Genomic DNA, 57671 nt, shown 5'->3' with positions numbered 1-57671 from the left:
TACCAGAACGTCGATCTCGGCATGCACGCCGACAGCGTGCTGGCATTCGGCGTTCACCCCATCGGGGCGCATGACGATGCGCAGAAGCTCGCCTTCTACTCCCAGCTCAGCAGGCGTATTCAATTGCTACCCGGAGTTGAGTCCGTCACCCTCGCCGGCAATCGTCCCGGATCAGGCTGGACGGACAACAACCTGCTAACACTCGATGGCCGCGAATACCCCTGGGATGACGGTAAAAATATGCTGCGCAGCAATGAGGTCGGCTCGGACTTCTTCCGCACATTGGGCATTCCCGTGATGTCTGGACGCGACATCCGCGAGAGCGATACCAAGGGAGCGCAGCGAGTCGTTGTCATCAATCAGACTCTGGCCGATCGCTTTTTGAAACATACCAGCCCGATCGGTCACACCATCGGGGGCGCGAAAAATCCGGCCACCATCGTCGGCGTCGTCCGCGACAGCAAATACAACTCCTCCGATGAAGAACCGATGCCGATGGCCTGGTACAGCTATCAGCAATCGGACTCGATTGGAAATATGGATGTGGAGGTCCGCGCTGCCGGCAATCCCGTCACGTTACTTCCCGCTATCCGCCGGGTTCTTCGCGAGATGGATCCGAACGCACCGCTCGATAAACCGGAAGTTCTTCAGACCCAATTTGAAGAGTCCTATCTGATGCCCGCACTCTTTGCCCGTCTGGCTGTCTTCTTCGGTGGACTGGCAGCGCTTCTCGTCGCCATCGGCCTTTACGGAGCACTCGCTTACCAGGTGAATCGCCGCACCATGGAGATCGGCGTCCGCATGGCGCTGGGAGCGCAGCGCCGCCAGGTGCTCTTAGCAGTTCTTCGAGACAGTCTCTTGTTGGCCACCGTAGGACTTGCCGTCGGCCTGCCTCTCGCATGGTTTGCCTCCAAACTTATGGCTTCCATGCTGTACAAGCTTTCCGCGCACGATCTGTTCAGCCTGATAGCCGCAGGCGTGGGCATGGTATCTGTCTCCATCGCCGCCGCTCTCATCCCCGCGCGCCGGGCTGCACGGGTTGAGCCCATGCAGGCGCTGCGCACGGAGTAACGACGTAGAAGAAATCTTATGACCACGCTGTTTCAGGATCTCCGATACGCTTTCCGTCAGTTGCGAACCCGTCCCGGCTTCGCGCTCACGGCAATTCTCTCGCTCGCCCTCGGCATCGGCGCAACGGTTTCCGTCTTCAGCGTGATCTATGGAGTCCTGCTGCATCCATTCCCTTACGCGAACATCCATCGTCTGGGCAACCTGAGCATTAGCGATCCCTATGGAAACATCTTCAACGCTGCCATCACCGGGCCGCAGCTCAGGGAGTTGGAAAAGACCCACTCCGTTGAAAGCGTCGCCACCTGGGACGAGTGGAACCTGACCGTCACCGGCCATGATGTCCCGGAAGACGTCGTAGCGTATTACGGGATAGGTGACACATTCCCCACGCTTGGTGTTCCCGCCCTTCTTGGCCGCAATATCGGGCCATCCGATACGCCCGACGGACAGGAGCCACAACCGGTCGTCATGCTGCACTACCGCTTCTGGCAGCGGCATTTCAGCGGTGATCCGAACATTATTGGTAAAACACTCGAGCTGGTCCACAAGAAGTACACCATCATCGGCGTCACCCGGCCCAACTTCACCTGGGGATGGGGCGGGGACGTGTATCTTCCGCGGGCTATCACTACCGACCCGGGACGTACCTTTGGTGTCGTCATCAAGCTGCGCCCCGATGTTTCCTGGGCTGGCGCAAACGCCGAGATGCAGCCACTATTCGAACGTTTTGCCAAAGAGACACCGAGCCACTTCCCACCAAAATTCCAGGTAGATGCACGCGCTCTGACTGATGAAACCCGGCAGAACATCGGGGGCATGCTTTATTTGCTCTTCGCCGCCGTAGCTCTGCTGCTCCTTATCGGCTGCGGCAATGTCTCCATCCTGTTACTGGCGCGCGGAACGGCGCGGCAGCATGAGTTCGCCGTGCGCTCCGCCGTGGGAGCCAGCGGTTTTCGCCTCGTGCGCCAGCTGCTCACCGAGTCGCTGATGCTTGCGCTCACCGGCACCGGATTCGGCATCCTGCTCGCTTATCAGCTGCTGCGGCTCATCGTGGCGTGGATGCCGCAGAACCTGTACCCGCCGGACGTAGCTATCAGCATCAACCTGCCGGTGCTTCTCTTCAGCACCGGGCTGGCAGTGCTCACCGGCGTTCTTTTCGGATTGTTCCCGGCCTTGCAGATGGCCAGACCCGAAGTCAGCCAGGTGATGCAGTCGAGCTCGAAGAAGGTTGCGGGCAGCGCGCATGGCCGCCGCACCCATAACCTGCTGATCGGCTCGCAGATCGCACTCACTCTCCTGCTGATGACGGCAGCCGGAGCCGCAATCGAAGGCTTTGTGCACATGATGCGCGTCCCGCTCGGCTACGACCCGCACCATGTCATCTCGGTCGGCATCCCGGTGCACGAAAACAGTTTTACGGCATGGGCATCGCGGGTGAACTACTTCGAGCAGCTTCGCGCGAAGGTCGCCGAGCTGCCCGATGTCGTCTCCACCGGCATCTCGACGAATGCCACGCCTCCCAGCAGCGGGGACGAAGAGAGATTCGAATTGCTGGGAAAAGCGCCCAATCCCTCGCTGGAAGGACAAACCGCGCGCATGAATTATATCGATTCCGGTTATTTCAGCACGCTCCGCATACCACTGCTCAACGGGCGCACCTGGGAGCACTCCGAAGTGGCGCACAGCGCGCCGCTCGTGCTGGTCAACCAGACCTTCGCAAAGCGGTTTTACCCGAACGGGGATATTCTCGGGCATTCGCTGAAAGTGCCGACGCAAAAGAACGAGCCGCCGTACACCTTGACCGCGCCGGGAGCCGATGGCTGGCTGCAGATCATCGGCGTTGTCGCCGACTCGCTGGATAACGGGCTTGACAAGCCGGAGAAGCCGGCGGTTTTTATGCCCTACAGCACACTCATGTGGATGCACACACAGATTCTCGTCCACACGCGCGTCGCGCCTGAGACGATGTTGCATAGCATCCGCCAGCAGTTGGCCGCCGTCGACCCGGACCAGCAGGCTTTTGGGCAGATCGACAACCTCGAAACATGGATCAAAAATGAGCCGGAATATGCACGTGGACGATTGATTTCCGCACTTTTTGGCGCATTTTCCATTCTTGCACTCGTCCTTTCCGCCGTCGGCCTCTACAGCGTCGTCTCCTACTCGGTGGCGCAGCGCACGAATGAGTTTGGCATTCGCATGGCGCTGGGCGCGCAGAAATCCGACGTGCTGAAAATCGTTCTCGCCTCGGCTGCGGTAAGCGTCGGTGTGGGTGTGGCGGCCGGACTGGGATTGAGCTTCGGCCTCAGCCGCTTTATCGCGCGCTGGGTAGAAAACGGCTCCGGTAATCCGTTGTTAGTTTTGAGTGTTTCACTTCTGCTGCTCGTCGTTGCAGTCGTAGCCTGCCTTGCGCCTGCGCGCCGTGCTTCTTCCGTCGATCCGATAACGGCACTCAGGTGTGAATAAAAAGTTCCGGGTAACTTCTCAGTCAGGAGGCCACAATGGCCACCGTTTTGCAGGATATTCGCTACGCAGCTCGTCAGCTCTGGAAAAACCCCGGCTTCGCTCTTACCGCCATTCTCTCGCTCGCCCTCGGCATCGGCGCCACCGTCTCCGTCTTCAGCATCATCTATGCCGTGCTTATGAACCCGTGGCCTTACCAGGGTGCGGACCGCATCGGCAGCCTTGCGTTGCTCGACAAGTCAGGGGAGGGACAAGGCTACGGCCTGAACGGCCCGCAGACACGTGAACTCGCCAAGGCGAAGTCTCTCGAATATGTCGTAGCAATGAATGGCTGGAACCTCACCGTCACTGGAAGCGATGTCCCTGAAGACGTCCAGGCCTTCTATTTCACCGGTAATCTCTTTCAGATGCTCGGCGTGCCCGCCATGCTCGGCCGATATTATCTCCCTTCGGACGCACCGGATGGCAAGGACCCTCAGCCGGTCATCGTCTTGAGCAACAAATTCTGGATGCACCATTACAACGGCGACCCAACCGTAGTGGGCAGAACGATCCAGCTCGTACACAAGACCTACACCATCATCGGCGTCATGCCACCTCATTTCGGGTTCATGGGCCCGGACGTCTATCTTCCTCTCAAACTCACCTCTTCCGTGACGGAACAGTACGGCACCATTGTCAAAGTCAGAGCCGGCCTCAAGCCAGAAGCGGTCACAGCCGAACTGCAGCCATATTTCCAGGAATTCGCGAAACAAACGCCCGACCATTATCCGAAGAATGGCTTCAAGAAAATTGAGTTCCAAAACCTGAGCCACTGGGTAACGACCACCATCAGCAAGACCCTCTATCTGCTTTTTGGCGCTGTCGCATTGCTGCTAGCCATAGGCTGCGGCAATGTCTCGATCCTGCTACTGGCGCGTGGCACCGCCCGCCAGCATGAATTTGCCGTCCGCTCGGCAGTCGGAGCCAGTGGCGTCCGTATCGTTCGCCAGTTGCTCACTGAATCCCTCATCCTGTCGGTCACCGGAGCCGGGCTCGGCGTGCTTCTGGCCTATGGAAGCATCGGATTCATCGTCGCTCATTTGCCCGAGGGATCCTTCCCCAATGAAGCGAGCTTCCACGTGAATCTGCCCGTGCTGTTGTTCAGCATCGGCATTGCTCTTGTCACTGGAATTCTCTTCGGGCTCTTTCCGGCGCTCCAATTTTCGCGCCCTGAAATCAGCCAGGTCATGCAATCGAGCACACGCAAGGTTGCCGGCAGCGTCCGTGGAAAGAATCTCCACTCCACCCTCATCGCCGGTCAGATTGCTCTCACGCTGCTCCTGCTGACGGCAGCTGGCGCCGCCATCGAAGGCTTCGTGCGCTTGATGCACGTCAATCTTGGCTACAACCCGCACAACATCATGTCGGTCGGCATTCCGATCCACGAGAACACCTTCCCGACATGGGCGGAGCGGTCAAGTTACTTCACTCAGCTTCGTGACAAGATCGCAGGACTGCCCGACGTCACCACAACCGCAATCTCGACGAACGCCACGCCTCCCGACAGCGGCTGGGGCCAGCCCTTTGACCTGCAAGGAAAAACAGCATCAGAGGACCAGAAAGCCAGCGTCAACTTCGTCGATTCGCATTATTTCAGCGCCTTGGAGATCCCCGTCAAACGAGGGCGCCTGTGGGATGAGACGGAATTGCAGCATGGCGCTCTCATGGCCGTGGTCAATGAGGCGTTTGCCAAACACTACTATTCGACGGGCGATATTGTCGGCCGCTCCGTAAAAATCCCGTCGTTAAAAAATGAACCGCCAAATCGTCTGACCGCGCCCGGCGCTGACGGCTGGCTGCAGATCATCGGCGTCACGGGAGACGCCCTCGATGATGGCATCGACAAGCCCGTCAAGCCCGCGATTTACCTGCCATATACCGTCAACATGTGGATGTTTACACAGATTCTGGTGCGCACCCGCGTCAATCCGACCGCGGTAACACACAGCGTCAAGCAACAGATTGTCTCCGTCAATCCTGATCAGCAAGCCGTCCAGTGGAACGACGGCGTGCTCGAAACCTGGATCAAAAGCATGCCGGTATATGGCAGAGGACGTCTGGTCTCCATGCTCTTCGGCGGCTTCTCGGTCCTTGCCCTGCTGCTGGCGGCCGTTGGCCTCTACAGCGTCGTCTCCTACTCCGTTCTTCAGCGGACGAATGAATTCGGCATCCGCATGGCCCTGGGCGCGCAGCGCTGGCACGTCCTCAAAATCGTCTTCGCCTCTGCCGGAGTCAGCGTCGGCTTGGGCATCGCGGTGGGTCTGGCCCTGAGCTTCGGCCTCACCCGCGTCATGACGCGCTGGATCGAGAACGCCTCTACCAATCCGTTAATCCTCTTAGCCGTTTCTTTTCTGTTACTTGTAGTCGCTGCGCTGGCCTGCCTGCTTCCCGCAAGAAGAGCCTCGGCAGTCGATCCCATGACGGCTTTGCGATGTGAGTGACGAAATGAGTTGAAAATTCTGATCAGGGAATGGTGACAGTGACCGTATCGGGCACAGCCAGTTTGATCCGCGCGATATCGGAATAAACCCGGAAGTCGCCCCCGGCATTGTTGATCGCACGCCATTCCCGAAAGTCGCTGTTGTGATATTCCGTGTCCCTGTAGCCCCACCATCCAAGGAATTGATCTCCTTCGAAATCGAAGGAATCCTTGGCATAAATCCCCACTTCTTCGATCGAAACCGTCACCATCCGCATGCTTAGCATACCCGGCAAGAGTGGCTGGCTGGAGATTTTGCCGGCGACCGCGATATTGAAAACAAATGCACCCAGCGCCACAGCCAGCCCATCGACAGAGAGGCCATTTTCGACAGGACGCGCATTGAGCCATTCCTGATCCACGACCGTGACTGCTGCTGACAGGTCCCAAAAGGGTGAGGACAAACCTTCGCCGGGCATGACTTTTCCCTTCAAAATATCCATAAAACGGCGCTTACTTGCATCATTTGTCCAGATTCGATCCCTCAAAATCTCGTCATACACAGATTTAGCTCTTGGAAATTGAAGGACCCAGCTTATCTTGATGAGATCTGTGACGGGAGCCGTGTAATTCGGACTCGCGACCGGAGGCCTTGAAAACCAGGTGTCAAGCAGTTGGGCCCCTTCGTTCCATCCGTCGAATCGCATCTCCTCCGGAATTGCCGTCAGACCATCCAGATCGAGGTCGTGGCGCAGTGCCTGCCCGTCGCGATCGGCGATGACTTCGTCGCGGATACGCAGCCATGTCCGGCGCAATTCGAGATCCGAAGCGTTTGCGGAATCCAGGCTGCGGGTAACCCCTGTCTGTTCGCGGAAACGGCGGTCTGTTTCCTTTTGAACCTCTGCCTTCTGGGCGCTTGTGAGCTGTTCGTATTCCTTGCTTTCTTCACCAGGGATGTAAGGCTTACTCATGACCTCTCCATCAATGCAGGCGTGCATGGCCCAAAACCCGTGGCCCAAACCTTAGTGCCGCGTTCCGCTCGACCGTTACAGCGCATCTGGCGAAGGCTTCGCAACCCCGGAACCGGAAGCAGCCATTCTTTATATCGCGTAAGTCGCTTTTTGTCATTTACTTGACGAGACAGGGCCTCCATTCACCAGAGGGAAGCAGTGGCGCTCCCAGCGTCGTAACTCAAGGAAAAACAAAGTGATGAAACGATTCTGGGATTTCCACATCTAAGCTATTGGGATCGAAAAATCGCGGACGGCGAATTGTGTTATGTTGGCCGGAAAGGCAGGTAGTCCGTGATATTCTATAAGTCTTTGGTGGACGTGCGCCTTGCACCCTGCGACATAGCTCCGGGAATTGCCGAATACGGCCTCAATCGCACCTCGTCCTATCCAAGCATATACAGACCCTAATTTTTCCCGGGAGAAAACTCGCTTGGCCATGGAAGACAAGTACGAGGACGACATCCAGAATCTGATTGATACAGGCAAGGAAAAGGGTTACCTCACCTATGGTGAAGTCAACGACCTGATTCCCAATGACCTGAATTCACCAGATGACCTCGACGATCTGATCACAACGATCGGAACGCAGGGGATTGATCTGCTCGATGAGGGCAGCCCTAAATTCGGCGGCGACAAGTACGAAGAAGGCGAGGAAGGCGAAGACGTAGAACTCGACCTGACGCCGGGCACCCTTGAAAAAACCAATGACCCCGTCCGCATGTATCTGCGCGAGATGGGCACCGTACCACTGCTGACGCGCGAAGGCGAAGTCGAAATCGCGAAACGCATTGAGCGCGGCCAGCTCCGCGTCATGAAAGCCATTTCGCGCTCGTCGATTGTTATTCGCGAAATCGTCGGCCTCGGCGAAGACCTCAAGCGCGGCGTTCGCAACATCAAGGAAGTGGTGATCTTCGACGAAGAAGAGATCACGGAAGAGATTCTTCAGGCGCGCGTTCGCCAGACCGTCAGCCGCATCGACGCCCTGGTAAAGCATCAGAAAAAAGCTGCTGCTTTTGAAGAGAAGCTCGCGACCATCAATCCGAAGGCAAAAGCCAAAGAGCATCGCAAGACGCGCTGGGCCATTGCGCGCGAAAAGGTCTACGTTTCGCGCATCGTCCGCGAGCTGAAGTACACCAACCAGGAGCGCAAGCGCCTTCTCGACAAGCTCAACAAGACCGTCGATTCGATGCGCATGCTCGAACGGCAGGTCAAGTCGCTCGACCAGAAGTTCGATCAATCGAAGAGCGAAGAGCTGAAGAAGGAATATCGTCGTCAGCAGAAGAACTGCAAGATCGACCTCGAAAAGCTGGAGCAGGAAGCCGGTGTCTCGATCGCTGAACTCAAGCGCACACAGCGCGAGATGATTCAGGGCGACATGGATGCCGAGCAGGCCAAGCGCGAGCTGATCGAAGCCAACCTGCGACTTGTCGTTTCGATTGCGAAGAAGTACACCAATCGCGGTCTCCAGTTCCTCGACCTGATTCAGGAAGGCAACATCGGCCTGATGAAGGCGGTCGATAAATTCGAGTACCGTCGCGGTTACAAATTCTCGACCTACGCCACCTGGTGGATTCGTCAGGCCATCACCCGCGCTATCGCGGATCAGGCCCGCACCATCCGTATCCCGGTGCACATGATCGAGACAATCAACAAGCTCATCCGCACCTCGCGTCAGCTGGTGCAGGAGCTTGGCCGCGAGCCAACCTCGGAAGAGATTGCCAAGCGCATGGATATCCCGGTCGCGAAGGTCCGCAAGGTCCTCAAAATCGCGCAGGAGCCCATCTCCCTCGAAACGCCGATCGGCGAAGAAGAAGATTCGCACCTTGGCGACTTTATCGAAGACCGCATGGCCGTATCGCCTTCTGACGCCGTCATCAGCGTCAATCTGAAGGAGTACACCTCGCAGGTTCTGCGCACCCTGACGCCGCGCGAAGAGCGCGTCATCAAGATGCGCTTCGGCCTCGAAGACGGCTCCGAGCACACGCTCGAAGAAGTGGGCCAGAGCTTCCAGGTCACCCGCGAACGTATCCGCCAGATCGAAGCCAAGGCACTGCGCAAGCTGCGGCATCCTTCGCGCTCACGCAAGCTGAAGGCTTTCGTCGACGCCGTCACCGAATAAGAAATAAGCACAGTTACAAATTCAAAGGCCGCTCTCCGGAGCGGCCTTTCTTATTTCCAACGCCCACAAAATCGCCGTCATTCTGAGCGCAGCGAAGAATCCATCAGATGCACACGCGGGTGAAACACTGATTCATTTCTCGCACAAACCGCACGGTTCCCGCCTATGGTTCTCCCCTATATAGATAAGAAAAATCCTAATCAGAACGTGCTCGATATTGCGACGATGAAGAATCATATGGATTCTTCGCTGCGCTCAGAATGACGAGTTGTTTTGTTTGGGCTTTATTTTCTCCCACACCAATGTCGCCGCAGCCACATCCTCAGCGCCAATCCCAAGCGCCTTATAAACACGCCGTCCCGATGGCACAGGAATCGAGCCGGCCAGCAGCTCCCCCAATTCCGCATAAACCTCAGCGCCGGAATCGCGAATATCTCCCGACTCCCGCAGCGCCGATTCGCGCGACTCGACCACAATCGCCGCATCCATCACCGCATCATCCAGCTCGCGCCGCTCCGGACCCACAGCAGCTACAGCGTTGACGTAGGTATCCGCCTCCAGCCACTCTCCGCGCAACAACGGCTCATGTACATGCGCGACACTCACCACCACATCAGCGCCGCGAACGGCCTGCTCCAGGTCAAGCACACCGCGAACGCAAAACTCTTCGGCGATCTCATGGACATGTTCCGCCGTCCGCCCCCACACGCGAACCTCTTCAAATTCGCGCACCACGCGCAGCGCACGAAGATGCGCCCGAGCCTGCACTCCCGTCCCAAGAACAGCGAGCACGCGCGCATCCGGCTTTGACAATAAACGCGTCGCCACCGCAGAAACCGCAGCCGTGCGCATCTCGGTAATCAGCCGTCCATCCATCGAAGCAAGCGGCTCTCCCGTCTTCGCAGAGAAAAGCTGAATGATCGCCTGATGCGTTGGCAATCCCAGCGCGCCGTTTTTCTCATACACGCACACCAGCTTGATGCCCATCACCTCGCTATTGACCGCAGGCATCATGCCAAAGATGCCGTTATGCTCGGGCACTCGCATAATCGACCGCACCGGCTGGCGAATCTCTCCCGCGGAGAAGCGAATCAGCGCCTGCTCCATTGCGGGAATCAGTTCTTCATAATGCAGCAGGCTGCGAACCTGCTCTTCATCCAGATGAAGCATCGTGAGAGGGATGATACCGAATTACTAATCGTCCTGCTCTGACCGACACGCTTCACACCATGCTTGCAGCGCCGCATCGGGACCGAGAAATCTAACCGAAAAGCGCGAGCCTCGTTATACAATCCGCGTCACCGGCATTCGGAGGCTTGAACCATGCTCAGCACGGCAGCCAGTATTTTTGTCATACTCTGCGTTGTTGCCGCGTCCCTTGGTTTCCTGGTGGTGCTCAACCGGCTTTGGGCGCCGCAGCACAGAAGAAGTTACAACACCGTTTTCGGCTGGCAGTTCAACTTTCTCGGCACCACCTATGGCGTCATCATCAGTTTCATGCTTTTTACTGCATGGACCAGTTTCTATGACGCCGAGGCCAACGCCGATGCCGAAGCAAATGCTCTCGTCAATCTCTCGCGCATCAGCAACGGCCTTCCGGCCGGCCAGCGGGATGCAATTCACTCGCTCGCCTTGCGCTATATCGACGTAGTGCTCACAGAAGAATGGCCCGCCATGAGCCAATCCGTTTTCTCCCACTCAGGCCGGCCCGTGATCGAACGCATATGGTCCACGCTCACCTCTTCTGACGGCCTCAACGCCACGCAGCAGGTCGCGCTCGATCATGCCATTTCTCAACTCTCCACTATGACGGAGCACCGTCGCGTCCGCGAGCTTCAGACCAAGCAGCATCTGCCCGGAATTCTCTGGGCGGTCCTGCTGCTCGGCAGCATACTCACCATCTCGTACGCGTGCCTGTTTGGCGCAGAAAACTTTGCCCTGCATGCGCTGCAGGTGCTTGGTCTCGCGCTGCTCATTGCCCTCTGCCTCACAGCTATCGCCGATCTCTCGCGCCCCTTTCAAGGAGGAGCGCATGTCGAGCCTCATGGCTTTCTGCGGGCAAGAGACGCTCTGATCAACGGCAACCCCGTGCCCTGAGTATCGAGAGGAGAGCAAACCGGCCAGCTCTCGCCAAGCTGGAATGCGGAGCCAGGCGACCAGATTCGCCTCGCCGCGTAAAGCAAGCTCTATTTGTTCTGCGTATCCGTCTTCTCGGTGCGAATCTTCCAGAGCGCCTGCCGCACAATTCCCATCCACATCGCGGCATCGGCAGGCTCCATCTGCATCCGCCGGACAAATCGCCGCAAGAGCCCGTCGCCGCTGTTTGCCGGATGACGCCGTGTGTACTCGCTGACCTCAGCCAACTCGCCCAGCAGCACAGTAAGCCGCTCCAAATCTTCCGCCGGAGCGAGTAAAGGCCCAGCCGCAGCCACCGGCATGGTTGTACGCGCCAGCTCATACAGACAAACTGCCGCCGCCTGCCCCAGGTTCATCGAAGGGTGCCGCGCCCCGTCCCGGTCAAACATGGGAATGGTCATCGTCCAATGGCAGTGGGTCAGCTCTTCACGGCTCAAGCCCGTCTTCTCCGATCCGAAAAGCAGCGCCACGCGATGCTCCGCTTGCATCAGGTGCTCATGCACAAGTCCTCCGCCTTCGGCCAGCTCCCGCAGCGGATGCTCATGCACCCGCTTGCCTCCCGCGGTTGTCCCCACCACCAGGCTGCAATCCGCAACCGCCTCCGCAACCGCGGCAAACTCGCGCGCTCCGGCCAGCACCGCCTCAGCATCGATGGCTGACCGCGCCCTTTCAAATGGAACAGGATAGTCGTTCACGATCCGCAACTCGTCGAAGCCAAAGTCATACATCGCGCGCGCCACCGCGCCGATATTGTTCGGATTTCGCGCCCGCACCAAAACCACACACACACGCTTGCGTTGTTCGTCAGTCAGCATCCTCGCTTATTCTAGGCGGATGCATGATCGGGCGCCCAAAACCTGCACTGAGCGAGTCGAAGAGTCTCAATTTTGAGACCTGGGATCATCTCGTATGAAAATAAGTTATGACTTCGGTACGCATGGATAAATGGCTCTGGGCGGCGCGCTTCTTCAAAACCCGCGCTTTCGCCTCCCGCGCCTGCGATCTTGGCAGAATTCTTTTCAACGGACAGCCAGCCAAACCCGCCCGCAGCGTCAGTCCCGGCGATATGCTCCAGATCAAGAATGAGGGCGGTGATTTCGAAGTCGAGGTCCTGTTGCTGAGCGAAGTACGCGGCCCCGCCGCCGTGGCCAAGACCCTCTACCGCGAAACCGACGCCAGCCGCGATCGCCGCCAGAAGCTGGCTGAAGAAAAGAAGGCCCTCCAGCAATTCGAAACACTCCCCGAAGGCCGGCCTTCCAAACGCGACCGCCGCCAGATCAACCGTCTAAGAGGCCGAATATAGGCGCAAATAAGATCACAATTTCGCTCTTTTTTGCGCACATATCCACTTCAAAAGCGTCATTCTGAGCGCAGCGAAGAATCCAGAAGAAACATCGCTAGGAAAATTTCTATCGATGATTTCTTAGGTGATTTTGAAAATATCCGATTAAACCTATGAAAATAAAGACCTAGGTTTCTTACTGTAAGTTGACAATAAACCACTCATATTTTGTGAATCTCTCGTTCTATAGCCTGAATCAGATAGACTGCAAGGCCGAAAATGGCCTCAATTCTTAAGGAAATATTTGGAGGAAATCTATGGCTATCAATCGTTGGGATCCATTTCGCGACGTACTGAGTTTGCAGAACCGCATGAACTCGCTTTTTCAGGACTACACCCGCGGTCAGGGCGAATCCGACACGCTGGCGACAGCCGCCTTCGTTCCCCCGGTCGATGTCTATGAGGATGAACACAAAGTCGTCCTCAAGCTGGAGGTCCCGGGCATGAAGCAGGAAGACTTCGACATTCGCGTCGAAAACAATACGCTGACCGTCCGCGGCGAACGTAAGTTCGAAAAAGAAGAGAAAGAAGAAAATTTCCATCGCATCGAGCGCCGCTATGGCACCTTTTATCGTGCCTTCACCGTGCCGAACACGATCAGCACGGAGAATGTCGATGCCAGCTACGACGCGGGCGTTCTGAAAATCGAACTGCAGAAGCGCGCCGAAGCAAAACCGAAGCAGATTAAGGTCTCGGTGGGCTCCGCAAAGCCTATCGAAGCACCCAAGGCGGAAACGAAGCCAGCCGCCTAAGAGCAGGCAAGAAAGCACGACCTCGAATGCCTAAAGATAGGTTTTCGGGTAGAAGCATCGGGCTTTAGCCCGGTGAATGGAACCTGACCGGAAGGGGCTTTGCCCTGGATCCTAGGGACCTCGCGGGAATGAGAGAATTGCTTTCATTCCCGCTTTCTTACATCACAAGATCGAAAGCTGAGAAAAAAGACATGGCCATTCGTTGGGACAAATTTACCGTCAAATCGCAGGAAGCGATTCAGAGCGCGGGCACGCTCGCAACCGAGCACGGCAATCCTGAGCTGTTGTCGCTGCACCTGCTGGCCGCGCTGCTCGAAGACAAGGAAGGCATCATCGTTCCTGTGCTTCAAAAAGTCGGCGTAGCCACCGACCAGCTCCTGGCAAAAACTGAAGATGCAATCAGCAAGCTGCCGAAGGTCTCGGGCTCTGGTGCGCAGCCGAGCATGTCGCAGGCGTTGCAGAAAGTCATCGACCAGGCATTCAAGGAAGCCGACAATTTCAAGGACGAGTACGTCTCGACCGAGCACCTGCTGCTCGCCCTCGCGCAACAGAAGAACGAAGGCGCGCAGCTGTTGCTCGCCTCTTTCGGCGCGACCCACGACGCGATCCTGAAGAGCCTGAGCACCGTGCGCGGCTCGCAGCGCGTGACCGACCAGAACCCTGAAGCGAAATTCCAGGCGCTCGAAAAATACGCCAAAGACCTTACCGAGCTCGCTCGTCGCGGCAAGCTTGACCCCGTCATTGGCCGCGATGAAGAGATTCGCCGCGTTATCCAGGTACTTTCGCGCCGCACAAAAAATAATCCCGTGCTCATCGGCGAGCCCGGCGTGGGTAAGACTGCCATCGTTGAAGGCCTCGCGCGCCGCATCGTCTCCGGTGACGTGCCTGAGATCCTGCGCAACAAGCGCGTCATCTCGCTCGATCTCGGATCGATGCTCGCAGGCGCGAAGTATCGAGGCGAGTTTGAAGACCGCCTCAAAGCTATCCTCAAAGAGATCGAAGAATCGAACGGTCAGATCATCCTCTTCATCGACGAGCTCCATACCCTTGTCGGAGCAGGCGCAGCCGAAGGCGCCATTGACGCCTCGAACATGCTGAAGCCAGCGCTCGCGCGTGGTGAGCTGCGCGCCATCGGCGCAACCACGCTGAATGAGTACCGCAAGTACATCGAAAAGGATGCAGCGCTCGAACGCCGCTTCCAGATCGTCTTCGTTGGTGAACCCAACGTCGAAGACACCATCGCGATTCTTCGTGGCCTCAAAGAACGCTACGAGGCGCACCACAACGTCCGCATCAAGGACTCGGCTATCGTCGCCGCAGCCGAGCTATCGCATCGCTACATCTCCGACCGCTTTCTGCCCGACAAGGCTATCGACCTCGTCGACGAAGCCGCCGCATCGCTGGCCATCCAGATCGGCTCTGTCCCGACCGAGATCGATCAGCTCGAACGCGAAGCGACTTCGCTCGAAATTGAAAAGGCCGCCCTCAAGCGTGAAACCGATGAGAACTCGAAAGCCCGCCGCGAAGTAGTCGATCGCGAGCTGGCCGCACTGCGCGAGAAAGCTACTGGCCTGCGTGCACGCTGGCAGAAAGAGCGCGAAGCCATCACGCGCCTCTCCGACGTAAAGAAGAAGGTTGAAGCCCTGCGCTTTGAAGCCGAAGAGCAGACCCGCCTCGGCAATCTCGAACGTGCCGCACAAATCCAATACGGCGATCTGCCAAAGCTCGAAGCAGAGCTGAAGCAGCTGACCGCCGCGCAGGAAGGCACCGCCAACGCGCAGCGCATGCTGAAAGAAGAGGTCGACGAAGAAGACATCGCCAGCATCGTCTCGAAATGGACAGGCGTCCCTGTCTCGAAGATGCTCGAAGGCGAAGTAAAAAAGCTCGTCCAGATGGAGTCTCGCCTGCGCGAGCGTGTCGTCGGTCAGGACGAAGCCTTGTCCACAGTCGCCAACGCCATCCGGCGCTCACGCGCTGGCTTGAGCGATCCCAAGCGACCCATCGGCTCGTTCATCTTTCTCGGTCCCACAGGCGTAGGCAAAACCGAAACCGCCCGCGCACTCGCCGAATTTTTATTCGACGACGAGCAGGCGATGATCCGCATCGACATGTCCGAGTATATGGAGAAGCACGCCGTCGCACGCTTGATTGGCGCGCCTCCGGGCTACATCGGCTTTGACGAAGGAGGTCAGCTCACCGAAGCCGTCCGCCGCCGCCCCTACTCGGTCATCCTCTTCGACGAGATCGAAAAGGCGCATCCAGACGTCTTCAACGTGCTCCTGCAGGTTCTCGACGACGGCCGCCTGACTGACTCGAAAGGCCGTACCGTGGACTTCAAGAACACCGTCATCATCATGACCTCGAACCTCGGCGCGCAGGCCCTCAACGCCGAGCTGATCTCGAACGAAATCGGCTTCGAGAAAGCACGCCAGCAGGTGATGGAAGTGCTGCGTCAAAACTTCCGTCCCGAGTTTCTGAACCGCGTCGATGACATCGTCATCTTCCGTCCGCTGGGCGAAGATCAGCTCACGCACATCATCGATCTGCGTCTGGCCGATCTCAAAAAGCTGCTGGCCGACCGCAAGATCGAGATCACACTGACCGATGCTGCCAGGCACATGCTCTTCACGCAAGGCTACGACCGCGCCTACGGAGCACGTCCGTTGAAGCGCGCGCTGCAAAAGCTGATCCAAGACCCGCTGGCGCTTAAAATCCTCGACGGCGAAATCCTGCACGGTGACGAAGTAAAAATCGACGCCGACAAGCGCAGCAACACACTGATCTTCGAGGTCACCAGCCGCGCCGGCATCCCGCTCGAAAGCCACGTCGCTATTGGCCGGGCGTAAACCGAATGCCTCCGGCAGCCGCTACGCGCGGCGCGGTCCTCGCCGGACGGGCATTCGCAAAAAGGTGAAGGAGCTTTGCTCCTTCACCTTTTTGCATTTCTGCCTCACAAAAGACCGCCGTCATCCTGAACGAAGCGCGGAGCCTTGTGTAAACCAGGGCCGCAGCTAAGGCCGATCAGGCTAAAATTGAACCCATGAGCATTCAGAACATCCCCGTCCGCCGTATCACCGGAGAAGAAACCACTCTTGCCGAATTTCAGGGCGAAGTCATGCTCGTCGTCAACGTAGCCTCCAAGTGCGGACTCACGCCGCAATACGAAGCTCTCGAAAATCTTTACCGCAACTACCGCGACAAGGGATTCGTGATCACCGGCTTCCCATCGAACGACTTCGCCGGACAGGAACCCGGCACCAATGAAGAGATACAGAATTTCTGCAGCCTCAACTTCGGCGTCGACTTCCCTCTCTACGAAAAGATCACCGTAGTCGGCGAAGCAAAACACCCGCTCTACAAGGCCCTGATCGAAGCCCAGCCCGAATCCATAAAAACCTCCGAAGTGCCTTCCCTCAGGGAAAAGCTGATTGAGTTTGGCGTTCAGCCGAATGAGGAACCGGAAATCCTCTGGAACTTCGAAAAATTTGTTGTCGACCGCAATGGCAACGTTGCTGCTCGCTTCGCGCCCGACACGAAGCCCGACGATCCGGCACTCGTCAGCGCCATCGAATCCGAACTCGCAAAATAAAACGCTTGGGCGATCCGATCCTTTCGCGTACTTTGCGAAGGGATCGGATCGCTGTTAGACCATCTGCACAAGCCAGCGCTAGAATGCTCCGGCAGCACAACAAGCATCTCACCGAGAGTTACAAATCCCCGGAGGACAAAGTGCGAGCAGCCCTCATGACCCGCGAATACCCGCCCAACGTCTACGGCGGCGCTGGAGTTCACGTTGAATACCTCAGCCGCGAGCTGGCCAAAAAGATCGAAGTCGAAGTCCACTGCTGGGGCAATCAAAATTCCGACGAAGGCAATCTCCACGTTCGCGGCGACCAGCCCTGGGAAAAGCTCGCGGAAGGCGAAACGCAGAAATTTACCACCGCGCTTGAGGCCATGAGCCTCAATCTCGCGCAGGTCAAGAGCCTTTCCGATATAGATATCGTCCACACGCATACCTGGTACGTGTCGATGGCGGGCTTCCTCGCCAAAAAGCTGCATGGCGTTCCCTTCGTGCTCACAACGCACAGCCTCGAACCGCTGCGCGCATGGAAGGCCGAGCAGCTTGGCAGCGGCTACGCCATGAGCTCATGGATGGAGCAGACGGCCATGCTCGACGCCGACGCTATCATCGCTGTCTCCAATGGAACGAAAGCCGACATCCTGCGAGCCTATCCTGACGTAGACCCCGAGCGCATCCACGTCATCTACAACGGCATCGATCTCGCGCAATACCAGAAGACCACGGACACTTCTGCGCTCCCCAGCTTCGGCGTCAATCTCAGCCAGCCTTATATCCTCTTCGTAGGCCGTATCACCCGGCAAAAAGGCGTCACGCACTTGGTCGACGCTATTCGCTACCTGCCGCAAGACACGCAGGTCGTCCTCTGCGCCGGAGCGCCGGATACGCCGGAGATCGCCGCCGAGATGAAGCAGAAAGTCGAAGAGGCTCGCGCGCACAATCCCAACATCGTCTGGATTGACAAGATGGTCACCAAGCAGGAAGCGATCGAGCTTTACAGCAATTGCGCCGTCTTCTGCTGCCCATCCGTTTACGAGCCCTTCGGCATCATCAATCTCGAAGCCATGGCTTGCCAGGCTCCGGTTGTAGCCAGCGCTACTGGAGGCATACTCGAAGTCGTCGTCGATGGCGCTACCGGCTATCTGGTCCCCTTCGAGCAGGATCCAATCACCAGTTTCCCCACAAATCCCGACAAGTTCGCCCGTGACCTCGCCGCAAAACTCTCAGACCTGCTCACAGACACAGCGAAGGCGAGACAATTTGGTCAGACAGGCCGCAAGCGCGTCGAAGAACACTTTTCCTGGACGGCCATCGCCGACCAGACCATCGATCTCTATCGCAGTCTGATCGTTAGCCGGCGTACCTGAAGGAGGCAGACAATTGCGGTCGCGGGACGCAGAATAGTTGTATTGCAATCAACAATTGTCAAAATAGACGTTAAATAGATGTACACTCCCAGCAAGCTCAGCTGATGCGCAAAGCAACACTGGAGGACCAGGGCCATGCTGGGTATTCCTCTACGCTATCTGGTAAAGCATCCCGTCTCCGGCGTGGCCGATCTGGCCGCCGACCCTCTTCAAATCTGGACGACAGTTCACGATACCTATGTAGCTCAGCGCGAACAGCGCGGGCCACGATGTCCATATGAGTCCGATCCCTATTGGGAGCAGCAGCTTCATGGTCTTTTAGGCCTCCCCTGGCCATGCCAGGTTGCTTCAGAGTTTTGGGGTCTTTGGCCAAAGGTCATTGCAGAGATGGAAGCCATGGGAGTTCGAGTGGGTCCAGAGAGCTTTCAGGCATGGAATGACGGCGATGCCGGATTCGTGCGGGCGATATGGTGCCTCGTTCGGCATATGAAACCGAAAATGGTCGTCGAAACCGGTGTGGCGCATGGCGTTACGTCGCGCTGCATTCTCGAGGCGCTGGAAAAAAACGGCGAAGGCCGGCTCTGGAGTATCGACCTTCCACCTCTGGAAAGGGACTGGCGCAAGCAGGTCGGCGTCGCAGTTGGAAATCGCTATGGAGATCGATGGTCCTATATCAAGGGCTCCAGCAGGCTGCATCTCCCTGATCTGCTTTCCCGCCTGGGCCAGATCGATCTTTTCATTCATGACAGCCTGCACAGTGAACGCAATGTACGCTTCGAGCTGGATCGAGCATGGACGGTATTAAGGCCGAACGGCGCAATCGTCGTGGATGATGTCGATGCCAATTGGGGTTTCCAGACATTCACGCAAACCTTTCCCCATCAGCGCTCCATGATTTGCGACGCCGAACCGATTCAACCGGATCTAAGACGTTTCAACCAAAAAGGCCTGTTCGGCATCATTCTGAAGCCTGCACAGGCCTGATTGGGATGGGTCAACTGTATGTTTGAACACTAAGGAACGGTAACGACAATCTTCCCTACCTGCGCATTCGACTCCAGATACTTGTAAGCCTCCACCGTCTGCGCAAACGGAAATGTCTTCGCAATCCGCGGCGTAAATCGCCCATCGGCCAAACGGTCGTAGACATATTTCTTGGCCGGAGCCAGCTTCTCCGGGACGCGGGTAAATTCCATCAGCGTATAGCCGCGAACTGAAACCCCTTTTACCAGGATCGTGACCAGCGGCAAAGGGGTAGGCTGCAATGACAACGCACCATACTGAAAAATAATTCCGCCCGGCGCCACGGCATCGGCCAGTTTTTCAAGAAACGGCCCGGCAACCGGATCGAAGATCACCCGGGCTCCCTTCCCTCCGGTAATCTCCTGAACGTGAGCGACAAAATCCTCTTCCTCGGTGGCGATTACATGATCGGCGCCTAACTCTTTCAGCTCAGCTTTTTTCTGGCTGGTTCGCGTCGTAGCGATCGAAACTGCGCCTTCTGCTTTGGCAATTTCAATCGCGGCAATGCCGACGCTACTCGACGCGGCGGAAATCACAACAAAGTCGCCTTTTTTTACACCAGCAATTCCGATCAGAGCGCCGTAGGCCGTCACATACTGCATCCAGATTGCTGCACTCTCGACCACTGAGAGATTCGCCGGATACTCGGCAAGCGCCACTATCGGAGCAATGACCTCCTCGCCGACCATACCGTATTCATTCAGAGAAAAAGCCGGTATAGTAGAGACCGATTTGCCGATCCAGCTCTTATCGGCATCCGGCCCCACTGCTTCTACCACGCCTGACGCTTCGTAACCCAGTCCGGCAGGCAGCTTGGGCTGATAAATGTATTGGCCGCGATAAAACATCGATTCGGCACGGTTCAGCCCGATCGCCTGCACCTTGAGCCGGACTTCACCTCTACCCGGCTCTGGTTTTGCGATCTCCTCGAACCGCAATACTTCCGGTCCACCAATCTCATGAAAGCGAATTGCCTTTGGCATCGTTCAGCCTCTCCTGTGCCAATTGGATGGACAAGAACGAACATGGATTCATACACTGCTCTGCGCTCCCCTCGGGCGGGCAACAGGGATGTGCGTTTCACCCGCCTTCAGGCTGCCAATTTACGTGCATTCGATCAGCGGATGTGTGCGCTCTCTCCGCGAACAGAAATCGCTTCGCGGGAAAGAGGCTTGCGGGCAGTCTGCCGCGCCATGATTCTTCCAAGGCGGATTCCAGGCTCTTCGATTCCGTGGTACAGCACAAGTGATGCAACGCAGGTGAGGGCCGTCACCAACAAGACATGAATCGGGCCGCCGTGATGCCGGATGAGAGGCATAGGAGGAATGACTTTGAACCAACGATAGTGAGGACTGCTTATGACATACAGCATGATGGGAAAATGCGAGAGATAGATGCCATAGCTGTAACGCGCAACGATTTTTGCAGCAGAGCGTACTGCTTTCGATTGCATTTCACGAAACAACGGAATAACCAGCCCCAGAGAAACTCCTAAAGCGGCAATGAAAAATGGCAGATACTTTTCGGTGGCGAGCATCCAGACGCATGAAACTGCTGCAATCGCTGCAGGCCACAGCCACCCTGGAAACTGTCGATTGTCACGCTGGCGCATAAGTCGCCAAGCCATGACGCCACCGAAAAAACAAGGTACATATCGAAAAATTGTCAACCCATCGCCAAAACGCGGCAATACGCATGCAGCAGCGATGAAAGCTGCCCAAAGAGCCACAAGAAGCTTTACAGGGCGATGCCGGAGAAGAAGAAAAAGTATTGGCAGCGCGACGTACATTTCAATTTCGAGAGGCAATGTCCACAGCGGCGTAATGGTCGGTGGAAACGTTGGTTTGCCATGGAAGAACACATATTGCGTGAGCGTAAGATTCTGCCAGAAATTGACCGGCGACCATTGCGCGTCAAGAAAATACGCGAAAAGAACACACACCATACTCAAGGGATAAATGCGGAAGGCCCGGCGCACATAAAATGGCGTGACCAGCCGCTGTTCCCGAATCGACGTGCGTTCAAGCGACCACATCAATACCAGGGAGGTGTGCACGAAAAAAATCAGCACGCCAAGTTGACCCAGATGCCAGGGAATACTCCACAACGCTCCGGCCCCGTTTCGGATGTCGTAGTAGTGGGTTCCGAAGACTGTCAGGACAGCGACGGAACGCAGAAAATCCAGATTTACCGATTCATGGAACGAAGGGCCCAATCTCGAATTGAGATTGCTGGCTTTCATACCCTGCGACGCCGTAAATATTTGTCATGGCAGGGGAGGAAGGGGAACCCTCAAGGATACAGCAGAATTCCGATCTGTGCTTAGACTTTATGTACAGATCAGAATTCTTTACTACTCAGAACATTCTGCTGCTATACCCATTCACCTCGGCGCATCAATGGCTCCGTCGCGCCATAAGCCGTAATACCGTCGATATCCAGTTTGTCCGAGCCGATCATCCAGTCCACATGGATCAGGCTGTCATTCGCACCCTTGGCAGCCAGTTGCTCCGGAGTGAGCTTATCGCCATCGATCAGGCACGAGCTGTAAGCCTGTCCCAGCGCGATGTGGCATGCAGCATTTTCGTCAAAGAGAGTATTGAAGAAAAGCAATCCGCTGGCTGCAATCGGAGATGAATGCGGCACCAGCGCCACCTCGCCCAGCCGGCGAGCACCATCGTCGGTGTCGATCAGCTTCTGCAGGACTTCCTGACCTTTAGTTGCCTTCGCTTCAACGATGCGGCCGGCTTCAAAACGCACTTGTATGCCTTCAATCATCGTGCCCTGATGCGAGAGCGGCTTGGTAGCTGTTACGACACCATCGGCGCGGTCTTTATGCGGAGTGCTGAAGACCTCTTCGGTCGGCATGTTCGGAATGCAGTAAGCGCCGTTTCCGGCAGTCGTGCCGCCGCCGAGCCAGAGATGGTCATCGGCAAGCCCGAGGCGGAAGTCCGTTCCCGGTCCGCGATACTGCAATGCGGAATAACGCTTTTCGTTCAGATAAGCGGCGCGCTTGTGTAGCCCCGCATCATGCGTCTTCCACGCCGCAACCGGATCTTCAGTGTCGACGCGTGAGGATGCAAAGATCGCGTCCCATAACTTCGCAAGCGCGACTTCGAGAGTATCGTTCGGAAACATCGCCGCAGCCCATGCTGGCGTGGCGCTGGCCACGATCGTCCAGTTGATTTCGTGGCGCGTAATCAGCTCGAGCGCAGGCCGGTAAGCTTTTGAAACAGCGCGGTTGGCGCGGCCCACTTTGTCCGGATCTTCGTTCGAAAGCAGTGACGGATTCGCACCCGCAATCGCCAGCCGTGCGGCGCCGCTTCGGAATGCAGTGCCCATGCCGTCATAGAGCCATGCGGGAGCGCGATCGAAGCTCTCGTCGGATGCAAATTTGTAGCGCATCAGCGCTGTTTCGTCGTCACTAAACAGTGTCGTCACCAGCGAAGCACCGGCGCGATACGCGTGTTCGGTGATGCGGCGCGCGAGCGGCAGCGCATCGAGCGAGGCAGTCATCACCAGTTCCTGCCCGCGCTCGAGTCCCAGTCCAACGCGGACGGCGACTTCGGCGAGACGGTCGAGTTTCTGTTCGTGGGTCAGTTGTTCCGTGGCAAGTGCGGCAGTGGTCATGCTTCCAGTGTAAGCCTTTGGAAGGCCTCAGAGCAGCTTCACAAGGTCAGCATCGGGCTGGCTCATTTCCGTCAAAACATCACGAATCTCATGGAAATGGGAAGGATGCGCGGTTGATAATTTGCCCGTGCCTTCCTTTCGAGGTAGAGAACCATGCACACGCTTTTGCGGAATCTGCGTTACGCACTACGCCAGCTGTTTAAATCACCGGGATTTGCCTTCACCGCTATTCTGACGCTGGCGCTTGGCGTCGGAGCGAACACAGCCATCTTCAGCGTGATTTACGGGCTTCTGCTGCAGACTCTTCCCTTCCATGACGCGGGTCGAATCGTCGCAATCCTTGAGACACATCCGCAGGTTGCAGGAGGCGCAGAAGCCACCTATCCCGACTACCTGGATTGGCGCGCGCAACAGAAGAGTTTCGAGCAAATCGCCGCTTATTCAGTCGTGAACCCCGGCACCGTCTCGCTGGTTATGAATGGCCACGGAGAACAGGTGCACAGGGTGCTCGCCTCGGGCAATTTCTTCTCTGTGCTCGGAGTGTCTCCATTCATTGGGCGCACGTTGACTGAACAAGATGAAAAGCCGGGAAGCGACCACGTCGCCATGCTGAGTGCGACGGCATGGCGGCGCTACTTTGGTGGTGATGCGAATGTTGTCGGGCGCAGCATCGACCTGAATGGTGCGAGTTATACGGTCGTGGGCGTGCTGCCGCCAGGTGCTTCATATCCTGCCGAAGGCGAAGTATGGCTACCGCTTTCGCTGCTCGATTCGGCGACGCAGGCTTCGCGCGTGTGGCACTCGGTGAATGTGCTGGGCCGGCTGCGGACGGATGTTGGATTGACTGAGGCCAGAACTGACATGCAGACGATTGCATCTCGCATATCAGCAGCGTATCCCGCGACCAACCGTCTGGAGGGCGTGACTCTCAAGCCACTGCGAGAGCAGCTGGTAGGCGCACTGCGTCCGGCAATCCTCAGCCTTATGGGAGCAGTCCTGCTGGTGCTGCTGATTGCGTGCACAAACGTCGCCAACCTCATCATGGTGCGTGCTACGGCAGATCAGCGCGAAATCGCCATTCGCCAGGCTCTTGGCGCAGATCGCCGCCGCCTCTTTTCGCAATTTCTGGCTCAGACCGCGATCCTTTGCCTGGTGGGAGGCGGGTTGGGAACAGCCCTTGCGTGGCTTGCCTTACCGCTGCTGCGTCTCGCGCTCTCGCATACCTCAGGCGTGGATCTTTCTCTGGTTCAATCCATTGGGATGAACATTCCGGTGCTGCTGCTCACGCTTGGCACCTGTGCGCTTACAGCGATTGTCTTTGGCGTGCTCCCGGTCACAAAAACTTTTTCCAGCCTCGCGGGAGCTTTTCGCCCCGGCGATCGCAGAAGCACTCCGGCCAGCAGGCGCAGACGCGGCGCACTGATTGCCGGAGAGATTGCTATCGCTGTGATTGTCCTGTTTCTTGGCACGCTCGTCGTCCGGAGCTTTCAGAAGCTTATCGCCATTGATCCTGGCTTTCGCACAGACCATTTGCTCAGCTTTGAAATCACTCTGCCGGAGCCGCGCTATCAGGACAGCAGCACAGCGACAACTCAGCTCTATGAGCAGCTGATAGAAAAAATCTCTCATTCTCCGGGCGTCATTTCTGTGGGGAGCACGACTGCGGTGCCGCTGAATCCATCCATACTCATGACGCGTTTTTTGATCGAAGGCGCTCCGCCGCTCGCTCTAGGATCGTTTCCCTATGCGCAGCTTCGTTTTGTCAGTCCTGACTTCTTCCGCACCATGGGAATTGCGCTCGAGCAGGGCCGGGTCTTTGATCAGAAAGATGTCGATTCGCAAGCGAGTTTCTTTGTCGTCAATCAGGCATTCGCGCACCGGCATCTCTCAGGAAGAAATCCCATTGGTGCGCACGTTCTTATCGACGTCATGAGTCCGCAGCCTTCCAGCATTCCCGTCGTTGGCGTGGTTGCAAACGCGCATGATCTGGGAGTGGAAACCGAGCCGCAGCCGGAAATCTATCTTCAGGGATACGGCTTGCACGCGGTGCTGCTGGTGCGTACCGGAGCAGCTCCACTGAGCATTGTGCCTCTGGTAAGCAACGCAGTGCGTGAGTCAGATCCGAATGTCGCTATCTACAATGTCCACGCTGTCGATGAGATTCTTTCCGATTCGCTTGCGCGACAGAGAATGACGGCAGTGCTGCTCGGCATCTTTGCCGTAATAGCGGTGTTGCTTGCAGCCATCGGTATTTACGGAGTGCTTGCGTATTCCGTCGAGCAGCGAACGAGAGAGATCGGCGTGCGCATGGCGGTAGGGGCGCGGCGAGCAGATATTCTGCGACTGGTGCTGCAGCAGGCCGCAGTATTTATTGCCTCCGGCATTGTGGCTGGTCTGGCGGTTGGCTTTGCCGGCGCACGGCTGCTGAGCGGGCTGCTGTTCAACACCAGCGCAGCAGACCCGCTTTCTGTTTCGATCACAATCGGGGTGCTGGTTGGAATCGCAGTCCTGGCGGTAAGCTTACCCGCACGCCGGGCTGCCTCCGTCAATCCGACGGAGGCACTCCGCGCCGAGTAATAGCATGAAGGAGTTTAGCGCCTCGGTTAGGAATGAAGTTCGTTCAACGCTGCTGCAAATTCAGGCATCAGCATGGTCTGATCGCGGTCCGGGCCTGTCGAAATCATGCCGATTTTTGCGCCGGATTCCTTTTCGAGGAAGCGGAGATAATCCTGCGCGATCTTCGGCAGCTTATCGAATTCGGTGATGCCTTCGGTCGATTCGTTCCAGCCCTTGAGCTTCGTATAAACGCACTCAATGGATTCGATACCGCGCACATCGGCGGGCATAGTGTCGATGAGCTTGCCGTCGATCTTATAGCCGGTGCAGACAGGGATTTCTTCGAAGGCATCGAGCACGTCGAGCTTGGTGACGACCAGCCACTCGGTGCCGTTGACCTGGTTCGAGTAGCGCAGCAGCGGCAGATCGAGCCATCCGCAACGGCGTGGGCGACCGGTAACAGCGCCGAACTCCTGTCCGCGTGCGCGGAGCAGCTCGCCGGATTCGTCGAAGATTTCAGTTGGGAATGGGCCTTCGCCGACGCGGGTGACATATGCTTTGGTCACGCCGATAACTGTGCCGATTTTCGTCGGGCCGACTCCGGTTCCGGTAACGGCTCCGCCTGCGGTGGCTGAGGATGAAGTCACGAACGGATAAGTGCCGTGGTCGATGTCGAGCATCGTTCCCTGCGCGCCTTCAAACATCACGCTGCCGCCGTTGTCGATGGCCTTGTTGAGCATGAAGGCTGTGTCGGTCACGAAGGGCGCGATCTGCTCGGCGGCGTGAGCATACTCTTCGTACATTTTCGCCGGGTCGAGCGGCTTCGCTCCGAAGAGCGCGTTGGCGATGGTATTTTTTTCGTGGCAGGCGTTCTCGATGTGCGTCTTCAGCAGGTTCGTGTTCAGCAAATCGACGACGCGGAGGCCGTTGCGTGCCATCTTGTCTTCGTACGCCGGGCCGATGCCGCGGCTGGTGGTGCCGATGCGCTGGCGTCCGGGCGCGCTTTCCGCGGCAAGCTCGATCATGCGGTGGTATTCGAGGATGACCTGCGCGCGGTTGGAGACGAAGATCTGATTGTCTACGTTAACACCGAGGTCACGCAGCTTGCCGACTTCCTTAAGGAAGGCCATCGGGTCGAGCACAACACCGTTGCCGATGACGGCCTTGGAGCCGGGGCGCAGGATGCCGCAGGGAATAAGTTGGAGGATGAACTTCTTGCCGCCGATGATGACGGTGTGTCCGGCGTTGTGGCCGCCTGCGTAGCGGGCTACAACGGAAAAGCGCTCGGAGAGCACATCGACGATCTTGCCTTTGCCTTCATCGCCCCACTGGGCGCCGAGTACGACTGCTGTTTTTGCTCGCATCTATCTTTGTACCTGTCTTGAACTAGAGCCTGCCTGACACACGTTGCCGCTTGCGATTTTGCCTTCCCGAAATGAGGTGGAGCGTAGAAAGCGTGTGCCGGGTGGGGGCCAAATACCTATGATATACGCGGCTGGCGGGTGCGCCAAAATCTGTCGTGTCTCACGGATTCGGGCAGTGTTAGCCTAGGTGCGAGGTGAAGGACTAATGCAAGCGATGAAAGCGGTATGTGCGGTGGCGGCGCTGGCTGGACTGATGGCTCCAGCGGCGATGTTTGGACAGGCAGCGACGGCGAATGCATTGGCCGCTGAAGTTCAGGCGCGGTATGCGGCGGTGAAGACCAACATCATCAAATCGGCCGACAATATGCCGGCGGAAAACTACAGTTACAAGCCGACGCCGGATATCCGCACCTTTGCCCGCGTTGTGAATCACGTGACGGAGGCGCAGCTGCACGGCTGTGGCGCATTGAATGGCGGCGCTGCGGCGAAAGAGGCTCCCGCGGAGACGGCGGACAAAGCGACGATTGTGGAAGCGCTGAAGGCTTCGTTTGCCGAATGCGATAAGGCTTATGCCGCGCTGAACGATGCGAATATGACGGAGATGGTGCAGGCCGGTCAGGCGAAGCGCTCACGGCTGGGGATTGCGTGGGGAAATGTCGCGCATGACAACGAGCAGTATGCGACGCTGGCTTTGTATATGCGGCTGAAGGGGCTGACGCCTCCGAGCAGCGAGAAGTAGATGTATATATGGCGGGAGAGGCCCCGGGCTGAAGCCCCTTCTGCGTTCGAGCCTTTTTTCACTGGGCTAAACCACGATGCTTCTATCTGAAAAACGCATAACGCTGCGAGGTTTGAGGGATCTCTCGGGGTTTCTATCGAAGAGGCGCTTTCGCGGCTCTTTTGGGTTTGGGAATAGAGTTTGGAGTGTATTGCTCTCCCACCCTTCCGCAAAGTATGCGAAAGGATGGGGCACCCGGCTTCTTCTGGAGGCGCCTCCGCGGCTCTTTTGGGTTTCGGAGTGTGGGTTTAGGGGAGTGCTTTCCTTAACCCAGGTTAGCCTCGCGAACCTGGGCACCCGGGCTGTGTCCACTTTTGAATAGCTTTGACCCTAGAACGGACAGTCCTTTTTTGAATGTCCGGGATTTCTGTTGGTTTCAGAGAGGTTGCGCGCCATAATATTTGGCCTATTGCGTGCTCTTATCTGTTTCTGAAGGTTTTGAGGAATTGCTATGACACAGCCCCCGTATCGTCCTCCAGAGGATCGACCTATGCGCCGTTTCGCTATTTTCGCGGCCGTCCTGATCGTCATCGTGGCTATCGGTTCCCGCCCCTCGCATGGCCGCTCTACTTACGGTTCAGGGAAAGGATCATTCGGCGTCTGTCTTTCATCGCGGGCGGAAATGATGCTGAAATCCATTGTGAACAGGTCGAGGGTTGCGACTGTGCGGGCTGCGTCCATCCGACAAGTCGCAGACAAGGCAACGACTGCTCAGTAGAGAACTATCCGATCGCTTGAGTATTTCCCCGGCCTAAAGGCCGGTGCTTCTACCCGGGAGGCGCTTCGGCGCCTCTCTTGGCTTTGGGAGTGCGGCTTGAAGAATATTGCTTTCCCACCCTTTCGCAAAAATATGCGAAAGGATGGGTGCCTGTTGCTTCTATCAAAAAATAAGGATGATCCCATATCTTAAAAGCGACACATGGGATGCCCATGTTTAAGATATGGGACGCCAGCCCATAAGTTGTAGGGTGTCTTACTAAGTGGACCATTTCATCAACAATGCTTTACAAAACTTAATTCAGCTTAACTAATGTTTATCGCACTCCTTCATGTCCGATGCTGAAATCGAGTTACTGCGCAGATATCCATTGGCTGCGCGGTAAGGAGCGCACCATGAGTCGTGAAAAGCTTACTTCTATATTCCTCAAGTTAGTTCTTGCAGCCATTACTATGAGCGGCATGTCAGCTCTGAGCACGCAGAACGCCGGAGCCCAAACGATTATCGTAACTACTCCAGTTGCCTTCATTGCCGGCAGCCAATCCTATCCGGCTGGGACATACGAGTTCACTCTGTTATCTGCGTGGACTCTTTCCATTCGCAATGTGAATGGAGGAGGACAGAGATTCGTAACGGTGCGTCCTGAAGACGACAGCCGGCTGGGATCAAAAGGAAGCGTGACCTTTGACGATTCCGACGGACGCCAGACTCTAGAAGCAGTCTATGTGCCCGGTACAGGCAGAACTGCCGAGCTGCTTCGACACAACAAGATAGATGACAGGGCTAACTCTGACAGCTCACTGGCCTCGCTGCATAAGGCTGGAAAGCAAAATGCGACAGGCCGATGAGAGAGTAGTTGGCACCAACAAAAATCACTTTTCTAATTTTATGTCTCTTCAATCATGGCGACGTCCCATGATTGCAACGTGATCTTTTCGGATGCGGCGATGGTGTTGTTTGATTAAGTAAGTCGGTTCCGAGATTGTGGAGGCAGGTGAGGGTTTGCTCCCTGCCTGAGCCGTTGAGATGGCAGCGGAGCTTCATCCAAGGGTGGGTATTCTCTGGCATGCGTAAGTTTTGACAGAGCTTATCTGAAATGTCCCATTCAAGCTAAAGGCGGCTTGAATGGGCCACAGTTGCATCCAAAAGAGATGTGGGACTGGCCGCCGAGTGCAACATTCGTATCCGATGAAAATCGGTGAGGAAAGCAACGGGCATGATCCTCGACGCATCCACTCGATAGAGGCATGAATTCATGCGGACAATTTTTAACAGTTGAAACCTTCTTATGCTGCTTATCACCAGTTGGCTTCAAGAATGACAAAATCCGTGCTCTAAGTGCGGCGGTGGCATACGGGGGATGCGGCCGGGGCCCTGACCAAAATCCAAGATGAGGGCCAATGATATTTATGCCCCGACATTCCAGCCCTTTGGGAGCGCATCCACTCCCCGGCATTGACCAATCTGATCTCCCCATCTTTAACCAGGATTGGTGGATTGAGGCTGCGTGCGGATCTTCCCGTTATCGAGAACTGAAGGTTTTCGATGGTAACGTCGTTGTTGGGAGACTGCCCTATATCATATCGAGAAACCGGAAAGGCTTTTCCTGGGCGCGTGACCCGCATTGGTCGCATCTTGGCGGCCCGATCGTTGACGAGCAGCTGAGCCGTAAACAACAAGCAGAGGTTCTCCAATCATTATTGGAGCAGCTGCCTCGATGGTCGTCCGTAGATTTCATTTGCAATCCAAATGTAAGTTATGCCGATCTCGTGAGGACCGCTTTTAAGAATGCAGGTTTTGAACATAGGACTGAACTTACCTATGTGCGCCATCCCAATAATACCGACGTAATGGAGACCCGCAAGAGTAAACATATCGGACATATTAAGAGAGCGGCCAAGAGATTGGATTGCCTGGAAATCAATGCAGAAGAGTTCGTGCGCTTCTATGCGGCAAATCTGTGGACGCAAGAGAAAAGAAGCTATTCGTCTCTCGATGCCATGAGATCCCTGATAGAGGAAGGAACTTCCCGAGCGCAGATGCGTGCCATTGCCGCGAGAGCAAGACCTCCCGAGGATGAAGCTCTCCCCGAAAGGCCCAATGTCCCTCACGACGCCGCCATCGTATATGTGTGGGACAAGTTTCGTTGTTATTATTGGTTGTCCACTCGTCGTGTCGTCCCCGCGGACAGTTCCGATCCAAAGCCTCATCCGGATGCGATCAAGTTTCTCGGCGTGAAAGCTATGGAGCACGCTCAGGCGATGAATTTAATATTTGACACCGATGGGGTCACCACGCCAGGAACAGAGAACCTCTATCGCAATATGTTCGGACTCAGGGAAGAGGAAACGCGCGACGTTTTCTCCCGCACCACCGCGTCGCATCGACTCCTTAGAAAATGTCGCCAGCTCGTAAGAAGAGTGCTCCACACTCTTGCCACGCGTAAATCTGTATACCCTGCCTTGATGAGTTGCGCGTTTGCTTCTTTTTTAAGCTAGATGAAGTAGAGGTGCATCACTTTTCTTCCATTACTTTTCTTCCACGATAGCTACGTCCCATGGCTGCAATGTGATTTTTCCGGATGCCGCGATGGCATTGTTGGTTAGTAAGTCGGTTCCGGCTTTGTAGAAGTAGGTGAAGGTTTGTGGGTCGCTTGAGTAGTTGAGGTAGTAGTGGAGTTGTTTGCCCATGCGGTTGATGCCGTGTTTTACATGGACTGGCGTGGGGAGCTGCTGATCGGGACCCGTTAAGTTCGCTTCTTTGAGGACTTGTTCTACTACTGCTTTTTGTAATGCGTCGGTGAGATAGGTTCCTTCATAGGTGAGCGTGCCGGAGCCGTAGTTGTTTTCGGTAATGGCGGGCCATTTTCCGAAAAACGGGTGGTCATAATATGCCAGCGCTTTGGCGTGTTCGGGCATTAGGAATTCGGCCCAGTAGCTTACTTTGTTTTCTTCTCCGACGTGGAATGGGTCGTCCTTGAGGGCCAGTGGCTTCTCTAAGTTCGAAAATTCCTGGTAGCTGAATCCGGCGGCTTCGCGCAGGGGGCCGGGGGCGCGCACCCAGCGAACGGCGGAGTTCTCATTGGCGAACCCGCTCTTGAAGGTCATGAGGACGTGGCCGCCTCCTTTGACGAAGTCGGAGATTTTCTGGAGCAGGGCGTCGGCGGCGATGTAGAGCATGGGCACGATGAGGACTTTGTATTTGGAGAAGTCGGGGTCTTCGGGAAAGACGAAATCGGTGCCTACGTTGAGATTGTAGAGAGCTGTGTGGATCTGATTGAGGAGCGAGGAGTAGTCGGCGCTGGCGGGTCCAAAGGCCCAGCGTGGGCCGGTGGAGGCGAAGGGCATGAAGTCGATGGCGTTGAGCGAATCGACGCTGTGGAGGATGGCGACCTGGTTGGTGATTTTGAGGTCGATGAGATGCGGACCGATTTTCTGGAGCTCATGCGCAGTGCGGGATACCTCGGCGTAGGGGCGGTTGGGCTCGAGGTCGTGCGAGAGGATGCCTTTCCAGTAGGTTTCCTGTCCGGAATGGATGGAGTGCCAGTGCCAGTACTCGACCATGTTGGCGCCGCTTGAGAGATGGCTGTAAACGTCGAGGCGTAACTGGCCATCGTAGGGAGGGTACTGGAAGGTCGAGGCCCAGTAGGTAGTTTGCGCGTTGGTTTCGGTGACGAGATAGTTGGCGTGCTTGAGCGAACGGTAGTAGTCGCCGGCCTGGGCCTCGATCTCGCCGTCCATGTGGTCCTGCGTGCCGTGATAGGGATTGACGGAGACGATGTCGAGAGCCTTGGCGACTTCAAATTCGTTAACGTCGCGGTGGACGGCGTCGGAAAAGTCCTGCGTAACGAACTGATCGGGACGGCGGTATTCGCGGACGAGGGCGGCTTGCCAGCTTAGGTAATCTGTGACGCGCATCTGCTGCCAGCGGGACCACTCGAGTTTGTATCCGGTGCTGGTGGCGTTCTGGCGCGGCGGCATGTTCTCCCATCCGTCGACGTCTTCGCCCCAGTAGTTGAGGAACCAGACTTTGTTGAGGTTGTCGGTGGTTCCGAACTTTTGCTTGAGGTGATCGACGAAACCGGTGAAGACCTCGGAATTGTTGGCGTTGTAGGAGCCGGTTTCGTTGTCGACCTGCCAGCCGATGACGTAAGGATTATTTTTGTAGTGCTCGACGAGGTTGCGGATGAGGCGTTGCGCGTAAAAGCGGAAGGTGGGGCTGGTAATGTCCATGTTCTGGCGCATGCCGTAGGAGGGCTTGGTTCCGGTGAGCGGCTCGGCGAGAACTTCGGGGTGCTCGTGGTACATCCACGTTGGGATGGAGTAAGTGGGGGTGCCGAGGATGACTTTGATTCCGGCTTTGCCCATGGCGTCGACGACGCGGTCCATCCAGGCGTATTCGAAGCGGCCGTCTTCGGGCTCCCAGAGACTCCAGGTGGACTCGCCCATGCGGACGACGGAGATGTCGGCCTGCTTCATGAGGGCGATGTCTTTATCGAGGCGGCCGGGTTGCAGGTCTGCGGGCATGTACTCGTTGTAGTAGGCGGCGCCGTAGAGAACGTTTTCCCACGGAGCGGCAGAATAGGGCTGGGGGGACTGCGCGATGGCGATGCTGGTGGGGATTGCCGCGAGGAAGAGAATGGGGACGATCTTCAGGATTCTGGGAGTGTACATGCGGCTTTCTGTCTTCGAAAAACTTTTACTGGCATGTGTATCACGGATGGGTGGTTTTTACTTTGAGAGGCTGAACCGCTGAGGTCTTTTTCTTCGACTTCGCTCAGGTCGTCAGAATGACGGTTTGCGGTTGGATGGTTTGCTCTCCCACCCTTTCGCAAAGTGTGCGAAAGGATGGGGCACCCAGGTTTTCTCCAAACCATCCTGCTTCTGCGAAGATAAAAAGAGAAAACCATGCCTGAGCTTCCTGAAGTCGAGACTGTTGCCACCGGTGTGGATAAACGTGTGCGCGGCGATGTGATTGAGTCGGTTTGGCTGGGATCGAAGCCGGAGCCATTCAAGACAAGTCCGATAGAGATGGCGGCGACGCTGAGTGGACGACGGGTGGAACGGGTGTATCGTGTCGGCAAGCACATTGTCTTCGATCTTGAAGGCGGGGATGGCTTGCAGTGGATTGTGCATCTGGGAATGACGGGCCGACTGCTGGTTGCTGAGGCCGGGGCTCCCGTGGAGACGCATACGCACGCGGTGTTGAGGCTGGGATCGGGGCGGGAGCTTCGGTTTGTGGATCCGCGACGCTTTGGGCGGCTGGCGATTCACCGGGAGGCTGCGGGTCAGGGATTTCGCGGGCCGGGGCAGGAACCGCTGACGATCTCTTTCGAGGAGTTTGCCGGACTCTTCAAAAATCGGAAGACGCCGATCAAAGCGGCACTGCTGAACCAGAAGCTGCTGCATGGCGTGGGGAATATTTATGCCGATGAGAGTCTGTTTCGGGCAGGGATTCGGCCGACGCGCATGGCAGGACGGCTTACGCGGGAGCAGTTGAAGAGGCTGCATGCGGCGTTGCAGGAGATTCTGCGCCATGCGATTGCCCTGGGCGGGTCGTCGGTATCGGATTATGTGGATGCGGATGGCGAACGGGGCTTCTTTCAGCTGGAACACAAGGTATATATGCGCGGCGGGGAACCATGTTCGACTTGCGGTATGCCGATTCAGCGGATGGTTCTGGCCGGGCGTGGGACCCACTATTGCCGTGGATGCCAGAAGTAATGGCAGCGAATTGTATGAATTTGTGAAGGTGCGGCCCTACAACATTCCATAAACAGAAGAAGCACTCATTTCTTCATCCCGTAAATCATTGATTCCAAAAGAAAATCAGTACGGCATAAGAATTGCTTATAGGAGTAGTGCCAGCGACGTTACGTGCCTTTCAGATGGACATCGGAGGTACGAAGCACATACCTCGGCGACTGAGAGCGAAAGCCAGATGAGTTTTCGACCGGGCCGAGGTGCTTTACCCAATCGTCTTCAAGGCGGAGGGGTTTTAGGGAGGCCAGTGATTGGCCATCATACAGGCAGAAATGACCGCTTTCGAGCGGTCATTTCCGTTTCAGCATGGAAAAGCGAAATTTCCTGCAACCAAAAGCTTGCCAGACGTGTCTTTTGCTAGTAGTATCGTCTTTGCCTATCGAGCGGCTGATGCCGGAGGGGAAAATCCGGAAAGTTCGCCGCATGTCTCGACAGTCAAAATTTTCAACAGGCGCGTCTCATCCCGATTCAGGTCCGTCTCCGATGGCGCAATCAGGATGAACACCCAAATATAAAGTGATAGCGAGTTGAAAGATCGCATATTGGACTCCAACAACGCAGTGCAGGCCTGGATCCGGTTCCTCCCTCGACGACCTGAATCCCCTTTACGCCGAAGCTGAAGCGGAGTTATGTATCCACTGATCTCCCGGCAAACCCGATAACGGAGAAAGCGGCAGCGGCTTTCCGCCGGAATTTCGCTGCAACCAAGTCAACGCACCAGGAAGTGCAAGCATGACAACAGAGCAGAACCCGCCCCAGGCACAAGTGCCGCAGGAGCAAGTACCGCAGGGGCAACCCCAAGGGCATCGCCGTAGACGCCGCAGACGCAAGGGCGCCAAAGGCCAGCCCAGCGCACCCCAGGCAAACCAGCAGAATCAGCCGCAACAGGGACAAAAGCCGAAGAACTCCAACCAGAACCGGCAATACCAGAAGAATGGAAATGGCGGCGGGCAGGGTGGAGGACGGCGCAAGAGCAAGCCGCGCAGGCAGCAGGTTTTTGTCGGTCCGATGGACCACAGCTACCGAACCGCGAACGGCAATGTAGCCGACGGGCCTCCTTCGACGATCGAGTACAGGAATGGCAATCTCCATCCCAACGGATTCCATCAGGAGCCTGTGGTGGAATTAGCGCCTGCGCCGGTGCGCGAGGATGCGCCGACCCGCATCTTCTGCTTCATTGATGATCTGTTCTTTCTTGCCAAGATTCAGGAAACGGCTCGCAAGCTTGGAGTGAAAGTCGGCTTTGTAAAGGCAGACAAGGATATCGTCGCCAAGCTCGCGGATGTGCCGGAAGATGCGCGTCCTTCTCTGATTGTTTTCGATCTGAACAATGCGAATGCCAAGCCGCTGACATTGATTCCGCGTATCAAGTCGAAGTTCAAGCGGGGAACATCGGTGATCGGATTCCTTTCGCATCTGCAGGGCGACCTGAAGGTGAAGGCGCTGGAAGCCGGTTGCGATATGGTGATGCCGCGCTCGGCTTTTTCGCAGAATTTGCCCAACCTGCTGCGTCGCCATGGTTTGGATGAAGAACTGGAAGCAGCCGAAGCGTAATCAGGTTAGTTTTTAAAAACCGAGAGAGCCCGCCATTGCGCGGGCTTTTTCTTTTGCTTCGGCAAGCTGAGAGACTCGGGATCGTTTGGTGAGTTTGACGTGGGAGCGCTTCGCTTGGGGTTGGTTCAAGTCATGCGACGAATGGATGTTCGGAGTCCATTTCCGACATGCCGGTTTTACAGATAAGTAATGGTTCACACTGAGGACATGCATGGTTGGCGGCTCAAGGAGTGCATTGGCCTGAAGTCGCCAATCGAGGACAAACCGACTGGGCCAGCGGCTACCTGCCGTCTTTTCTGGAACGTGTTTCCGGACGCAATTTTGGGGTTTTACCAGGACGCAGGTGGTGTCTACGTTGGTTCGGGAGGTCAGGATGGGGTCCATGTGGTCACAGTTCTAGCATCGATTGGGCGGTGGTGACGGCTGTGGCATCCTGAGAACACAGGTTTGAAAAGCGGGATGTGGGGCACCCAGATTGGTGTTGGGTTAGGTGTGGGCCACCCACCCAGATTTATTTACACTGGATTCGATCGGAGAGATGATGACGTTTGCCCCGTTCGATCCGCTATCTTTCAAGAACACTACTATTAACGAAGCTGCTCTCGGGTCTCTCAAGCGAGAGATACAAAACATACTTAGCTCGTACGTGGGGTGGTATGACCCATTTTGCGAATTGATACAGAATGGGTTGGATGCGGTTGAGTCTAGAGCGGATTATGAAAAGTCCGCAGGTACGCTAGCCACATACAGTCCGAGGCTCGATATTCGCATCGATTTGGATGACAACTCCCTCACCGTTACCGACAATGGAATCGGTTTGGATAAAGACAGATTCCAGCAGTTTTTAGCTCCCAATTTTTCTTTTAAAACGGGAAACACCAGAGGGCATAAAGGTGTCGGAGCAACTTACGTAGCGTATGGATTCAACTACATTCGTGTTTCCACTAAAGTGCCAGGGTTCGAAGCGTCCGGTAGAATACTTAACGCTCGCAAATGGCTGGGAGAGGCATCGCACAGCGATAACCCCAAGGTAGAACCAGATGACTCTGCGCAGATTGATTCGGCATTCGACGAAATAGATCGCGGGGTCTCCGTGACGGTGCGTTTTGACGATTCGACCCACCCCAAAAAACTCGCTTGGGTTGGCGCAAGTAACGCGGAAGTCTGGAGCAAGATTCTGGACATTAAGACAGGTCTTGGTTCCTTCAAGCGTGATTCGACAGTCAAGATAAACGTAAGAGTCGTTAAGGATGGCGCTACCTCTTCACTATCCCATATAGGGACTTCTTATTTTTGGTTACACGAATCGGCCAAGAAGAACGCAACCTACAGGGAGTTGGCCAAAGCCGCAGAGGAGCTTCACGAAAAATATGGCGCCGGATACAAATTCCCCGACAAGTACAACAATCTTGATTTCATTTACGACACCTGGACAAGCGCTGAATTAGCGACTCTACTGTCTTCATCTCTCGACGACGAAGAAAAGGGCGTGATAGAAAAGCACTCGCCAACCGTCAGCGTTGAATTCGGATGCACGGCAAAATTGTGGACCGGTTTCAATGATTCATTGGCATTAAGGCCGAACTATAAGGTTCTGGTTCCGGGTATACAGCTAGCTGCAAACAACATGCCTCAAGGCGATGTTATCCAGGTTCCGCTTGTTCGATACACGGGACGACAACAGCAGGTACATTTCCTATTTCACTTTGATAACTACACCCCCGATTTAGGCCGCAAAGGATTTCATCGCGAGCTTTCAGATTTCGCAAAGAGCGTATCCAGAACCCTGATGGAAAACCAGCTCTCGAAATTTCGGACGCGATTGAAAGCGAACACAGGGGTAGCTCCTGATTTCGTTCGGGAGCTTGAAATTGCAGATTGGAAGAAGGACATGCTCAAGCACGAGAGTGCTCAACCGCTCGTACTAGCCAGCGTTCACTTCTTCAAGCCGACTGAAAAATTGTCTATAACTTCGAAGCCAACTCGGGAGCAGGACGTAATAGCATTATTCCATCAGCTCATTGCTGGCGGTGTCATTCGAGGACTTCATATGATGTCGACGAATGAGAGGTTTACCTATGACGGGCTCTTCAAAATATCATTTGATCTAAAATCGGAATTGTATGCGCACAGCGCGGAAAGCAATCCGCTAGGAGTGCCGGCTGATACGGCCAAGGCGCTCCAGGGCAGGGTGACCGATCCCAGAATTTTGGAGTACAAGTATTCACTCGACGGGCTGATTGCAGATTTCGACGAACAGAACAAGAACGCCAAGGATATCGATCTTTGTGTGGCTTGGGAGACCGGAGAGCAATACAAAGATCGTTACGGCATCACATCTTTGTTAATTCCGGAGAATGCTGATCAGCGTCAGTTTCACGGTATAACCCACGTGCTTACAGATTTAGATGCAGGAGCGAAGGTTTGTAACCTCATTATCCTGAGCGAGCTCATTGATTTCCTAAATGATCCTGAAGGTATCGCTGGATCACAGCGCAAAAAGTACGAGTACTGATTAACTGAACAAAAAAACTCCTTGTCACGCAAATGCTTGATTCGGTCGCGAAGTTTGGCGGCTTTTCGAGCTCGAATTTTTTGGCTGCCTCGCGCATGTCGGATTCGAGATCTTGGCGAGGAGGTCGATCTGCCTTTGACGAGAAGATCTCGACGGTGGATCAGCAAGTGCCAAATCGCCAACTTACTCAGCGACAAACGAGATCACGCAAGTTACCGAATAGTTGGCATCTCGGATTAGTGATTCTCATTTTCCGAAAGCACGCGTTGCTGTAACTCCGATTCTAGAATGCGACTGGGAAGCAGCCGAAGGCTAATCAGGTAGTTTCAAGACCGCTAGCCGCGCCTTTGCGCGGGCTTTTCTTTTTTGTCCCACAGGTTGAAGGCTCGGGATCGTTTGGTGAGCTTGACGCGGGAGCGCTTCACTTACGGTTGCTCCAAGGTCATGCGATGAATGGATGTTTGGACCCAATTTCCGACATGCCGACTTAATCAAGTTACTGGCGTTGTATTTTTGGCTAACTACCTATCAAATTCGAACTTAGACAAATCTGGTACAGTCAAGTGCAACTCAGACCAGACTGGAACTCAGCATGGACTTCATGAAGTTGCTCAAATCTCTCGACGACTTCCTGTATGAGGTCGTCGGCTGGATCGTCTTTTATCCGATAACTTTGATTCGGTCGATTTTGAGCCCGGTTGAGATGCTGCGCTACTCTGACCGTGAGCTTCTTGAACATTTTTCCCGTGCTGATGGCTGTTGATCTGCTGAAGCACCAGGGCAAGCGCATTGACCGGGTGGCGTTGCGTCCACTTTTCTATGGTCAGTGTTTCATTGCCGCACCATTTGCGCTCGTTGCTTCTATTGCTGGACTGCTTGTTGAATTCCAGAAAGTTCCGTATGTCATTGCGGGCCTTCTGGTCTTTCTCGTAGCTTTCTGCTGGTATGTAGCAGTCGAGGTAATCTGGTTTTCATCGACCCTCGGCGTTACAAAATTTCGTGCCACTTGTAATGTTCTCGCTGTCGTCGTCATGGCCAACATTCTCGTCGTTTTGGCTGCTCTTGGAATCGAGTACGCCTCGAAGCACGCCTCCTAGTCCTGACATTTCTGCCCATAGTTGTTTGCATGAGATGAGGGGCGTCTTGACTTTATAGTCAGATATCTATACAAAGACATCTGACTATGCCCAAGACCGATGCCCTGCAAGGTTCACTCGATTTGCTCGTGCTCAAGATATTGTCGCGGCGCCCGCGGCTTCACGGGTACGCCATCATGACCGCCATCGCCAGTACATCCGGCGAAGTGCTGCGCGCAGAACAGGGTTCGCTCTACCCTGCGCTCCATCGAATGGAGGAAGCGGGCTGGATTCGCGCGGAGTGGATCAAGAAAGACACCGGTCGCCGAGCCCGGATCTACGAACTGACCGCCGCGGGCAAGAAGCAACTGGGTGCAGAAGAGTCGCGCTGGCAGTCAGTCAGCCTGGCGATCAATCGGGTTCTCCGGGAGGTATGACATGTCGTTGTGGTCGCGTATTTCTAATGCCTTGCGCGGCGAGCGCTTGAATCGCGAGATCGAGGAAGAGCTGCAGTCGCACATTGAAGAAGCCATCGCATCGGGACACGACCCCGACGAAGCACACCGCACCTTCGGTTCGATACTGCGCCAGCGCGAGGCAAGCCACAACATTCGTGTTGCCGGATGGCTTGAGTCGCTTCTCGCCGATGTAAGATTCGGCTGGCGGCAGCTCTGCCGCAACAAGGTCACGTCCCTGGCCGCTGTGCTTTCGCTAGCCCTAGGAATAGGCTCCTGTGTTGCCGCCTTCCGTCTTATCGACGCCTTGCTCTGGCGCCCGTTGCCCATCTCCAATTCCAGCAAACTCTATGTCCTCTCCCGCAAGTTGACCGGCCTGGAGGGCAAGCCTATCGACGACGGCTACTGGGCCACGCCGGATTTCAAGCTCATGCGCGATGCCGTCAAGGACCAGGCCGACCTCATCGCCATCAGCGACGCCGAACGCACGGACATCATCCTGTCCGCCGGAGACGACGTGGAGAAGGCCCACGTCGTTTATGTCTCCGGCAACGTGTTTCCGCTCTTCGGCCTTGAGCCCGCGCTCGGCCGTCTGCTCGCCCCCGCCGACGACCGTGCCTCCGGTGCCGGGCCCTATGCGGTCCTCTCCTGGGACTACTGGAATCACCGCTTCGGCCGCGATCCCCACGTCCTCGGCCGCTCGCTCCACATCAGCGACCAGACCTTCGAAATCATCGGTGTCGGTCCTCGCGATTTCACTGGAACGGAAAAGGGAACCGTCGCCGACATCTTTCTGCCCGTTAGCATGAGCAGCCTGGCCGCTCATGAGAACGTCACCTGGCAACGCACCTTCCTGATGTTGAAATCCGGCGTCAACCCGGCTACTGCTCTCGAGCCGCTTCGTCAACATCTCTCCGCCGTCAGCCATGCCTTCGAGATCGAGTGCTCCACGTGCTTCCGGGGCGTACCCCAGGCCACCATCGACCGCCTTTTCGATAAGAAGCTTGTCCTCCATCCGGCTGGTGCCGGCATCTCCGACCTCCAGAAAGACTATCGTCGATTCCTCGGCGTTCTCGGTCTCCTGGCCGCGCTCGTCCTGCTCATCGCCTGCGTCAACGTCGCCAACATGATGACCGCCCAGGCCGTCGCCCGCGCCCAGGAGATGGCTCTCCGCATCTCGATCGGCGCAGGACGTCGTCGCCTCGTCCAGCTCATCCTGTGCCAGAGCGCGCTCCTCGCCGTCTTCGCTTCCGCCCTCGGCGCACTCTTTGCGGCGTGGTCGGCGCCCTTTGTGCTCAGCCTCGTCAATCCGCCCGACAACCCTGCGCGCCTGGCCCTTCCCGCCGACTGGCGTGTGCTTCTCTTCGGCTCCGGGCTTCTTATCCTCGTTGTTTTATTGCTTGGTTTGCTTCCTGCTCTCCGCGCCTCTGCCGTCCGGCCCGTCGCTGTCCTCAAAGGTGGTGAAGATCCGCACTCGCCACGCCGTCTCATGCGTGGAGCCATCGCTGTTCAGGTCGCTTTCTGCTGCCTCGTCCTCTTTTTGTCTTCGCTCTTCGTCGCATCCTTTCAGCATCTGCAAAACCGGCCCCTCGGTTTCTCCACCGACCGTCTGCTGCTGCTCGAAACGGTTGCCGGCAAGGGCCAGCTCCCTGTCGTCTGGAATCAAACTGCCGAGGCGCTCCGCGCCGTCCCCGGCGTCAACTCGGTCGCCATCTCGGGCTGGCCCCTTCTGGGGCGCATCATGATAAACAGCGACATCTCCATCAACGGCGCGCCTCCCAGTTCGACTCCCGCCTTTTTCCTGAACGCTTCCCCGGGCTGGCTCTCGACCATGAAGATCCCCCTCGTTTCCGGCCGCGACTTTCGCCCTCAAGACGCTTCGCCGGGAGCCGCCATCGTCAACGAAACCTTCGTCAAGACTTACTTCCCCGGCCAGGACCCCATCGGCCGCACCTTTGAACGTGGCGCCAATCAACCCCTCAACACGATCGTCGGCGTCACCCCCGACGTCCCTTACCACGACCTGCGCGAGCCCACCCGCGCCGTCTTCTACGTCCCCTTCGACGAAATCGGCGACCAATCCGCCCCCAAAGCCGTCGACTTTGCCACCTTCGTCATTCACACCGATTCTCAGAATCCGCTCGCCCTCGCGGACTCCCTCCGCCAATTCATTGCGCAGCGCCACAACGGCCTTCGCGTCTCGAACATCACCACGCAGCTCAATCTGGTCCGCGACCAGACCATTCGCGAGCGCCTGCTCGCCACACTGGCCGCCTTCTTTGCCGCGGTCGCCCTGCTGCTCGCCGGCATCGGACTCTACGCTGTCCTCAACTACTCCGTTCTCCAGCGCCGCCGCGAGATCGGTATCCGCATGGCGATTGGCTCGACTCGTGCGGGCATCGTGCGCATTGTGACTCTCGATGTCTTCCTGATGATCGCGCTTGGAGGCTGTACGGGCATCACGCTCGGATTCGGCGCGGCGCACTATGTCGCGTCGCTTTTCTACCGGGTCAAAGCAACCGACGCGGATATGATCTCGCTGCCGGCGTGTGCCATTCTGCTCACTGCGCTTGTTGCCACACTGCCCGCCGTGTTTCGCGCGCTGCGCACAGACCCTACCGAGATCCTGCGCGCGGAGTAAGGGACAGAGTCCAACTTATAGTGAACGTTCAGATGGCGATCGGATTAACCATGCATCTGGATCATTAGCTGCATAATCGCCAAGTCACTCGTCGAGGGTCGGATGAGTCCTCACGAGTAATCGTAGCCAGAGTTATCCGGGATTTGCACGTTATCGTTGGCGCGTTTCTTGAATTACGGTCAAACTGGAAGCAATTCTCATTATTGGGATCGTCGAAGCTGCGTTCAAAGCTATCGCAAAAAGAAGGCTTCGAGGGCTTGCGGACACGAGAGATCGATGAGAATAAGCTGGAAGTGGATGAAACGGTCTCCTCCCTCGTTAGCATCCATAAGTCGCTTGCTGTCCTTCTCCTCATCGATGACGGGCCGCCCTTTGAATCGACTCTCGAAAGCGAAGTTTCATCTCGACAAAGGCGTTTATGCGGAATTCTCCTCTAAGGAATGCCCAAGCCTGTTATCACCAACTTAATTGCCGAAAAGCGGAATTGCCTGTGCGAATGAGCAATATGCCTAGATATCCTGCTGGCGCCATGACCTCGGCTTAGCCAAATACCAAAGTAATTGGTTTTTCAATGCCAATAGTTCACACTCAAGGTATACAAATCCCAATTTGGGATCCTTCTTATGATTGTCGCCTTGTTTAAAAATGCACTTCGGGCTACCGGTCTTTTGATCGCTTTTGCAATCCTTTGTGACGCTAGCGGGTCAGCCAACGCGCAAAATTCCCAAGCCATTTTCCCTATTGCGACCCCCATTACTTTTCCTGGCGACTCCTCTCCCGTATTCACCGGCGACTTCAATGGCGACGGAAAGCCCGACGTTGCCTATGTCATCGTCGCGAACACTCAATACTCTCTGGGGATTGTACTGAGCTTCGGCAGCAATGCAGCTACCACTGTGACAACATCTCTCTGTCCAATTACGGCAGGTTTCCCCGTAATGAATTTTGCAGACGTAAACAATGACAAGAAGCTGGACCTCGTTTTTTCCTGCAATGGCTACCTTACTGTCCAGTTAGGCAATGGGGACGGCACTTTTCAAACTCCGGCCTATTTCGCGATAAATTCGGGGGCACCAGTGTTCGCCGACTTAAATGGCGACGGTTATCTTGATGTCGCCACGCTCGTCTCAGGTTCGCCACCCGCTGTACCGCAAGTAGCTGTTTTTTGAACGAGGGCACCGCGTCACCTGGCGTGTTTGCGTCACCTAAACTGTACGCCGCTCCGAGTGGCGCATACCAGCTTGCGGCTGGTGACTTCAACGGAGACGGCAAACAGGACTTGATGACGACCATCTTTCGAGTTCAAGCTTTATGTTAACCGGGTTTTCCGTTCTCTATGGGAAAGGGGACGGTACTCTCAACGCGGCCAATACGCAGTCGATAGCTCCTTTTTATAGCTTCACCACAGGCGACTTTAATAATGATGGAGTTACAGATCTGTCGTTTCTGCTGCCTCCTGCAGCTAATAGTCTTTATACATCGGTGCAGATTCTGCTGGGTAGTACCAGTGGAACCTTCGATCAGGGCGCAGCTTTACCGATCGCAGCCACCCCTGCTCCCTCGTCGTTAGGTGCCGGCACGATGGCAGCCGTGGCTCTTACCAGCGACGGCAATCTCGATCTTGTCTTCACTACCAACGTACTGAATGTCTTCCACGGAGATGGCAAGGGCGGCTTTACGCCCATCGGCAGCTACGCCTTAACCGGCAGTCCGCTCTTGTTTGCGGATGTGAACGGGGACGGAAAACAGGACTTGATCCTTGGCAACGCAGCTGCTGGAACCTTTATCTTTTCCGGAAATGGGGATGGTACCCTCCAGGCGCCGCCCGGTACGCCCGTCTCCGGTCCGGTCGCTGACCTAAACAAGGATGGCATCGCCGACATGGTATTTTACCCCGCCCAGGGAGGGAACTACTTCGGCACGGCACTCGGCAGAGGAGACGGCACCTTCGCGATCCTAAACCAAACTACTCCACTTCCTGCTGCACCGACAGGGTATTTCCTGATGACCGGAGACTTTAATGGGGATGGGGAGATTGACACCATCGCGGTTCAGCCGGGCACCACATCCGGTCCCAACGCAGTGATTTGTGAAGCTTCAGATGCCCAACTGCTCTCCTTTCCTGGAAAGGGCGATGGCCGATTCCAGGCTAAGGGAACAGCTCTCGCTTTAGGGGTCAGCCAAGTAGGCCCAGGGGTTACCGGTGACTTTAATTCTGACGGAAAACTCGATATCATTCTCCCCTATAACGTCGGCTGTCAGCAGGGCCTTTTATTTCTGCCAGGACTTGGGGATGGGACGTTTGGCGCCCCCGTCAACCTCAATGTATCCCAAGGTACGCAGTACCCAAGTTTCCTAACCGGCGACCTGAATAATGATAAGAAGCTCGACTTCATCTGGGGCGACGCTGTTTTCCTCGGAAATGGTGACGGAACGTTCAAACAAATCCCACTCACAATTCCCGCCAATTCAGCTGGTCAAATTTCGGCCGTCGCTCTCGCCGACCTTAATGGAGATGGCGTCCTGGATGCGGTCTCCGGTAGTGCTGGCGGTAGCATGATCTATGCCGGGAAAGGGGATGGAACCTTCCAGACCACACCCTTCTACGCCGTAACACTGCCGTCATATACCTATCAGTACTCCTTGTCGATCGGAGATGTGAATGGGGATGATAATCCAGACTTACTTATTGGCGAGCAGGAGATCGCCTCGCCTTATCTCGGAGTTTATTTCGGAGACGGACACGGCAACTTTACCCTAGATACGAACAACTACTTCGTCAGTACCTCGCTGGTTACCTTCAATACGACAGCTCCTGTCCGGCTTAACAATCAGTCTCCAGCTCTTCCCAATGACAAACGACAGGATGTCTTGATTGGGCTCACTGGGCTCACTGGCGGCAACTATGGACCGTATGTACTTTCCTTATTGAACCAGACCAATCCTGCTCCCGCAAAACCCGCGCCCCTCACGAGTGCAACTGCCCTGCAGACTTCGTTGGCGACGGCCACTCCAGGAGCCGCGATTACGCTAACCGCATCCGTTCTTGGAACCAGCCCCACCGGGTCTGTCTCTTTTACAGCCAATGGAAATAACCTTGGGACAGAAGCTCTTGTCAATGGAACCGCAACATTAGCGACATCCTTTGCCAATGCCGGCAGCTACACAGTCACAGCTATTTACGCGGGCGATAACAACAATACGGCCAGTACTTCGTCTCCTGTCGGCATCACGATAACTCCAGCGACGACAGCTACCACTCTGCAAGCTACACCAAGCGCGGGAAATGTGAATGGGCAGATAACTTTGAAGGCAACGGTGAGCGGAAGCAGTCCGACCGGTTCCGTCTCTTTCACCGCGAACGCCACAAGCCTGGGAACGGCAACTCTTATAAATGGTGTGGCGACCCTGCAAACGTCATTTGCTGCAGCCGGCAGCTACGCCACGACCGCAACCTACCAGGGGGACAAAAACAATGCAGCCAGCATCTCCAGTGCCGTAAACATCATGATCGCCGCTCCTGACTTCACGATCACAGCTACGCCGACATCCAAAACCGTCACTCCAGGTCAAACTGCCACCTTCACCTTCACGGTAACTCCTGTCGCAGGTTACACGGGCACAGTAAAATTTTCCTGTGGTTCACTACCTGCCCAGGCAGCCTGCTCGTTCTCGCCCGCAAGCGTGACACCGGCGGGCGGGACCCCAATCTCCAGCACGTTAACGATCAGCACATCGGCTGCTACGGCCATGCTCAATCCCAGTCTGCATTCCAACCCATCGCTGCCACCATGGATGCCTGTAGGTGGACTCGCCGTCGCGGGAGCCATGGGTCTCGCCTTCGTTCCGAAGAGGACCAGCCGTTGGAACCGTAATTTGCGTGTACTCTGTTGGGATTTGTTATTAGCGTCCATATCCCTGGCAGTGCTGGGTTGTGGTGGCAGCAGCAGCAGCATGCCATCCAGCCCGGATACGACGCCAGCAGGTTCTTACACGATATCGATAAACGCGATCGATACTGCAGGCGGACCACAGCATGCAGTAAGCATAGCCTTGTCAGTTCAATAGCATGCCCATAATGGGCTAATGAATAACGACAAGCGGATGTCTGCTGCTCATGCCTGCAAAACGTGGTTCTCAGATACTACGAGACAATTACGCACAGAACTGTGTTCTACGTCGTTGTGCTAACTGATGCTAAATCGCCACCGCACTTATCGAGGATTAGATTAGTCCTTGTCGGTCCGCTAGGCTCCAGTAATTCGGAAGTGGCACATCATGGCATGCTTTGGCGTTATTGAGTACTGACAGTCCCGAAATTTCTAGTTCGACCGAAGCTGTTTCACGTCCCGAATCGCACCGCGAGCTGCGTTGCTCGTCAGCGCCGCATATGCCTGAAGCGCCGGGGAAACAGCACGTTCACGGTTGACCGGCTTCCATGCGTTACACCCTCGAGCCGTCATTGCTGCCCGACGCTCTTCTATCACCTCATTACTGAGTTCAAGGTGAATAGAGCGCGCGGGGATATCGATCTTGATAGTGTCGCCAGTTTCGATCAGACCGAGAAGGCCACCCTCGGCGGCTTCAGGAGAAACATGGCCGATCGAAAGTCCGGAGCTGCCGCCGGAGAAACGCCCGTCCGTTATCAGGGCACATGACTTCGCGAGGCCCTTCGACTTGAGATAGCTGGTCGGGTAAAGCATCTCCTGCATGCCGGGACCGCCCTTGGGTCCTTCATAGCGAACCACAACAATACTTCCCGCAGTGACCTGATCGCCAAGAATTCCTGTGATCGCGTCCTCCTGGCTCTCGAAGACGATTGCTTTTCCCGTGAGCACGAGCATGGATGGGTCCACGCCCGCTGTCTTGACGATGCAACCTTCCGGCGCGAGATTGCCGAAGAGAATGGCGAGACCACCATCCTTGCTGAACGCGTGCTCCACAGATCGTATCGCGCCGGACTCACGATTCTTATCGAGTTCATTCCAGCGAGCGGACTGAGAGAAAGCCTTCTGCGTAGGAATATTGCCCGGTGCCGCACGATAGAAGGTATCGACCGAAGCATCATTGGTCCGCATAATGTCCCAACTCTCAAGAGCCTTTCCCATCGTGCTGGCATGGACAGTGGGCACACTCGCATCGATCAATCCGGCCCGATCGAGTTCGCCAAGAATCGCCATGACTCCGCCGGCACGATGCACATCTTCAAGGTGAACATCGCTCTTTGCCGGTGCAACCTTACACAGGCAAGATACGCGACGCGAAAGGCGATCGATATCCGCCATCGTGAAGTCCACTTCGCCTTCGCTGGCAGCCGCCAGCAGATGCAGCACTGTGTTTGTCGAGCCGCCCATGGCAATGTCCAGGCTCATGGCATTTTCGAAAGCGGCCCGGCTCGCAATACCGCGTGGCAGTGCGCTTCTATCATCGCCTTCGTACCAACGCTTGGCGAGATCGACGATCAATCGACCGGCGCGTCGAAACAGTTGTTCACGGTCGGAGTGTGTCGCCAGGACGGAACCGTTTCCTGGCAGCGCAAGCCCCAGGGCTTCCGTGAGACAGTTCATCGAATTGGCCGTAAACATGCCCGAACAGGAACCGCACGTTGGACAAGCGGACCGCTCGATCACTGCCACCTCTGCGTCGCTGTAGCGATCGTCAGCGGCGACGACGATGGCATCCACCAGATCGAACGCCTGCTTGCGGTGCTTGATAGTGGCCTTACCAGCCTCCATCGGCCCACCGGAGACAAAGATAGCGGGTATATTCAGCCGCATGGCTGCCATCAGCATTCCGGGCGTGATCTTGTCGCAATTCGAAATGCAGACAAGCGCGTCCGCACAATGCGCGTTCGCCATGTATTCAACAGAGTCAGCAATGAGTTCGCGCGACGGCAGCGAATAAAGCGTCCCGCCATGCCCCATGGCGATGCCGTCATCGACAGCAATGGTGTTGAACTCCTTTGCCACACCTCCCGCCGCTTCAATTTCGCTCGCCACTAACTGGCCCAGATCTTTCAGATGGACATGGCCGGGGACAAACTGCGTAAAGCTGTTGGCGACAGCGATGATAGGCTTGCCAAAATCCCCGTCCTTCATTCCTGTCGCTCGCCAAAGGCTGCGAGCGCCTGCCATGTTGCGGCCGTGTGTGGTTGTCCTTGAACGATAGGGCGGCATATTCTCTCCACTGAAGACGCTGATGGCAGGCTATCGATTCAGACTATAGTTGTAAAATATATTGTTCTCGCTTGATTAGGTCGTTAAACATATCAATATGGATCAACGTCAACTCAGGTATTTCGTGGCAGTTGCCGAGACTCTGCACTTTGGCAAAGCAGCCAACCGCCTCAGCATGACCCAGCCTCCATTGAGCCAATCCATCAAAGCACTTGAAGCGGAGATCGGCTCGTCCCTGTTCACGCGGACGAATCGTAGCGTGGCTCTCACTCCTCTGGGAGCGGAGTGGCTAGGACCTGTCCGCGCCGCACTCGATAGCGTAGAAACCCTGGCCGGGCTGGCGCAACGCATTCGTAGCGGTGACGCAGGCCGGCTCGAAGTATCCTTCGTCAGCACTGCCGACTACAACATCCTGCCAGCGTTAGTGCAACGCTTCCGGTATCTCTATCCCTCAGTCGAACTCCTGCTCACTGAAGCGACGAGCGATGTACAGATTTCAACGCTGCTCGAAGGCAAAGGCAATGTGGGCATCATCATCCGCCCTGGTCCGGCAGATCTGCCCAGGGGACTTTCCTATCGCAAGCTCGTCTGCGAATCACTGATCGCTGCGGTTCCGGAAAACTGGATTACGCAGGGCCGCATAACGCCCGTGAAAGGTCGCCTGACCTCAGCCGCGATGACTTCATCGCCGCTGGTCGTCTTTCCGCGGCGTGTCGCTCCTTCTTTTTACGATCTCGTGATGGATTACTACGCCGCGCGCGGAGGCGATGTTCACATCATCCAACATGCAATCCAGATGCAGACCATCATCAGCCTGGTATCGGCTGGCATGGGAATCGCGCTGGTACCTGCATCCATGCGGCATCTGGCGCGTTCCGGAGTAGTCTATCTCGCTCTGGAACGCAAGGCTCCCCAGCTTGAATCGGGCATCCTATGGCGTGATCGGGATTCAACTTCAACCCTTGCCAATTTCCGGCGAATGGCAACCGCATCCCGGGTGAAAACTCGCCTGACAAAGACTTAAAAAGCCGTGGCCTTATCTAAGCCGAAGCTGGAGATAAAAGGTCAGCAAAGAATGGGTTGAGCATGCGCCCTTTTGGATCCATGGAACGAACCCATGCGGAAAAATCGATCCAGCGTTGGCCATACGCGGCTTCAACGTGTTTTCTCTGAACAAATGGGCTCTGGTTCAGGAGCGGAATGCCTTTTCTTTCAAAAGCAAAATCATTGAACGCCTGCATGAAGTTCTGCCACGCCGTAAGATCAGTGACTGCGTGAATCGGATCGATCGAAAAGATCTCCTCATCGTTCGTGTAGGAGAGCAGTGAATTTGTGTCACGACGAATGTGGTAAGAGCCCAGGGGCAAATTACAGCGGAATCCCGTAGCCTTGAAATGTTGATCAGCAAAATCTAAATAAGCTCTCAGGGTTGGAAGCCATTGCGAACGTGGAAACGCCCAGAAGGTGAATGCGTATTTCGCCGAGTCTGGAGTGTTGTGATAGTCGATGATTTTATCGGGTGCGAGCAGCGTGATGCCTCCTAGAAGATGGAGGCTTTCATAAAGTGCGTTTTCGACATCGAAGTCACCCTGCTGAATAGCATTACGCACAGAAGGATCGGAGAAGAACTTACTGATGAACTGGCCCACGTGTGCGCCGGTGTAACTCCATAGCTTCCGGCGAACATCAGCACAAAGTGCAGAGAGTATTTCCGGTGAGGCGACGCGATAACGCTGCTGAAAGATGCACATTCTTCCCACCGTCCAGCAGATCAGCCCTTCCGAGGTGTCAAGGAAATTATCGACCTCCGCCTGCTGCAGTTCGTCGACAGAACGGGGCAAATAGCTGAAGTGCAGCGCTTCGACAGGCTTAACTTTCAGCGTTACCTCATAGACGATCCCAATGAGTCCGTAGCTCGACCGTACTTTGCGAAGCAGATCGGGACTCTCAGCCTCTGAAGCTGCAGCAAGCTCACCATCGGGTCCCACCCATTTCATCGCCGTGACATAAGAATTGAATTGGCCGAACTCAATACCGTCGAGCGCATCTTTGCTATGACAGCAGGCGGCAGCGCCCAGTCTCATGTTGCCGATTTCGATATTGGTCATCAACTGCAGGCCGTGACTGCGAAGTGCCGCAGCAGCATCAATCACCTGAAGTCCAGCCTGCGCAGTCAGGGCCATGTTTTGTGTGTCGACCGCGATGACCTGGACCATCTGGGACATATTGACGATGGTCCCGGTGGATGAAGCACATGGTGTCAGTGAGTGATAGCTTCCCATCGCGCGCACTGGACCCGGATAGGTCTCCGAATCACGCAGAATCGCTTGAATTTCTGCGACAGTCGTTGGATAAACGAGGACCTGGGGTGAGAAGGCAATACTGCCGTCATAATTCACGACATTATTGGGCATAAGAACCACTGGGCATAAGAACCGCCTTTATACATTCTTTTTACCGGGAAAGGGCCGCGCAAACGCCAGAGCAAACTCGGCGAGAGTATCACTCTGTGCTGAAACAGTTCAACCTCAAATGGAGAAACGGCTGCCAATCATCGGTCGCATGGCATTTCGATTGGTGTTGGCGCAGGCCATTGGCGGCTTCCAGCGATCGCCCCAAGGCCGCGCGGAAGGTTATTTTCGGGCTTCTCAAGATGAACGGGCCCGCATACGATGGGCGTGATTGAGACTCAACTTCAGCCCTCGTCAATTTCCTGTGCATGGCAACCGCATACCGGGTGAAAACTCGCTTGACAAGAACTTGAGGCTTCGCGGGAAGGCGCTAGCGGGACATCCATTGGCGGATGGATGCTGAAAGTTGCTCTTCCCTGAGTCTTCTCCGATGGAGAAAGGTACGTACATTGAAATGTGAGGTGTCTCATGGCCCAACATACCGGCGGCATCGGCAATGTCACGCCGAATACGAGCCTGATTGAAATGGCGATGGCGTATTCCCGCAGCCGCGTGCTTTGTGCAGCTGCACGTCTCGGCATTGCCGATGCGCTTGGAGACGAGGTGCACAGTGTTGGTTTTCTTGCCGAGAAGTGTCAGGCAGATGCCAATGCCCTGTACCGTCTGCTTCGTGCGCTTGCCAGCATCGGTGTCACGGAAGAAACGACGCCGGAACACTTTTGGCTGACTTCCTTCGGTCAACCCCTGCGTAGGGATGTGCCTCAATCCGTCTGGCCAGCTGTCATCTTTTGGGCGGATCTGCTTGCCGACAGCTGGTCTCTGCTTACCGACTGCGTTCGAACCGGCAAGCCGGCCTCTCAGGTGCGTGATCCGAAGATACCTTCCCGTTGGTCGCAGGATCCCGATGCCAGTTCGATCTTTCGTGCGGTGATGGGTACCGCTCCTGCGGAAGATTACGCTCCTGTCGCTGCCGCATGGGATTTTTCGCGCGCGAAGGTGGTCGCCGATCTCGGCGGTGGTGGCGGATCGCTCATTCTTGCAGTGCTTGCACTCAATCCGCATCTGCGAGGCATGCTTGTCGATCTCGAATCCAGCGTAGATGCAGCCAGAACCCGCTTCGCCGAGGAAGATTCTTCCTCGCGATGCGAACTGATCGCCGCAGACCTGATGCAGTCGGTCCCGGCAGGCGCTGATGTGTACATGCTCAAGCATGTTCTGCACGGACGTCGGGACGCGGAGGCAATCACGATTCTCAAGAACTGCCGCGCGGTCATTCCGCAGAATGGCAGTTTGTTGATCATTGAATTCATCCTGCCCCCGCTCGTCTCACATGCAGACCCGCAACTGGAAGGCCACCTGATGAGCGACCTCAACATGCTTGCTGTCACCGGCGGCAAAGAGCGCAGCGAGCGCGAATGGAAAACGCTTCTTGAGGCAGCGGGCTTCATCCTGATTGGGGTACACCCCGTTGGGGACGACGTTCTGATGGTTCGAAACGTCGGAATACTCGAAGCGAAACCGGCTTTGGAGTAATCGAGATCAGCTGGGAAGTGTGTCGGTACTTATCTACCCGGTGTAAACCACTCCAGGCTCGCCGCCTTGATGGGAGCGCTCCATCGAATTCACTTGGACCGTAAACCTTCGGGGGATACGATAAAGTATCGGCTGAGAAGGAGGATGTCCAGTGGTCGGCACGGACGTGCGCGATATCGGAATGGAATTGCGCGACCTCCTGGACGATCCGGAGTTCGTCGCCCGCACAGCCAAGAAGCGGGACTACCACCAGCCGTTCGACGCGCTACGCCGCCTGACTCAGGTCTTCGCCGAGCGCCCTCAGGACGTCTTGCAGGAGCTCGTCAACGTCGCCGTAAGCTGCTGCGGAGCGGACAGTGCCGGCATCAGCCTTGCTGAACCGAATGAAGCCGGCGAACCGACCTTTCGATGGATCGCAATCGCTGGCAGCTTTGAACCATATCTCGGTGGTAGAACTCCAAGGTTTTTCAGCCCGTGCGGGACCTGCCTCGACCGCGGCCGCGCTCAACTGTACCGAGTCACGAAGCCCTACTATGACTTTTTGGGTGTCACCGCCGATCCGATCTCGGACGGCATGCTGATCCCCTGGGAGGCAGATGGTATTCGTGGAACGATTTGGGCAGTATCCCACACCTCAGAGCGGGCGTTCGACCCGCAGGATTATGAACTCCTCCGCAGTCTCGCGGACCTGGTTGCCATCATTCTGCGTCAGCAGGCAGCTGACGAAAAAGCAAAACTCGCCGCTAAAGCTGAAGCATCTGCTGAGCGAGCCCACAAGATGGCGCATCAGATCAACAACCCTCTCCAGAGCCTGACAAACACCCTGTTCCTGGCCAGTCAGAATGGACCGGATTCACACGCATACATCGAGCAGGCCTTTATAGAGCTGACCGCTTTATCGGAACGCGTTAGAAAACTCCTCGCACTTAAGTACAGTGAAGAATCAGCTTAGCGCCATCTGCGTGCTCAAGGCTACGCATCACCTCACGATAGTCGGTCATTTTCATATCTCTGCGAGTAGAAGATAGAACCCAGTCCATCACGGGGCATAGACTGCACGCCCCTTTTGATAAGAGGTTGAACGGCTGAAACGCTTCACTCCCCTACCACACAGAAAACCCCCAGCCTGAAACCTCTGGCCCCGTAGATCGATGCCGGAAAAACAGCGAGAATGCGATCTGTCCGAGTCCGTCTTCGGGTGCGCTGAGGCCATCTCACAGGCGCTGCCCACTGTCGCTTCACTGCGCGGTGGGCCTCGTTTCCTTCAGTCTCATGAGGAAAACCTGTGCATCGCCCCAACTATCGCACATGAATCTCAGGAAGTAGGCTTCTCGTCGTCAACTGATCGCTCATCAGGAACGCGGTTGCAGGTATTTATCCAGTTGCGGCGCGTAAATCTGAGTCGATGAGTGCTAAAGGCCTGATATCACCACCCGACAATCAACTTCCAACTTGCTGGATACGATGAATCGTCAAGGTGCGTCCCGAAAGCAGACCGATGCTCAGGAAGAGCGAGCCGAGCACCAGGTGAAAAATATGGTCTCCGGTGTTTAGCAGCATCGGCCCCAGATACCATGTCCTGTTCATCAATGGATTTCCAAGCAGCAGGCCAAGGATGGCCAGCGCCAGATAGAAAACGCCGGATCCGATGCAGAAGCGTTTTGCGACAGTCGCGCCCATGAAGCTCGCGCCAAGTGCCAGAGCGCCCCACGTGAGATGCATCAGGTTGTGATATTTGTCCACGTGGGCTCCGCCGACCATAACCAGTATCCCCATCAGGACAAATATTCCGCCAAAAATCCGGCATGCCATCTTTGCGCTGTCGCCCGCAGTTCCCATGCGCCGGTAGTTTTGAACCGTCGCAGCCAGGCCCGCGATATCTCCTACCACCAGCCCAACGATTTGAAGTACCGCGCCAATCCATATACCGGCGTGGAATTTGCCGACGCTCCCAGGATGAGTCAACCGCAGAATGGCCGCCGGCAGCCGCACAAACCAGCCGGAGGTAACCAGCAGCGAGATCAGCGCACCGATCAGCGGCGTCCACCACCAGCGTGCTCCAATGACAATCACCCCCGCTATAGCGATAAAGATCACAGGTCCCGGTGGAAACTTGGGATAGGCGGGATCGCCGGAAAGCCATTGCATCCAGAGTGCGATTGCGACGCCAACAAGCCCGATCACAGTCAACTGAGTAAAAAATGGCAGTTTGGTAAAAATTGCGAGTTTCGTTTTCATCGCGTTACTCCATCCTCTTGCCGATGTGATCTAAACGGTCATGCCAGCGGGATTGCAATGCGTCTGCCTTGGTCCGTTGCTCCGGATTCAAAACCGTCGCGTAGATCTTCGCTTTGAAGTGTTCCTTTTCCACCAGCAGCTTCGCCACAGTCGCACCCTGTCGCGCGGCTATCTCTTGTACTTTGCTTTCATCGAGGTTGCCTTTGGCAGTGGCCTGGTCCATTTCCTTGTTCTCCGCAGCGAATTCCTGAAGCAGCCCGGATAGAGCAGGGCGCTCCGTCTGCCACATGGAATGAATCTGCTGTTTCTGTGCATCACTCAGATTCAATTCGTGCGCCACATAACCCATAGCGCCAAAATGACCCCAGCGGTGACCAAAGCATCCATTCCATCCCCGCGTGTTTGCCCTCGCAATGGCCACTCCAGTGACTGCCAGCAATACTGCCGCGCATGACCAGATCACGATTCGTCTCATAACAACATCTCCTTTTTCTGCCACATCTCAATTCGAGCATTGGCCCACAGAGCATGCGATTAAGAATGGTTAAGCTATATAAAGTTTTGTAAAGCTCGAGTACTCCTGCGATGCGATGCACTAAGATCGGAAATCGAGGTTGGCGTATATGAGAATGGCTCGCGTGCTCATCATCGATGATGATGTGGAGTTGTGCCGGCTTCTTGCCGAACGGCTCAGCACAGAGGATTTCTCGATCGAAGCCATTCACAATGGACAGCAAGGCTTAGAGCGCGCTCTTTCGCACGATTACGCACTCGTGATACTCGACCTGATGCTACCCGGCATGAAGGGCCTTGATGTGTTGCGCCATTTGCGGGAACGGTCTACCGTGCCCGTATTGATCCTGACCGCGCGCGGCGAAGATGTAGACCGCATTCTGGGGCTTGAAATTGGCGCCGATGATTACCTGCCCAAGCCCTTCAATCCTCGCGAACTTATCGCCCGCATTCACGCCATTTTGCGCCGAACACACTACACAAAGAATGCAGCCGTTTCACTTGTGGTGGATGACATTCGCCTCGATTCCACGGCTCGCGAAGCGTGGATCAATAAAACGCAACTCGATCTCACCAGCGTCGAGTTCAGTCTTCTCGAAACACTGCTTCACCATGCGGGGCATGTCGTCACGCGAGAGCATCTCACTGAAGTTGTCCTCGGACGCAAGCTGGGCCCATTTGATCGGGTCATCGATGTCCATATCAGCAATGTGCGCAGGAAACTGACTCACGCCGCCGATGCCGGCGAACGCATCAAGGCGGTACGTGGCAGCGGATATCTCCTTATCGTGCGCTCTGAGGTGACATGAAACTCCCCAGACACAGCTTGTTTCTCAAAATATTTCTGTCGTTCTGGACGACAGTCATCGTTACAGGTATCGCTCTGGTCGTTACATTTCTTCTCCAGCCCGGAAGGATGTCCTCGCGTTGGCATGATGGTTTGACAAACGCGGCGCGTTACTCTGGAGCGGTCGCAGTCGAAGAGGCTGAACTGCATGGCCTGCCTGCTGCATCGCTCTACATGCAGCAGATGGGAACGAACACGCACACGCATGCGTGTCTTTTTGATGAGGCGGGAAATACAGTCGTCGGCGATGACTGTGAACTCTTCGCCAGCAATATCTCTCGCGTACTCTCCACGAAAAACGGAAGCATTTTCGTCAGGGATGGAATCGCCCGTGTCGCCATGCTGGTCAAGAGCAGTGGTGGCAAACAATACATCTACGCTGCGGAGATTCCTACAGGCACGCCAACCATCAGCAGAACTGCCATTGCGCTTCGCATATGCGTGGTGCTTCTTGTTTCTTTTGGCATCTGCTATCTTCTCGCACGACATCTTACTATTCCAATTCTGCGCCTGCGAGAAGCATCGCAACTCCTCGCCGCGGGTGATTTAGGCATGCGCGCTTCTGCAGATATGGAGCGGCGCAAGGATGAACTGGGCTTTCTCGTGCGCGATTTCAATGCAATGGCAAGCCGCATAGAGGAGCTGATTTCCCGCCAGAAGCAGCTCATCTATGACATATCTCATGAGCTGCGTTCACCCTTGGCAAGGCTCACCGTGGCGCTCGATCTGGGACGCGAGCGAAAGGGTAACGATTCAGCATTCGACCACATGGAACAGGACATCGAATGCATGGGCGAGATGATTGGCCGGATGCTCACCGTTGCAAAGCTCGATACGTCCTCAACGCCCGTGGATATGACGCGGATCGATCTGGGCGAGCTACTTTCGAAGATTGTTCGTAGCGCCGAGTTTGAGCTGCGAGAGCGCGAGAATGCGGTGCAGCTCACCATGCGTGGGCAGTGTTTCGTGCATGGGAACGCTGAATTGTTGCAGAGCGCGATTGAGAATGTCATTCGCAATGCCGTCCGCTACACCACTCCCAACGCTTCGGTCGATGTTCATCTGGAACATCTGGAAAAAGCGGAGGGCTCCTTCATTTTCCTTTCCGTACGCGATTACGGCATGGGAGTTCCTGAATCTGAGCTTCCAAATATCTTTCGACCGTTTTATCGCGTGGCCAGCGATCGCGACCGTCAATCCGGTGGAACAGGGCTGGGACTGGCAATCGCTGAGCGCGTAGTGCGCGTGCATGGCGGCACGATTCGCGCGCAAAATGCTGCTCCACAGGGATTGCGTGTCGATATTGTTCTGCCCGCAGAATGATACAGGGGCTTATTGAAGACAAATCGCCAATTCACTCATCGAGAAGTGAGATTAAGGCAAATTGCCGAATGGTAGGCATCTCGGACAAATGGTTCCTATTTCCGAAAGCGCGCGTTCGTAGTAACTCGGATTTCAGAATGCGACTTTCCAGAGCATGCCATGGAAATGACGGAGCATGGAAGCCAAGAAGCCGCTCCCCACCCTTGTATGTTGTGATTTGAAGCGTGACGATAGGTTCACGTTTCGGCGGAGAG

General features: G+C 55.9%; 42 protein-coding genes (1 of these 42 running past the window's edge). 30 read left to right on the top strand and 12 right to left on the bottom strand.

Going from position 1 to position 57671, the window contains the following annotated elements; genetic code table 11:
* The 3 genes in view from GSQ86_RS15420 to GSQ86_RS15410 are tightly spaced (at most 35 nt apart) and all read left to right on the top strand, a layout consistent with a single transcriptional unit that may run on beyond the window.
* Window positions 1–1071, top strand: the 3' end of a protein-coding gene (locus tag GSQ86_RS15420; RefSeq protein WP_158750849.1) for an ABC transporter permease. 1401 nt of this gene lie to the left of the window's left edge; only the last 1071 of its 2472 coding nucleotides appear in the window; its start codon lies beyond the left edge, outside the window; it ends in the stop codon at window positions 1069–1071.
* Between the two features lie 18 nt (window positions 1072–1089).
* A complete protein-coding gene (locus tag GSQ86_RS15415; RefSeq protein WP_158750848.1) occupies window positions 1090–3537 on the top strand; it encodes an ABC transporter permease in 2448 nt (815 codons plus the stop codon).
* 35 nt (window positions 3538–3572) lie between these two features.
* Window positions 3573–6017 carry an ABC transporter permease gene (locus tag GSQ86_RS15410; RefSeq protein ID WP_158750847.1) on the top strand — a complete coding sequence of 815 codons (2445 nt, stop codon included), beginning with the start codon at window positions 3573–3575 and terminating at the stop codon, window positions 6015–6017.
* A gap of 22 nt (window positions 6018–6039) precedes the next feature.
* Here the strand turns inward: GSQ86_RS15410 and GSQ86_RS15405 are convergent, their stop codons facing one another.
* Window positions 6040–6966: a DUF6402 family protein gene (locus tag GSQ86_RS15405; RefSeq protein WP_158750846.1), complete on the bottom strand. Its 927-nt coding sequence runs from the start codon at window positions 6964–6966 to the stop codon at window positions 6040–6042.
* 472 nt (window positions 6967–7438) lie between these two features.
* On the opposite strand from GSQ86_RS15405, the gene rpoD reads away from it, so the two are divergent.
* Entirely contained in the window at window positions 7439–9127 is a 1689-nt protein-coding gene (gene rpoD, locus GSQ86_RS15400; RefSeq protein WP_158750845.1) for an RNA polymerase sigma factor RpoD, read from the top strand.
* Between the two features lie 255 nt (window positions 9128–9382).
* On the opposite strand, the gene GSQ86_RS15395 is transcribed toward rpoD, so the two are convergent.
* Window positions 9383–10297: an ornithine cyclodeaminase family protein gene (locus GSQ86_RS15395; protein WP_158750844.1), complete on the bottom strand. Its 915-nt coding sequence runs from the start codon at window positions 10295–10297 to the stop codon at window positions 9383–9385.
* A 153-nt stretch (window positions 10298–10450) separates the two neighbouring features.
* On the opposite strand from GSQ86_RS15395, the gene GSQ86_RS15390 reads away from it, so the two are divergent.
* Entirely contained in the window at window positions 10451–11224 is a 774-nt protein-coding gene (locus GSQ86_RS15390; protein WP_158750843.1) for a DUF4239 domain-containing protein, read from the top strand.
* Between the two features lie 89 nt (window positions 11225–11313).
* On the opposite strand, the gene GSQ86_RS15385 is transcribed toward GSQ86_RS15390, so the two are convergent.
* On the bottom strand, window positions 11314–12078 hold the full coding sequence (locus GSQ86_RS15385; RefSeq protein WP_158750842.1) for an RNA methyltransferase: 765 nt from the start codon (window positions 12076–12078) through the stop codon (window positions 11314–11316).
* A gap of 107 nt (window positions 12079–12185) precedes the next feature.
* On the opposite strand from GSQ86_RS15385, the gene GSQ86_RS15380 reads away from it, so the two are divergent.
* From GSQ86_RS15380 to GSQ86_RS15355, 6 genes are all read left to right on the top strand, one after another.
* A complete protein-coding gene (locus GSQ86_RS15380; RefSeq protein WP_158750841.1) occupies window positions 12186–12566 on the top strand; it encodes an RNA-binding S4 domain-containing protein in 381 nt (126 codons plus the stop codon).
* Window positions 12567–12862: 296 nt separating this feature from the next.
* A complete protein-coding gene (locus GSQ86_RS15375; RefSeq protein ID WP_158750840.1) occupies window positions 12863–13357 on the top strand; it encodes an Hsp20/alpha crystallin family protein in 495 nt (164 codons plus the stop codon).
* Window positions 13358–13548: 191 nt separating this feature from the next.
* The gene (gene clpB / locus GSQ86_RS15370) at window positions 13549–16203 is read left to right on the top strand and encodes an ATP-dependent chaperone ClpB (protein WP_158750839.1); all 2655 of its coding nucleotides are present in this window, start codon (window positions 13549–13551) and stop codon (window positions 16201–16203) included.
* A gap of 194 nt (window positions 16204–16397) precedes the next feature.
* The gene (locus GSQ86_RS15365; protein ID WP_158750838.1) at window positions 16398–16946 is read left to right on the top strand and encodes a glutathione peroxidase; all 549 of its coding nucleotides are present in this window, start codon (window positions 16398–16400) and stop codon (window positions 16944–16946) included.
* Between the two features lie 140 nt (window positions 16947–17086).
* Window positions 17087–18304 carry a glycogen synthase gene (gene glgA / locus GSQ86_RS15360; RefSeq protein WP_254062421.1) on the top strand — a complete coding sequence of 406 codons (1218 nt, stop codon included), beginning with the start codon at window positions 17087–17089 and terminating at the stop codon, window positions 18302–18304.
* A 135-nt stretch (window positions 18305–18439) separates the two neighbouring features.
* Window positions 18440–19288, top strand: coding sequence for a class I SAM-dependent methyltransferase (locus GSQ86_RS15355; protein ID WP_158750836.1), 849 nt, complete (start codon window positions 18440–18442; stop codon window positions 19286–19288).
* A 29-nt stretch (window positions 19289–19317) separates the two neighbouring features.
* Here the strand turns inward: GSQ86_RS15355 and GSQ86_RS15350 are convergent, their stop codons facing one another.
* The 3 genes from GSQ86_RS15350 to GSQ86_RS15340 all read right to left on the bottom strand — a co-directional run bounded on the left by GSQ86_RS15350 (window position 19318) and on the right by GSQ86_RS15340 (window position 22957).
* Entirely contained in the window at window positions 19318–20310 is a 993-nt protein-coding gene (locus tag GSQ86_RS15350) for a zinc-dependent alcohol dehydrogenase family protein (protein WP_158750835.1), read from the bottom strand.
* A gap of 134 nt (window positions 20311–20444) precedes the next feature.
* Window positions 20445–21569: an acyltransferase gene (locus GSQ86_RS15345; RefSeq protein ID WP_158750834.1), complete on the bottom strand. Its 1125-nt coding sequence runs from the start codon at window positions 21567–21569 to the stop codon at window positions 20445–20447.
* A 131-nt stretch (window positions 21570–21700) separates the two neighbouring features.
* A complete protein-coding gene (locus tag GSQ86_RS15340) occupies window positions 21701–22957 on the bottom strand; it encodes an aminopeptidase (RefSeq protein WP_158750833.1) in 1257 nt (418 codons plus the stop codon).
* A gap of 153 nt (window positions 22958–23110) precedes the next feature.
* On the opposite strand from GSQ86_RS15340, the gene GSQ86_RS15335 reads away from it, so the two are divergent.
* A complete protein-coding gene (locus GSQ86_RS15335; RefSeq protein WP_158750832.1) occupies window positions 23111–25534 on the top strand; it encodes an ABC transporter permease in 2424 nt (807 codons plus the stop codon).
* A 26-nt stretch (window positions 25535–25560) separates the two neighbouring features.
* On the opposite strand, the gene GSQ86_RS15330 is transcribed toward GSQ86_RS15335, so the two are convergent.
* Window positions 25561–26877 carry an adenylosuccinate synthase gene (locus GSQ86_RS15330; RefSeq protein WP_158750831.1) on the bottom strand — a complete coding sequence of 439 codons (1317 nt, stop codon included), beginning with the start codon at window positions 26875–26877 and terminating at the stop codon, window positions 25561–25563.
* Window positions 26878–27082: 205 nt separating this feature from the next.
* Between GSQ86_RS15330 and GSQ86_RS15325 the strand changes: the two genes are divergently transcribed.
* The 4 genes from GSQ86_RS15325 to GSQ86_RS15310 all read left to right on the top strand — a co-directional run bounded on the left by GSQ86_RS15325 (window position 27083) and on the right by GSQ86_RS15310 (window position 30871).
* Window positions 27083–27616, top strand: coding sequence for a DinB family protein (locus tag GSQ86_RS15325; RefSeq protein ID WP_158750830.1), 534 nt, complete (start codon window positions 27083–27085; stop codon window positions 27614–27616).
* Window positions 27617–28106: 490 nt separating this feature from the next.
* Window positions 28107–28373, top strand: coding sequence for a hypothetical protein (locus GSQ86_RS15320; protein ID WP_158750829.1), 267 nt, complete (start codon window positions 28107–28109; stop codon window positions 28371–28373).
* A gap of 395 nt (window positions 28374–28768) precedes the next feature.
* Window positions 28769–29221, top strand: coding sequence for a hypothetical protein (locus GSQ86_RS15315; protein WP_158750828.1), 453 nt, complete (start codon window positions 28769–28771; stop codon window positions 29219–29221).
* Window positions 29222–29782: 561 nt separating this feature from the next.
* Window positions 29783–30871, top strand: a complete 1089-nt coding sequence (locus tag GSQ86_RS15310) for a hypothetical protein (RefSeq protein WP_158750827.1) — start codon at window positions 29783–29785, stop codon at window positions 30869–30871.
* Between the two features lie 30 nt (window positions 30872–30901).
* Here the strand turns inward: GSQ86_RS15310 and GSQ86_RS15305 are convergent, their stop codons facing one another.
* Complete coding sequence (locus tag GSQ86_RS15305; protein WP_158750826.1) at window positions 30902–33046, bottom strand: beta-galactosidase; 2145 nt, start codon at window positions 33044–33046, stop codon at window positions 30902–30904.
* 234 nt (window positions 33047–33280) lie between these two features.
* On the opposite strand from GSQ86_RS15305, the gene GSQ86_RS15300 reads away from it, so the two are divergent.
* The 9 genes from GSQ86_RS15300 (at window position 33281) to GSQ86_RS15255 (ending at window position 46444) form a co-directional block, all read left to right on the top strand.
* Window positions 33281–34096 (top strand): DNA-formamidopyrimidine glycosylase, encoded by an 816-nt coding sequence (locus GSQ86_RS15300; RefSeq protein ID WP_158750825.1) that lies wholly within the window; start codon window positions 33281–33283, stop codon window positions 34094–34096.
* A 771-nt stretch (window positions 34097–34867) separates the two neighbouring features.
* Complete coding sequence (locus GSQ86_RS15295; protein ID WP_158750824.1) at window positions 34868–35689, top strand: response regulator; 822 nt, start codon at window positions 34868–34870, stop codon at window positions 35687–35689.
* A 538-nt stretch (window positions 35690–36227) separates the two neighbouring features.
* A complete protein-coding gene (locus GSQ86_RS15290; RefSeq protein WP_158750823.1) occupies window positions 36228–38204 on the top strand; it encodes a hypothetical protein in 1977 nt (658 codons plus the stop codon).
* A 731-nt stretch (window positions 38205–38935) separates the two neighbouring features.
* Entirely contained in the window at window positions 38936–39301 is a 366-nt protein-coding gene (locus GSQ86_RS15280) for a hypothetical protein (RefSeq protein WP_158750821.1), read from the top strand.
* Window positions 39302–39387: 86 nt separating this feature from the next.
* On the top strand, window positions 39388–39717 hold the full coding sequence (locus tag GSQ86_RS15275; RefSeq protein WP_158750820.1) for a PadR family transcriptional regulator: 330 nt from the start codon (window positions 39388–39390) through the stop codon (window positions 39715–39717).
* A 1-nt stretch (window position 39718) separates the two neighbouring features.
* Complete coding sequence (locus GSQ86_RS15270) at window positions 39719–42376, top strand: ADOP family duplicated permease (protein ID WP_158750819.1); 2658 nt, start codon at window positions 39719–39721, stop codon at window positions 42374–42376.
* A 623-nt stretch (window positions 42377–42999) separates the two neighbouring features.
* Window positions 43000–43545: a VCBS repeat-containing protein gene (locus GSQ86_RS15265; RefSeq protein WP_158750818.1), complete on the top strand. Its 546-nt coding sequence runs from the start codon at window positions 43000–43002 to the stop codon at window positions 43543–43545.
* A 23-nt stretch (window positions 43546–43568) separates the two neighbouring features.
* Window positions 43569–43694 carry an FG-GAP repeat domain-containing protein gene (locus GSQ86_RS23980; protein ID WP_371720676.1) on the top strand — a complete coding sequence of 42 codons (126 nt, stop codon included), beginning with the start codon at window positions 43569–43571 and terminating at the stop codon, window positions 43692–43694.
* A complete protein-coding gene (locus GSQ86_RS15255) occupies window positions 43688–46444 on the top strand; it encodes an FG-GAP-like repeat-containing protein (protein WP_158750816.1) in 2757 nt (918 codons plus the stop codon). The genes GSQ86_RS23980 and GSQ86_RS15255 overlap by 7 nt, the downstream gene beginning before the upstream one ends.
* Window positions 46445–46698: 254 nt before the next feature.
* Here GSQ86_RS15255 and ilvD read toward each other — a convergent pair whose 3' ends face one another.
* A complete protein-coding gene (gene ilvD, locus GSQ86_RS15250; RefSeq protein ID WP_158750815.1) occupies window positions 46699–48552 on the bottom strand; it encodes a dihydroxy-acid dehydratase in 1854 nt (617 codons plus the stop codon).
* Between the two features lie 97 nt (window positions 48553–48649).
* Here ilvD and GSQ86_RS15245 point away from each other — a divergent pair, with 97 nt between their 5' ends.
* Complete coding sequence (locus tag GSQ86_RS15245) at window positions 48650–49576, top strand: LysR family transcriptional regulator (RefSeq protein ID WP_158750814.1); 927 nt, start codon at window positions 48650–48652, stop codon at window positions 49574–49576.
* A gap of 16 nt (window positions 49577–49592) precedes the next feature.
* Here the strand turns inward: GSQ86_RS15245 and GSQ86_RS15240 are convergent, their stop codons facing one another.
* Complete coding sequence (locus tag GSQ86_RS15240) at window positions 49593–50966, bottom strand: FAD-binding protein (RefSeq protein WP_158750813.1); 1374 nt, start codon at window positions 50964–50966, stop codon at window positions 49593–49595.
* A 465-nt stretch (window positions 50967–51431) separates the two neighbouring features.
* On the opposite strand from GSQ86_RS15240, the gene GSQ86_RS15235 reads away from it, so the two are divergent.
* Both GSQ86_RS15235 and GSQ86_RS15230 read left to right on the top strand, forming a co-directional pair.
* A complete protein-coding gene (locus GSQ86_RS15235) occupies window positions 51432–52496 on the top strand; it encodes a methyltransferase (protein WP_158750812.1) in 1065 nt (354 codons plus the stop codon).
* Window positions 52497–52647: 151 nt separating this feature from the next.
* Window positions 52648–53448, top strand: a complete 801-nt coding sequence (locus tag GSQ86_RS15230; protein ID WP_158750811.1) for a GAF domain-containing protein — start codon at window positions 52648–52650, stop codon at window positions 53446–53448.
* A gap of 488 nt (window positions 53449–53936) precedes the next feature.
* Here the strand turns inward: GSQ86_RS15230 and GSQ86_RS15225 are convergent, their stop codons facing one another.
* Window positions 53937–54734, bottom strand: coding sequence for a DUF4383 domain-containing protein (locus GSQ86_RS15225; protein ID WP_158750810.1), 798 nt, complete (start codon window positions 54732–54734; stop codon window positions 53937–53939).
* A gap of 4 nt (window positions 54735–54738) precedes the next feature.
* A complete protein-coding gene (locus GSQ86_RS15220) occupies window positions 54739–55209 on the bottom strand; it encodes a Spy/CpxP family protein refolding chaperone (protein ID WP_158750809.1) in 471 nt (156 codons plus the stop codon).
* 148 nt (window positions 55210–55357) lie between these two features.
* Between GSQ86_RS15220 and GSQ86_RS15215 the strand changes: the two genes are divergently transcribed.
* Window positions 55358–56056, top strand: coding sequence for a response regulator (locus GSQ86_RS15215; RefSeq protein ID WP_254062420.1), 699 nt, complete (start codon window positions 55358–55360; stop codon window positions 56054–56056).
* A complete protein-coding gene (locus GSQ86_RS15210) occupies window positions 56053–57417 on the top strand; it encodes an ATP-binding protein (protein WP_158750808.1) in 1365 nt (454 codons plus the stop codon). Before GSQ86_RS15215 ends, GSQ86_RS15210 begins: the two co-directional genes overlap by 4 nt.
* Window positions 57418–57671: the final 254 nt, after the last annotated feature.

The organism is Acidobacterium sp. S8 (assembly GCF_009765985.1).
Lineage (GTDB): Bacteria > Acidobacteriota > Terriglobia > Terriglobales > Acidobacteriaceae > Alloacidobacterium.
The sequence above is the reverse complement of the archived record's forward strand: the minus strand, read 5'-3'. Positions and strand labels throughout refer to the sequence as shown.

What these genes read in the sequence shown, in the direction of transcription:
- GSQ86_RS15415 (WP_158750848.1), top strand. Translation starts at nt 1,090, where the DNA reads ATGACCACGCTGTTTCAGGATCTCCGATACGCTTTCCGTCAGTTGCGA.
- GSQ86_RS15410 (WP_158750847.1), top strand. Translation starts at nt 3,573, where the DNA reads ATGGCCACCGTTTTGCAGGATATTCGCTACGCAGCTCGTCAGCTCTGG.
- GSQ86_RS15405 (WP_158750846.1), bottom strand. Translation starts at nt 6,966, where the DNA reads ATGAGTAAGCCTTACATCCCTGGTGAAGAAAGCAAGGAATACGAACAG.
- GSQ86_RS15395 (WP_158750844.1), bottom strand. Translation starts at nt 10,297, where the DNA reads ATGCTTCATCTGGATGAAGAGCAGGTTCGCAGCCTGCTGCATTATGAA.
- GSQ86_RS15390 (WP_158750843.1), top strand. Translation starts at nt 10,451, where the DNA reads ATGCTCAGCACGGCAGCCAGTATTTTTGTCATACTCTGCGTTGTTGCC.
- GSQ86_RS15385 (WP_158750842.1), bottom strand. Translation starts at nt 12,078, where the DNA reads ATGCTGACTGACGAACAACGCAAGCGTGTGTGTGTGGTTTTGGTGCGG.
- GSQ86_RS15380 (WP_158750841.1), top strand. Translation starts at nt 12,186, where the DNA reads ATGACTTCGGTACGCATGGATAAATGGCTCTGGGCGGCGCGCTTCTTC.
- GSQ86_RS15375 (WP_158750840.1), top strand. Translation starts at nt 12,863, where the DNA reads ATGGCTATCAATCGTTGGGATCCATTTCGCGACGTACTGAGTTTGCAG.
- clpB (WP_158750839.1), top strand. Translation starts at nt 13,549, where the DNA reads ATGGCCATTCGTTGGGACAAATTTACCGTCAAATCGCAGGAAGCGATT.
- GSQ86_RS15365 (WP_158750838.1), top strand. Translation starts at nt 16,398, where the DNA reads ATGAGCATTCAGAACATCCCCGTCCGCCGTATCACCGGAGAAGAAACC.
- GSQ86_RS15355 (WP_158750836.1), top strand. Translation starts at nt 18,440, where the DNA reads ATGCTGGGTATTCCTCTACGCTATCTGGTAAAGCATCCCGTCTCCGGC.
- GSQ86_RS15350 (WP_158750835.1), bottom strand. Translation starts at nt 20,310, where the DNA reads ATGCCAAAGGCAATTCGCTTTCATGAGATTGGTGGACCGGAAGTATTG.
- GSQ86_RS15345 (WP_158750834.1), bottom strand. Translation starts at nt 21,569, where the DNA reads ATGAAAGCCAGCAATCTCAATTCGAGATTGGGCCCTTCGTTCCATGAA.
- GSQ86_RS15340 (WP_158750833.1), bottom strand. Translation starts at nt 22,957, where the DNA reads ATGACCACTGCCGCACTTGCCACGGAACAACTGACCCACGAACAGAAA.
- GSQ86_RS15335 (WP_158750832.1), top strand. Translation starts at nt 23,111, where the DNA reads ATGCACACGCTTTTGCGGAATCTGCGTTACGCACTACGCCAGCTGTTT.
- GSQ86_RS15330 (WP_158750831.1), bottom strand. Translation starts at nt 26,877, where the DNA reads ATGCGAGCAAAAACAGCAGTCGTACTCGGCGCCCAGTGGGGCGATGAA.
- GSQ86_RS15325 (WP_158750830.1), top strand. Translation starts at nt 27,083, where the DNA reads ATGCAAGCGATGAAAGCGGTATGTGCGGTGGCGGCGCTGGCTGGACTG.
- GSQ86_RS15320 (WP_158750829.1), top strand. Translation starts at nt 28,107, where the DNA reads ATGACACAGCCCCCGTATCGTCCTCCAGAGGATCGACCTATGCGCCGT.
- GSQ86_RS15315 (WP_158750828.1), top strand. Translation starts at nt 28,769, where the DNA reads ATGAGTCGTGAAAAGCTTACTTCTATATTCCTCAAGTTAGTTCTTGCA.
- GSQ86_RS15310 (WP_158750827.1), top strand. Translation starts at nt 29,783, where the DNA reads ATGCCCCGACATTCCAGCCCTTTGGGAGCGCATCCACTCCCCGGCATT.
- GSQ86_RS15305 (WP_158750826.1), bottom strand. Translation starts at nt 33,046, where the DNA reads ATGTACACTCCCAGAATCCTGAAGATCGTCCCCATTCTCTTCCTCGCG.
- GSQ86_RS15300 (WP_158750825.1), top strand. Translation starts at nt 33,281, where the DNA reads ATGCCTGAGCTTCCTGAAGTCGAGACTGTTGCCACCGGTGTGGATAAA.
- GSQ86_RS15295 (WP_158750824.1), top strand. Translation starts at nt 34,868, where the DNA reads ATGACAACAGAGCAGAACCCGCCCCAGGCACAAGTGCCGCAGGAGCAA.
- GSQ86_RS15290 (WP_158750823.1), top strand. Translation starts at nt 36,228, where the DNA reads ATGATGACGTTTGCCCCGTTCGATCCGCTATCTTTCAAGAACACTACT.
- GSQ86_RS15275 (WP_158750820.1), top strand. Translation starts at nt 39,388, where the DNA reads ATGCCCAAGACCGATGCCCTGCAAGGTTCACTCGATTTGCTCGTGCTC.
- GSQ86_RS15270 (WP_158750819.1), top strand. Translation starts at nt 39,719, where the DNA reads ATGTCGTTGTGGTCGCGTATTTCTAATGCCTTGCGCGGCGAGCGCTTG.
- GSQ86_RS15265 (WP_158750818.1), top strand. Translation starts at nt 43,000, where the DNA reads ATGATTGTCGCCTTGTTTAAAAATGCACTTCGGGCTACCGGTCTTTTG.
- GSQ86_RS15255 (WP_158750816.1), top strand. Translation starts at nt 43,688, where the DNA reads ATGTTAACCGGGTTTTCCGTTCTCTATGGGAAAGGGGACGGTACTCTC.
- ilvD (WP_158750815.1), bottom strand. Translation starts at nt 48,552, where the DNA reads ATGCCGCCCTATCGTTCAAGGACAACCACACACGGCCGCAACATGGCA.
- GSQ86_RS15245 (WP_158750814.1), top strand. Translation starts at nt 48,650, where the DNA reads ATGGATCAACGTCAACTCAGGTATTTCGTGGCAGTTGCCGAGACTCTG.
- GSQ86_RS15240 (WP_158750813.1), bottom strand. Translation starts at nt 50,966, where the DNA reads ATGCCCAATAATGTCGTGAATTATGACGGCAGTATTGCCTTCTCACCC.
- GSQ86_RS15235 (WP_158750812.1), top strand. Translation starts at nt 51,432, where the DNA reads ATGGCCCAACATACCGGCGGCATCGGCAATGTCACGCCGAATACGAGC.
- GSQ86_RS15225 (WP_158750810.1), bottom strand. Translation starts at nt 54,734, where the DNA reads ATGAAAACGAAACTCGCAATTTTTACCAAACTGCCATTTTTTACTCAG.
- GSQ86_RS15220 (WP_158750809.1), bottom strand. Translation starts at nt 55,209, where the DNA reads ATGAGACGAATCGTGATCTGGTCATGCGCGGCAGTATTGCTGGCAGTC.
- GSQ86_RS15215 (WP_254062420.1), top strand. Translation starts at nt 55,358, where the DNA reads ATGAGAATGGCTCGCGTGCTCATCATCGATGATGATGTGGAGTTGTGC.
- GSQ86_RS15210 (WP_158750808.1), top strand. Translation starts at nt 56,053, where the DNA reads ATGAAACTCCCCAGACACAGCTTGTTTCTCAAAATATTTCTGTCGTTC.